At 71.1% G+C, this 55,639-nt stretch carries 50 protein-coding genes, 1 tRNA gene and 2 pseudogenes (1 of these 53 cut by a window edge); 17 read left to right on the top strand and 36 right to left on the bottom strand.

Going from position 1 to position 55,639, the window contains the following annotated elements; genetic code table 11:
• Nucleotides 1-17 (bottom strand): annotated as a pseudogene (locus ACTWP8_RS15940) (hypothetical protein); its annotated part reaches 34 nt to the left of the window's first position; the annotation flags it as partial.
• Between the two features lie 351 nt (nucleotides 18-368).
• Between ACTWP8_RS15940 and ACTWP8_RS15935 the strand changes: the two are divergent.
• Nucleotides 369-1,322, top strand: a complete 954-nt coding sequence (locus tag ACTWP8_RS15935; protein ID WP_443322824.1) for a hypothetical protein — start codon at nucleotides 369-371, stop codon at nucleotides 1,320-1,322.
• 10 nt (nucleotides 1,323-1,332) lie between these two features.
• Here ACTWP8_RS15935 and ACTWP8_RS15930 read toward each other — a convergent pair whose 3' ends face one another.
• Nucleotides 1,333-2,085: an MBL fold metallo-hydrolase gene (locus ACTWP8_RS15930; protein WP_443322823.1), complete on the bottom strand. Its 753-nt coding sequence runs from the start codon at nucleotides 2,083-2,085 to the stop codon at nucleotides 1,333-1,335.
• Between the two features lie 189 nt (nucleotides 2,086-2,274).
• Here ACTWP8_RS15930 and ACTWP8_RS15925 point away from each other — a divergent pair, with 189 nt between their 5' ends.
• Nucleotides 2,275-2,802: a type II toxin-antitoxin system PemK/MazF family toxin gene (locus ACTWP8_RS15925; RefSeq protein WP_443322822.1), complete on the top strand. Its 528-nt coding sequence runs from the start codon at nucleotides 2,275-2,277 to the stop codon at nucleotides 2,800-2,802.
• Nucleotides 2,803-2,898: 96 nt separating this feature from the next.
• Here ACTWP8_RS15925 and ACTWP8_RS15920 read toward each other — a convergent pair whose 3' ends face one another.
• A complete protein-coding gene (locus ACTWP8_RS15920; RefSeq protein WP_443322821.1) occupies nucleotides 2,899-3,906 on the bottom strand; it encodes a LysR substrate-binding domain-containing protein in 1,008 nt (335 codons plus the stop codon).
• Between the two features lie 288 nt (nucleotides 3,907-4,194).
• Between ACTWP8_RS15920 and snpA the strand changes: the two genes are divergently transcribed.
• Nucleotides 4,195-4,896, top strand: a complete 702-nt coding sequence (gene snpA / locus ACTWP8_RS15915; RefSeq protein ID WP_443322820.1) for a snapalysin — start codon at nucleotides 4,195-4,197, stop codon at nucleotides 4,894-4,896.
• Nucleotides 4,897-5,001: 105 nt separating this feature from the next.
• On the opposite strand, the gene ACTWP8_RS15910 is transcribed toward snpA, so the two are convergent.
• From ACTWP8_RS15910 to clpS, 7 genes are all read right to left on the bottom strand, one after another.
• On the bottom strand, nucleotides 5,002-5,952 hold the full coding sequence (locus ACTWP8_RS15910) for a PLP-dependent cysteine synthase family protein (RefSeq protein WP_443315372.1): 951 nt from the start codon (nucleotides 5,950-5,952) through the stop codon (nucleotides 5,002-5,004).
• The gene (locus ACTWP8_RS15905; RefSeq protein WP_443322819.1) at nucleotides 5,952-6,230 is read right to left on the bottom strand and encodes a MoaD/ThiS family protein; all 279 of its coding nucleotides are present in this window, start codon (nucleotides 6,228-6,230) and stop codon (nucleotides 5,952-5,954) included. Before ACTWP8_RS15905 ends, ACTWP8_RS15910 begins: the two co-directional genes overlap by 1 nt.
• 118 nt (nucleotides 6,231-6,348) lie before the next feature.
• Complete coding sequence (locus tag ACTWP8_RS15900; RefSeq protein WP_443315374.1) at nucleotides 6,349-6,483, bottom strand: putative leader peptide; 135 nt, start codon at nucleotides 6,481-6,483, stop codon at nucleotides 6,349-6,351.
• Nucleotides 6,484-6,581: 98 nt separating this feature from the next.
• On the bottom strand, nucleotides 6,582-7,007 hold the full coding sequence (locus tag ACTWP8_RS15895; protein WP_443322818.1) for a Mov34/MPN/PAD-1 family protein: 426 nt from the start codon (nucleotides 7,005-7,007) through the stop codon (nucleotides 6,582-6,584).
• A 122-nt stretch (nucleotides 7,008-7,129) separates the two neighbouring features.
• Nucleotides 7,130-8,584, bottom strand: a complete 1,455-nt coding sequence (locus tag ACTWP8_RS15890; RefSeq protein ID WP_443322817.1) for an amino acid permease — start codon at nucleotides 8,582-8,584, stop codon at nucleotides 7,130-7,132.
• Nucleotides 8,585-8,968: 384 nt separating this feature from the next.
• Nucleotides 8,969-9,562, bottom strand: a complete 594-nt coding sequence (locus tag ACTWP8_RS15885) for a DUF2017 domain-containing protein (RefSeq protein ID WP_443322816.1) — start codon at nucleotides 9,560-9,562, stop codon at nucleotides 8,969-8,971.
• Nucleotides 9,562-9,873 carry an ATP-dependent Clp protease adapter ClpS gene (gene clpS / locus ACTWP8_RS15880; RefSeq protein ID WP_365260592.1) on the bottom strand — a complete coding sequence of 104 codons (312 nt, stop codon included), beginning with the start codon at nucleotides 9,871-9,873 and terminating at the stop codon, nucleotides 9,562-9,564. The genes ACTWP8_RS15885 and clpS overlap by 1 nt, the downstream gene beginning before the upstream one ends.
• 155 nt (nucleotides 9,874-10,028) lie before the next feature.
• On the opposite strand from clpS, the gene ACTWP8_RS15875 reads away from it, so the two are divergent.
• Together ACTWP8_RS15875 and ACTWP8_RS15870 are read left to right on the top strand one after the other, a co-directional pair.
• Entirely contained in the window at nucleotides 10,029-11,357 is a 1,329-nt protein-coding gene (locus ACTWP8_RS15875; RefSeq protein ID WP_443322815.1) for a nicotinate phosphoribosyltransferase, read from the top strand.
• Nucleotides 11,358-11,861: 504 nt separating this feature from the next.
• A complete protein-coding gene (locus ACTWP8_RS15870; RefSeq protein WP_443322814.1) occupies nucleotides 11,862-12,446 on the top strand; it encodes an isochorismatase family protein in 585 nt (194 codons plus the stop codon).
• Between the two features lie 474 nt (nucleotides 12,447-12,920).
• Here ACTWP8_RS15870 and ACTWP8_RS15865 read toward each other — a convergent pair.
• Nucleotides 12,921-13,247, bottom strand: a pseudogene (locus ACTWP8_RS15865) (hypothetical protein); the annotation flags it as partial.
• Between the two features lie 125 nt (nucleotides 13,248-13,372).
• Entirely contained in the window at nucleotides 13,373-15,724 is a 2,352-nt protein-coding gene (locus ACTWP8_RS15860) for an immune inhibitor A domain-containing protein (protein WP_443322933.1), read from the bottom strand.
• A gap of 375 nt (nucleotides 15,725-16,099) precedes the next feature.
• Here ACTWP8_RS15860 and ACTWP8_RS15855 point away from each other — a divergent pair, with 375 nt between their 5' ends.
• Nucleotides 16,100-16,390, top strand: a complete 291-nt coding sequence (locus ACTWP8_RS15855; RefSeq protein ID WP_443322813.1) for a hypothetical protein — start codon at nucleotides 16,100-16,102, stop codon at nucleotides 16,388-16,390.
• 17 nt (nucleotides 16,391-16,407) lie between these two features.
• On the opposite strand, the gene ACTWP8_RS15850 is transcribed toward ACTWP8_RS15855, so the two are convergent.
• Together ACTWP8_RS15850 and ACTWP8_RS15845 are read right to left on the bottom strand one after the other, a co-directional pair.
• On the bottom strand, nucleotides 16,408-17,160 hold the full coding sequence (locus ACTWP8_RS15850) for an RDD family protein (RefSeq protein WP_443322812.1): 753 nt from the start codon (nucleotides 17,158-17,160) through the stop codon (nucleotides 16,408-16,410).
• A 96-nt stretch (nucleotides 17,161-17,256) separates the two neighbouring features.
• The gene (locus ACTWP8_RS15845) at nucleotides 17,257-19,170 is read right to left on the bottom strand and encodes an RDD family protein (RefSeq protein ID WP_443322811.1); all 1,914 of its coding nucleotides are present in this window, start codon (nucleotides 19,168-19,170) and stop codon (nucleotides 17,257-17,259) included.
• A 424-nt stretch (nucleotides 19,171-19,594) separates the two neighbouring features.
• Between ACTWP8_RS15845 and ACTWP8_RS15840 the strand changes: the two genes are divergently transcribed.
• On the top strand, nucleotides 19,595-20,077 hold the full coding sequence (locus ACTWP8_RS15840; protein ID WP_443322810.1) for an STAS domain-containing protein: 483 nt from the start codon (nucleotides 19,595-19,597) through the stop codon (nucleotides 20,075-20,077).
• On the opposite strand, the gene ACTWP8_RS15835 is transcribed toward ACTWP8_RS15840, so the two are convergent.
• On the bottom strand, nucleotides 20,000-21,031 hold the full coding sequence (locus ACTWP8_RS15835; RefSeq protein WP_443322809.1) for a sigma-70 family RNA polymerase sigma factor: 1,032 nt from the start codon (nucleotides 21,029-21,031) through the stop codon (nucleotides 20,000-20,002). The genes ACTWP8_RS15840 and ACTWP8_RS15835 overlap by 78 nt on opposite strands.
• 260 nt (nucleotides 21,032-21,291) lie before the next feature.
• Between ACTWP8_RS15835 and ACTWP8_RS15830 the strand changes: the two genes are divergently transcribed.
• On the top strand, nucleotides 21,292-21,744 hold the full coding sequence (locus ACTWP8_RS15830; protein ID WP_443322808.1) for an SsgA family sporulation/cell division regulator: 453 nt from the start codon (nucleotides 21,292-21,294) through the stop codon (nucleotides 21,742-21,744).
• A gap of 31 nt (nucleotides 21,745-21,775) precedes the next feature.
• Here the strand turns inward: ACTWP8_RS15830 and ACTWP8_RS15825 are convergent, their stop codons facing one another.
• The 5 genes from ACTWP8_RS15825 to hppD all read right to left on the bottom strand — a co-directional run bounded on the left by ACTWP8_RS15825 (nucleotide 21,776) and on the right by hppD (nucleotide 28,713).
• A complete protein-coding gene (locus ACTWP8_RS15825; protein WP_443322807.1) occupies nucleotides 21,776-23,143 on the bottom strand; it encodes an FAD-binding oxidoreductase in 1,368 nt (455 codons plus the stop codon).
• Nucleotides 23,144-23,243: 100 nt separating this feature from the next.
• Nucleotides 23,244-24,347, bottom strand: coding sequence for a phage baseplate protein (locus ACTWP8_RS15820; RefSeq protein ID WP_443322806.1), 1,104 nt, complete (start codon nucleotides 24,345-24,347; stop codon nucleotides 23,244-23,246).
• A gap of 63 nt (nucleotides 24,348-24,410) precedes the next feature.
• The gene (locus tag ACTWP8_RS15815) at nucleotides 24,411-25,769 is read right to left on the bottom strand and encodes a wax ester/triacylglycerol synthase domain-containing protein (protein WP_443322805.1); all 1,359 of its coding nucleotides are present in this window, start codon (nucleotides 25,767-25,769) and stop codon (nucleotides 24,411-24,413) included.
• Between the two features lie 430 nt (nucleotides 25,770-26,199).
• Nucleotides 26,200-27,450 (bottom strand): glycosyltransferase, encoded by a 1,251-nt coding sequence (locus ACTWP8_RS15810; protein ID WP_443322804.1) that lies wholly within the window; start codon nucleotides 27,448-27,450, stop codon nucleotides 26,200-26,202.
• Between the two features lie 120 nt (nucleotides 27,451-27,570).
• Entirely contained in the window at nucleotides 27,571-28,713 is a 1,143-nt protein-coding gene (hppD, locus tag ACTWP8_RS15805; protein WP_443322803.1) for a 4-hydroxyphenylpyruvate dioxygenase, read from the bottom strand.
• A gap of 123 nt (nucleotides 28,714-28,836) precedes the next feature.
• On the opposite strand from hppD, the gene ACTWP8_RS15800 reads away from it, so the two are divergent.
• Genes ACTWP8_RS15800 through ACTWP8_RS15780 form a run of 5 tightly spaced genes read left to right on the top strand, consistent with a single transcriptional unit; the run spans nucleotide 28,837 to nucleotide 33,115 of the window.
• Entirely contained in the window at nucleotides 28,837-29,364 is a 528-nt protein-coding gene (locus tag ACTWP8_RS15800) for an Lrp/AsnC family transcriptional regulator (RefSeq protein WP_443322802.1), read from the top strand.
• Entirely contained in the window at nucleotides 29,361-30,008 is a 648-nt protein-coding gene (locus ACTWP8_RS15795) for an ABC transporter permease (protein WP_443322800.1), read from the top strand. Before ACTWP8_RS15800 ends, ACTWP8_RS15795 begins: the two co-directional genes overlap by 4 nt.
• Nucleotides 30,001-31,278 (top strand): betaine/proline/choline family ABC transporter ATP-binding protein, encoded by a 1,278-nt coding sequence (locus tag ACTWP8_RS15790; protein ID WP_443322799.1) that lies wholly within the window; start codon nucleotides 30,001-30,003, stop codon nucleotides 31,276-31,278. Before ACTWP8_RS15795 ends, ACTWP8_RS15790 begins: the two co-directional genes overlap by 8 nt.
• On the top strand, nucleotides 31,275-32,126 hold the full coding sequence (locus tag ACTWP8_RS15785) for an ABC transporter permease (RefSeq protein WP_443322798.1): 852 nt from the start codon (nucleotides 31,275-31,277) through the stop codon (nucleotides 32,124-32,126). The genes ACTWP8_RS15790 and ACTWP8_RS15785 overlap by 4 nt, the downstream gene beginning before the upstream one ends.
• The gene (locus tag ACTWP8_RS15780; protein ID WP_443322797.1) at nucleotides 32,126-33,115 is read left to right on the top strand and encodes a glycine betaine ABC transporter substrate-binding protein; all 990 of its coding nucleotides are present in this window, start codon (nucleotides 32,126-32,128) and stop codon (nucleotides 33,113-33,115) included. The genes ACTWP8_RS15785 and ACTWP8_RS15780 overlap by 1 nt, the downstream gene beginning before the upstream one ends.
• 64 nt (nucleotides 33,116-33,179) lie before the next feature.
• Here the strand turns inward: ACTWP8_RS15780 and ACTWP8_RS15775 are convergent, their stop codons facing one another.
• The 4 genes from ACTWP8_RS15775 to ACTWP8_RS15760 all read right to left on the bottom strand — a co-directional run bounded on the left by ACTWP8_RS15775 (nucleotide 33,180) and on the right by ACTWP8_RS15760 (nucleotide 38,093).
• A complete protein-coding gene (locus ACTWP8_RS15775; RefSeq protein WP_443322796.1) occupies nucleotides 33,180-34,004 on the bottom strand; it encodes a YlbL family protein in 825 nt (274 codons plus the stop codon).
• 23 nt (nucleotides 34,005-34,027) lie between these two features.
• Nucleotides 34,028-34,669, bottom strand: a complete 642-nt coding sequence (locus ACTWP8_RS15770; RefSeq protein ID WP_443322795.1) for an IclR family transcriptional regulator — start codon at nucleotides 34,667-34,669, stop codon at nucleotides 34,028-34,030.
• A gap of 410 nt (nucleotides 34,670-35,079) precedes the next feature.
• The gene (locus tag ACTWP8_RS15765; RefSeq protein WP_443322794.1) at nucleotides 35,080-36,873 is read right to left on the bottom strand and encodes a DEAD/DEAH box helicase; all 1,794 of its coding nucleotides are present in this window, start codon (nucleotides 36,871-36,873) and stop codon (nucleotides 35,080-35,082) included.
• Between the two features lie 125 nt (nucleotides 36,874-36,998).
• Nucleotides 36,999-38,093 (bottom strand): AraC family transcriptional regulator, encoded by a 1,095-nt coding sequence (locus ACTWP8_RS15760; RefSeq protein WP_443322793.1) that lies wholly within the window; start codon nucleotides 38,091-38,093, stop codon nucleotides 36,999-37,001.
• Between the two features lie 128 nt (nucleotides 38,094-38,221).
• Here ACTWP8_RS15760 and ACTWP8_RS15755 point away from each other — a divergent pair, with 128 nt between their 5' ends.
• Both ACTWP8_RS15755 and ACTWP8_RS15750 read left to right on the top strand, forming a co-directional pair.
• Nucleotides 38,222-38,728: a hypothetical protein gene (locus tag ACTWP8_RS15755; protein ID WP_443322792.1), complete on the top strand. Its 507-nt coding sequence runs from the start codon at nucleotides 38,222-38,224 to the stop codon at nucleotides 38,726-38,728.
• 156 nt (nucleotides 38,729-38,884) lie between these two features.
• Nucleotides 38,885-40,948 carry a neutral/alkaline ceramidase gene (locus ACTWP8_RS15750; protein WP_443322791.1) on the top strand — a complete coding sequence of 688 codons (2,064 nt, stop codon included), beginning with the start codon at nucleotides 38,885-38,887 and terminating at the stop codon, nucleotides 40,946-40,948.
• Nucleotides 40,949-41,006: 58 nt separating this feature from the next.
• Here the strand turns inward: ACTWP8_RS15750 and ACTWP8_RS15745 are convergent, their stop codons facing one another.
• The 4 genes from ACTWP8_RS15745 to ACTWP8_RS15730 all read right to left on the bottom strand — a co-directional run bounded on the left by ACTWP8_RS15745 (nucleotide 41,007) and on the right by ACTWP8_RS15730 (nucleotide 45,313).
• Complete coding sequence (locus tag ACTWP8_RS15745) at nucleotides 41,007-42,482, bottom strand: MFS transporter (protein WP_443322790.1); 1,476 nt, start codon at nucleotides 42,480-42,482, stop codon at nucleotides 41,007-41,009.
• 70 nt (nucleotides 42,483-42,552) lie between these two features.
• Complete coding sequence (locus tag ACTWP8_RS15740; RefSeq protein WP_443322789.1) at nucleotides 42,553-43,644, bottom strand: YeiH family protein; 1,092 nt, start codon at nucleotides 43,642-43,644, stop codon at nucleotides 42,553-42,555.
• 68 nt (nucleotides 43,645-43,712) lie between these two features.
• On the bottom strand, nucleotides 43,713-44,297 hold the full coding sequence (locus ACTWP8_RS15735) for a cysteine dioxygenase (RefSeq protein WP_443322788.1): 585 nt from the start codon (nucleotides 44,295-44,297) through the stop codon (nucleotides 43,713-43,715).
• 110 nt (nucleotides 44,298-44,407) lie between these two features.
• Nucleotides 44,408-45,313: a LysR family transcriptional regulator gene (locus ACTWP8_RS15730; protein WP_443322787.1), complete on the bottom strand. Its 906-nt coding sequence runs from the start codon at nucleotides 45,311-45,313 to the stop codon at nucleotides 44,408-44,410.
• Between the two features lie 182 nt (nucleotides 45,314-45,495).
• Here ACTWP8_RS15730 and ACTWP8_RS15725 point away from each other — a divergent pair.
• Together ACTWP8_RS15725 and ACTWP8_RS15720 are read left to right on the top strand one after the other, a co-directional pair.
• Nucleotides 45,496-45,570, top strand: a tRNA-Cys gene (locus tag ACTWP8_RS15725).
• Nucleotides 45,571-45,826: 256 nt separating this feature from the next.
• The gene (locus tag ACTWP8_RS15720) at nucleotides 45,827-46,396 is read left to right on the top strand and encodes a hypothetical protein (RefSeq protein ID WP_443322786.1); all 570 of its coding nucleotides are present in this window, start codon (nucleotides 45,827-45,829) and stop codon (nucleotides 46,394-46,396) included.
• Between the two features lie 300 nt (nucleotides 46,397-46,696).
• Here ACTWP8_RS15720 and ACTWP8_RS15715 read toward each other — a convergent pair whose 3' ends face one another.
• The 8 genes from ACTWP8_RS15715 to traA form a co-directional block, all read right to left on the bottom strand.
• The gene (locus tag ACTWP8_RS15715; RefSeq protein ID WP_443322785.1) at nucleotides 46,697-47,695 is read right to left on the bottom strand and encodes a hypothetical protein; all 999 of its coding nucleotides are present in this window, start codon (nucleotides 47,693-47,695) and stop codon (nucleotides 46,697-46,699) included.
• Nucleotides 47,696-48,202: 507 nt separating this feature from the next.
• Entirely contained in the window at nucleotides 48,203-49,471 is a 1,269-nt protein-coding gene (locus ACTWP8_RS15710; RefSeq protein ID WP_443322784.1) for a tyrosine-type recombinase/integrase, read from the bottom strand.
• A gap of 10 nt (nucleotides 49,472-49,481) precedes the next feature.
• Nucleotides 49,482-49,700, bottom strand: coding sequence for an excisionase family DNA-binding protein (locus ACTWP8_RS15705; RefSeq protein WP_443322783.1), 219 nt, complete (start codon nucleotides 49,698-49,700; stop codon nucleotides 49,482-49,484).
• On the bottom strand, nucleotides 49,697-49,876 hold the full coding sequence (locus ACTWP8_RS15700; protein ID WP_443322782.1) for a hypothetical protein: 180 nt from the start codon (nucleotides 49,874-49,876) through the stop codon (nucleotides 49,697-49,699). Before ACTWP8_RS15700 ends, ACTWP8_RS15705 begins: the two co-directional genes overlap by 4 nt.
• Nucleotides 49,877-49,879: 3 nt before the next feature.
• The gene (locus ACTWP8_RS15695) at nucleotides 49,880-51,757 is read right to left on the bottom strand and encodes an ATP-binding protein (protein ID WP_443322781.1); all 1,878 of its coding nucleotides are present in this window, start codon (nucleotides 51,755-51,757) and stop codon (nucleotides 49,880-49,882) included.
• Nucleotides 51,754-52,608: a bifunctional DNA primase/polymerase gene (locus tag ACTWP8_RS15690; RefSeq protein ID WP_443322780.1), complete on the bottom strand. Its 855-nt coding sequence runs from the start codon at nucleotides 52,606-52,608 to the stop codon at nucleotides 51,754-51,756. Before ACTWP8_RS15690 ends, ACTWP8_RS15695 begins: the two co-directional genes overlap by 4 nt.
• Nucleotides 52,609-52,829: 221 nt before the next feature.
• A complete protein-coding gene (gene traB / locus ACTWP8_RS15685) occupies nucleotides 52,830-54,899 on the bottom strand; it encodes a plasmid transfer protein TraB (protein WP_443322779.1) in 2,070 nt (689 codons plus the stop codon).
• Between the two features lie 30 nt (nucleotides 54,900-54,929).
• Nucleotides 54,930-55,505, bottom strand: coding sequence for a plasmid transfer protein TraA (traA, locus tag ACTWP8_RS15680; protein WP_443322778.1), 576 nt, complete (start codon nucleotides 55,503-55,505; stop codon nucleotides 54,930-54,932).
• Nucleotides 55,506-55,639: the final 134 nt, after the last annotated feature.

The following is a 55,639-nucleotide window of genomic DNA, read 5'->3' as shown; positions in this document are numbered from 1 at the left end:
GAGAAAGAGAGCAGCACCACCAGGGCCCAGCCGACGAGGATGGCGCCGGCCAGGCCCACGACGAGGACGAGCAGGGCGCGCCGGACCGCGCCGCGGCGGGTGCCGGCGAGCCGCGGCGGAGGAATGACGGCGATGATCGCGCAGTAGAGAGCGAGGCAGCCGAAGAAGGCGCCGAATCCGCCGGGAACGCGGTGCAGGAAGCGGCCCCAGGCGCTCCGGCCGCCCGCGCCTTCCCCGTCGGGCCGGGGCCCCCGGGCCTGAGCGGCTTTCCGGGCGCCCCCGGCGGTGACGCTCGTGCGGCCACTCCAGGGAGGGGCTTACGGGCCGCTCGCCGAGGAATTCCCCTGGCTGTCGGTTAGCGTTTCGGTGTGGTGACGTTGGCGCAGGGCGGCTGGTTTCACCGGGAGATCGTCGGCACCGGGCTGCTCCCGCTGTTCGTCTTCCTCTGCTCCTTCATCGTCGGATTCGGCTTCATCCGCCTCAGCGTCCGGATGATCAGGGCGCAGGTGCGGTGGTGGCCCGGAAACATCAAACCCGGCGGGCTGCACATCCACCACGTGGTCTTCGGCGTCGTCTTCATGCTGATCAGCGGGGTCGCGCTGATTCTGGTCACCGACCCGTCGGACACCGTGAAATCCGTACTCGCCGGAATCTTCGGGGTCGGCGCCGCGCTCGTCCTGGACGAATTCGCGCTGATCCTGCATTTGCGTGACGTCTACTGGACCGAGGCGGGCCGCACCTCGGTCGACGCGGTCTTCGTGGCCATCGCCCTCTGCGCTCTCGTCCTGCTCGGGTTCCGCCCGGTCTCGGTGATCGACTGGTCGGGGTACCAGGCGGACCCGAGCGCCGGCAACGCGCTGCTGCTGGGCGGGGTCCTGGTCCTCACGCTGGGCCTGGCCGTGATCACCCTGCTGAAGGGGAAGGTGTGGACCGGGCTACTGGGCCTGTTCTTCGTACCGCTGCTGGTCATCGGAGCCGTACGGCTGAGCCGCCCGGAGGCGCCGTGGGCGCGCTGGCGCTACCGCGACAAGCCGAAGCGGCTGGCGCGGGCGGCGCGGCGGGACGAGCGCTGGCGGCACCCGGTGATCACGGCGAAGATCAAGTTCCAGGAGTTCCTGTCCGGCAGGCACGACCTGCCGGACATCCTGCACGAGCTGCCGGAGAAGCTGCACGAACTGCCGGAGAGGTGGCACCACCGGCACGACCGCGAGCAGCGGCGGGACCGGGAGCAGCGGCACGACCGGGAACAGCGGCACGACCGGGAACAGCGGCGCGGCGGCCGGCACGAACACCGGTGGGACGACCGGCGGGACGGCCGGTGACCGCGCCCGGCTACACCTCGTAGACCGCGGCGGCGCGGGCCAGTTCCGCGGGCCCGTCGTAGACCTCGCGGGCGTCCCGCAGGTTGACCTCGGGGTCGGTCCACGGCGGGATGTGGGTCAGCACGAGCCGTCCGACGCCCGCCCGCTGCGCCGACTCCCCCGCCTGCCGCCCGTTGAGGTGGAGCTCCGGCACGTCCTCCTTGCCGTGTGTGAAGGACGCCTCGCACAGGTAGAGGTCCGCGCCCTCGGCGAGCCGGTCGAGCGCCTCGCAGGGACCGGTGTCCCCGGAGTACGTCAGCGTGCGTCCGCCGTGCTCGAGCCGGAAGCCGAACGACTCGACGGGGTGGCAGACGCGGTCGGTGCGGACCGTGAAGGGGCCCACCTCGAAGCTGCCGGGCTCCAGGGTGCGGAAGTCGAACACCTCGCTCATCGACTTCTCGGAGGGCACGTCGGCGTACGCCGTGGTCAGCCGCTGCTCGGTGCCCTCCGGGCCGTAGACGGGGAGGGCGTCGGCGCGGCCGCCGTCGTGGCGGTAGTAGCGGGCGACGAAGTAGCCGCACATGTCGATGCAGTGGTCCGCGTGCAGGTGGCTGAGGAATACGGCATCGAGGTCGTAGAGACCGCAGTGGCGCTGCAATTCGCCGAGGGCGCCGTTGCCCATGTCGAGGAGCAGCCGGAAGCCGTCGGCTTCGACGAGGTAGCTCGAACAGGCCGAGTCCGCGGACGGGAACGACCCCGAGCAGCCGACGACGGTGAGCTTCATGAAGCAGAAACCTCCGAGGCTCCGGGGGTGTGTGCGGTGGGCATGGAGTGAGCGCTTGCGGTGCGTCGAGCGTAAGACGCGAAAGGGCTGGTCGCCCCTCCAGGGAGCGGTGTTGTGGGGGAACTCACCCGTGGCTTCACCGGTACGGGGGGCGCTGCCGGGCGGTGGTGCGAAGGTACGGTTCTGGGCGTGGACACGTCGTGGTGGTGGGCTCTGGGGGCGCTGGTCGTGGTCGCGCTGATCGCTGCGGCGGCCGGCGGCTGGGGGCGGCGCGGGCCGGCGCGGAAGCCAGGGCGTGGCCGAGAGGCGGGGCAGGGGCCGGGGGGCGGGCGCGGGCCTCGGGGTGTGCGCAGGCCGCCGGGACGGCCCGCGAGGCCCGGCCTGCCCGGGCGGCGGGCGCCCGGGAGGCTGCCCGGGCCGGGCGAGATCTGGTGGGCGGACGTGCCGTACGAGGACGGGCCGGGGTCCAAGGACCGGCCGTGCCTGGTGCTCGCGCTGCGCGGGGATGTCGCGCTGGTCGCGAAGATCACCAGCCAGGCGCGGGAAGGGCGGGACGGGGTGATCGCCCTGCCGGACGGGGCGGTCGGTGACGCGGCCGGGCGCCGCAGCTATCTGGAGACGGAGGAGCTGCGGGAAGTGCCGGTTGTGGAGTTCCGGCGGCATGTGGGGGCTGTGGACCGGGGAGTCTGGGCGCGCGTCCGCCACCTGGCCCGCTGACGCGGGGTCCGCTGCGCGACGGCCTCAGCCCGCCGCGTTCCCGGAGCGGCCCGCGGGGCGGCTGCCCCGCGTCAGGGCCTGCGGCCCGGATGGAGTTCAGGTGTGGGCCGGGGTCTGGGGGCGGGGAGTCTGGACCGTGGGGAGGCGACGGCCGCGCAGCAGCGGGCTGCCCCGGCTCCGCAGCCACTGCCGGTACGTGGGGCTCGCCCACGCCGCGTCGACGTAGGACTGTTCCAGCTCCTCATGGAGCGCTTCGATGTCCGCCGCCGCGGCCGACGGCCGGGAGACCAGCAGCAGACGGACCGCCAGCGGGTCGTCCACGAGCGGCAGTATGACCATCCCCTGCCGCGCTCGCGACGTCGGCTGGCACGGGCTCACCGTCTCGCCCGACGCCACCAGATCCGCGGCCGTCGTGATGTCCCTGACCGTGACGAAGCGCGGATCGCACCCCGCCTCGCTGAACGCCCGCCGCAGCGCGGCGAATTCGTCGTCCGCCGCCGGATCGACGATCCACCGGTCGGCGGCGAGGTCGGAGAGCCGTACGGACGCCCGGCCCGCCCGGGGATGCGCCGCGGACACCGCGACGAACTGCGGCTCGCGGTCGACGACGACCCGCTGTTCGAGCCCGGCGGGCACCCGCAGCGGGAAGTTCTCCGGCTCGTGCACGAAGGCCACGTCGAGCTGGTTCGTGGCGAGCATCTCCAGCAGCGCGTTCGACGACACGTCGATGTGAATCGTGGTGTCCGTGGCGGGGAGGCGGGCGCGGATTCTGCGGATCCAGCCGGCCACCGCCCGGCTCCCGGTGGATCCGATGCGCAGGCGCGCTCCCCCGGCGTCAACGGCCGCGTCCTGGGCGGCGCTCATCAGCGCGCTCATCTCGGCCACGATCGGCCGGGCCCGGGACAGCACCGAGCGCCCGAGCGGCGTCGGCCTGCTCCCGGTACGCCCACGCGTGAACAGCGCGCCGCCGATGGCCTTTTCGATACGGCGGAGCTGAGTCGTCAGGGAGGGCTGGGTCATCCCCAGCTGCACCGCGGCCTTGCGCACGCTGCCGGCGTCGGCGATCGCACACAGCGCACGAAGGTGCCTCACATCGAGCTCCACGACGGGAGAATAACGGCGTATCAGCTCCGTCCACCAGACCTATAAAGGCCGTGAAACCCGAAATCAGCGCCCTCATTTGGAGATTGAGCCATCTTCCGTATGTTCCACGGAATGGCCGGTTCGCCAGGAAATGCGGGGCGATTGGCCGACGCTATCGGGAGTTGGCATCATCCGCGCGACCGGAAACGCCCCGAGACTCTGCCTTACCCAGATGTTCTCCGGACGGTCCCCGGTCGCTCACCCAGGCGACTTGGCGGGATTTCTCCGGAAATTGATTGGAGACCCCCCATGAATCGCTCCAAGATACTCGGGTCGGCGGCGCTGGGCCTCGGCCTGCTCGCCTCGCTGGCCGTGGTGCCGGCCTCAGCGGCCGGATCCGCCGCCACCGGCGCCGCCGACTCCGCCAACTCCTCAGGCCCCGCCGGATACTCGGCACACGCTGCCACCATCGCCGCCTACAGCGGCTCTGCTGCCGACGAGGCCGGCACGCGGGCCTTCTTCGAGGCCGTGATGAAGTCGGCGAAGGCCAAGCAGAAGGCGACGGGCAGCTCGGCGGTGACCGTGACCTACGACGCCGGGGCGGCCCCCACATTCGCCGCCGAGATATCGAGCAGCGCCTCGATCTGGAATTCCTCGGTGAGCAACGTCCGGCTGCAGGAGGGCAGCAACGCCGACTTCACGTACCGCGAGGGCAATGACCCCCGCGGCTCGTACGCGAGCACCGACGGCCACGGGCACGGCTACATCTTCCTCGACTACCAGCAGAACCAGGAGTACAACTCCACCCGCGTCGCTGCGCACGAGACCGGCCATGTGCTGGGCCTGCCCGACCACTACGAGGGTCCGTGCAGCGAGCTGATGTCCGGCGGCGGCCCCGGGCCGTCCTGCACGAACGCCAACCCGGACGCGAACGAGTCCGCCCGGGTCGACGAGCTGTGGGCCAACGGCTTCAAGGGCCTGCACAAGTCGGAGTTGGCGACGGTCCGCTGACCGACCGCGTACGTCGCCACGCCACGACGTACGGCCCCCATACGCGGCAACCGCCCCGCCCCCACAGGGGCGGTTGCCGTCCCGGACGTGCGGAGGTCCGGGACGCTACGCCCAGAGCTGGCCCTGGAGGGCCTCGACCGCGGCCTCCGTGGACTCGGCGGTGTAGATGCCCGTCGACAGGTACTTCCAGCCGCCGTCGGCGACCACGAAGACGATGTCCGCGGTCTCGCCCGCCCTGACCGCCTTGCGGCCCACGCCGAGCGCCGCGTGCAGCGCCGCGCCCGTGGAGACGCCCGCGAAGATCCCCTCCTGCTGGAGGAGTTCGCGGGTACACCGCACCGCGTCCTCCGAGCCGACCGAGAAGCGGGTCGTGAGCACGGACTCGTCGTAGAGCTCGGGCACGAACCCCTCGTCGAGGTTCCGCAGCCCGTAGACGAGGTCGTCGTAGCGCGGCTCGGCGGCGACGATCCTGATGTCCGGCTTGTGCTCCCGCAGGAAGCGGCCGACGCCCATCAGCGTCCCGGTCGTGCCCAGGCCCGCGACGAAGTGGGTGATGGAGGGCAGGTCCTCGAGGATCTCGGGACCGGTCGTCGCGTAGTGCGCGCCCGCGTTGTCCGGGTTGCCGTACTGGTAGAGCATCACCCAGTCCGGGTGCTCGGCCGCCAGCTCCTTGGCGACCCGTACGGCCGTGTTGGAGCCCCCGGCCGCCGGGGAGGAGATGATCTCGGCGCCCCACATGGCGAGCAGCTGCCGCCGCTCCTCCGAGGTGTTCTCGGGCATGACGCACACGATGCGGTAGCCCTTGAGCTTGGCCGCCATCGCCAGCGAGATGCCCGTGTTGCCCGAGGTAGGCTCGAGGATGGTGCAGCCCGCGGTCAGCCGGCCGTCCTTCTCCGCCTGCTCGATCATGTGCAGGGCAGGGCGGTCCTTCACCGAGCCGGTGGGGTTGCGGTCCTCCAGCTTGGCCCAGATCCGGACGTCCGGGGACGGGGACAGCTTCGGCAGGCGGACCAGCGGAGTGTTGCCGACCGCCGCCAGCGGGGAGTCGTAGCGCATCAGCCAGCGCCCCCGGCGACGGCCGGAAGGATGGTGACGCTGTCGCCGTCGGCCAGCTTGGTCTTGATCCCGTCGAGGAAGCGGACGTCCTCGTCGTTGAGGTAGACGTTCACGAAGCGGCGCAGCTCGCCGCCGTCGACCAGGCGCTCGCGGATTCCGGCGTGCCGCGACTCGAGGTCGGTGAACAGCTCATCGATGGTGGCGCCGCCGCCCTCGACCGCCTTCTGGCCGTCGGTGTAGGTGCGGAGGATGGTCGGGATGCGGACCTCGATGGCCATGGGTGGGCTCCTGTCGGGATGAGGCGGAGGGCGCGCGGCGTCGTCCTGCGCCGGCGGCGGGAGAGGGATCGGGGGGTGCGGGTGGCTCCGGTGGTGCGGTGTGCCGCGGCGCGTGTGCTCAGGCCGTACGGCGCGTGGTGCGGCAAGCGGCGGGGCGCGGACAGATCGCGCTGGCGAGGCGGCACAGGTCGACGTGCAGCCGCGCCACGAGCAGCGTGCCCGGCGCCTTATCGCTCACGTCATCGACAACCATGGGCTCATCGTAACGATTCCCCCTCCGCGCTCCGGGAGACCGTCCCAGGATGCGGACGTTCTCCTGGACACCGGCGCCGTGGCGATCACCAGGGATGATCAGTACGCCGGGACGACCTTGACCTCTTCCTCCGTGACCTCGCCGTCCACGATCCGGAAGGAGCGGAACTGCACGGGGCCCTCGTCGTTGCCGCACTCGGCGGTGGAGACGAGGACGTAGTGGGCGCCCGGCTCGTTGGCGTAGCCGATGTCCGTACGGGACGGGTACGCCTCGGTGGCCGTGTGCGAGTGGTAGATCACCACCGGCTCCTCGTCCCGGTCGTCCATCTCGCGGTACAGCTTCAGCAGGTCCGTCGAGTCGAACTCGTAGAACGTGGGCGAGCGGGCCGCGTTGAGCATCGGGATGAAGCGCTCGGGGCGGTCGGTTCCGGCCGGGCCCGCGATGACGCCGCACGCCTCGTCGGGGTGGTCCACGCGCGCGTGCGCGACGATCCGGTCGTGCAGGTCCTGGGTGATGGTGAGCATGGGACGAGGATAAGAGAGGCGGCGCAAAGCGCCTCGGTTGAGGGTGGTGGTGGGCGACGGGTGGGGCAAAGGCGGCCTCCGGACATCGGTCCGGAGGCCGCCTGGTGAGACGCGCTGTGCTGTTACTTCGAGACGGTCTCCAGCTCCCGCTCCTCCACCGGAGCGGCGACCTGCGGGTTGCGGGTCTTCAGGATCGCCCAGCCGATGGCCAGGCAGAGCGCCCAGCCCGCGCCCACGTACAGGGAGACCCGGGCGTCCTTGTCGTACGCGATCAGGCCGGTCACGAAGATCAGCGTGGCCAGCGCCACGTAGCTGAAGAGCGAACCGCCGGGCGCCGGGAAGGACGAGGCCTGCAGACGGCCCGCCCGCACGGCCCGCCGGTAGAGGATGTGACTGACGAGGATCATCATCCAGGTCCAGATACCGGCCGCGGTGGCCACCGAGGTGACGTACCCGAAGGCCTTCTCCGGGACGACGTAGTTGAGGACCACGCCGATGCCCATCAGGGCGACGGAGACGGTGATGCCGACCGCAGGGGTCTTACGGGCGTTGAGCTTGCCGAAGACCTTCGGGGCCTCGGCGTTGGAGGCCAGGTCGCGCAGCATCCGGCCGGTGGAGTACATGCCGGAGTTGCAGGACGACAGGGCCGCGGTGAGGACGACGAAGTTGATGATGCCCGCCGCGAGCGGGATGCCCATCTTCTCGAAGCCGTGCACGAACGGGCTCTGGCCCGCGGAGAACTCGGTCCACTTGATCACCGAGAGCAGGATGACCAGGGCGCCCACGTAGAAGACGATGATGCGCCAGGGCAGAGTGTTGATCGCCTTGGGGAGGGTCTTCTCGGGGTTCTCGGACTCGCCCGCGGTGACGCCGACGAGCTCCACGGCCAGGTAGGCGAACATGACGCCCTGGAGGGTCATCAGGCTCGAGCCGATGCCGTTCGGGAAGATGCCGTGGTGCGCCCAGAGGTTGCTGGCGGCGGCGGTCTCACCGGCGTCGGAGAAGCCGAGGGTGAGCACGCCGAGGCCGATCACGATCATGCCGATGATCGCGGTGACCTTGATCATCGAGAACCAGAACTCGACCTCGCCGAAGATCTTCACCGAGATCAGGTTGACGCCGAAGAGCACCACGAGGAAGACGAGGGCGCTGACCCACTGCGGGATCTCAGGGAACCAGAAGTTGATATAGATCGCGGCGGCCGTGAGTTCGGCCATGCCGGTCACGACCCACATCAGCCAGTACGTCCAGCCGGTCGCATAGCCGAAGAACGGGCCGAGGAACTCGCGGGCGTACTCCGCGAAGCTGCCGGACACGGGACGGTAGAGGAGCAGCTCGCCGAGCGCTCGCATGATGAAGAAGATGACCACGCCCGCGAGGGCGTACATGAGAATGATGCTCGGGCCGGCCTTGGCGATGTTCGCACCGGCACCCATGAAAAGGCCGACGCCGATGGCGCCGCCGATGGCGATCATCTGGACCTGGCGGCTGCCCAGCCCCCGCTGATAGCCCTCTTCAGGAGTGTTGGCGGCCCCGTTGCCGTCGTCGTTGTGCTTCGCGACCTGCGCTGAGGTCATGATGCTGCGCCTTTCTCCACGCCCGACCGGCCCTTATGGCGCGGATCGGGTCCCGACCCCCCGGAAATGGATGGAGTTGCAAGCCGGCGGTCGGCCGGCTCAGCACTCTGCCGGGACATGGGTGTCGTCCCGGCAGGCGTCGTGAAGGTCTATCACGAGCCGGGGGGCGGTCCGAGGAGGCGCCCGTGGCGCGAATCACAAGAAGAAGCGGACATACGACGCAACCGTCCCCAAGCATGGCGGGAGCGGTTGCACGATCGTTATCCGGATCTGAGTGTCCGCTGAGCGAACACAAATCGGACGATCTTCGTCAGTCCGCATCAGCCCCCATCGGCCGGGCATCCGGCGGGACTTGGGCGGATGGGCGCCGCGTCAGGTGCGGCGTCAGGGCGTGAGGGTCTCGACGAGCGACTCCTGGAGCCCGCCGAGCCAGAGGTACGCCATCACCATCGGCTTGCGCGGATCGGAGTCCGGCAGCCGGTAGAGCTCGTCGCCGTCCTCTTCGTCCGCCACTTCGAGGCGGGTGCCGATGGCCAGCCGCAGGTCGTTGAGCGCGCCCAGCCACCGGTGGGACTCCTCCGGGCCCAGCTTGAGCACCGCGCCACCGTTGCCCGCCACCGTGAGGGCGTCCAGCGAGCGGATGACGGCGAGGGCGTCGTCGCGTTTGCGCGCCCGCAGATCGTTCTCGGTGTAGCGGCGGAACTCGGACGAGAAGGCGCGCGCTTCCTCGTCGTCCGGCTTCGCCTCGGGGCCGCCGTACGCGTCCGGGAAGAGCCGGGCCAGAACGGGGTCGGCGGGGGGCTCGCTGGGCCCCTCCGCGAAGAGCTCGGCCAGCGGGTCCTGGCCCTCGACGGGCTGGTCCCCGGGACCGACCAGCTCCAGCAGCTGCACGGCGAGACTGCGCAGGATGGCGATCTCGACCTCGTCGAGCGCCACGGCAGCCCCGCCGCCGGGAATGGCTTCGAACTGTCCTGCCATCAGCGGTCCTGCTGCAGGGTCGCCCACAGCCCGTAGCCGTGCATGGCCTGCACGTCGCGCTCCATCTCCTCGCGGGTGCCCTGCGAGACGACGGCGCGGCCTTTGTGGTGTACGTCGAGCATCAGCTTGTGGGCCTTGTCCTTGGGGTAGCCGAAGTAGGCCTGGAAGACATACGTCACGTAGCTCATGAGGTTGACCGGGTCGTTGTGCACCAGCGTGACCCAGGGGACGTCGGGTTCGGGCACCGCGGAGGGTGCTTCGCTCGACTCGGGACGCTCGATCTCGACGGGTGCGACACTCACGCGTTCCATGCTGCCACCCGGGGTGGTGCATCGCACAAACCGGTCCCACGCGTCAGGGCCGGGAAATCGGGGCCCGGAGCGGTTCGGGAGCGGTCCGGGAGCGGTCCGGAGCCCGGCTCGAGGGAAATCGTCAAAGTGACGAGTAAGGGGGGTACGATCCTGCCATGAACACAGCGGACCTGCGCCTGCCCGTGGACGTGCCGTCGACCGCCCTCTTCACCGACCACTACGAGCTGACGATGCTGCAAGCGGCACTCGGAGCCGGCACGGCAGGGCGCCGGTCGGTCTTCGAGGTCTTCACCCGCCAGCTGCCCGCGGGCCGCCGCTACGGCGTCGTGGCGGGCACCGGCCGGGTCCTCGACGCCGTCGAGAACTTCCGCTTCGACGAGGGCGTCCTCGGCTTCCTGCGCAGCCACCGGGTGGTCGACGAGCCGACGCTCGAATGGCTCGCGGGCTACCGCTTCAGCGGCGACATCTGGGGCTACCCCGAGGGCGAGGTGTACTTCCCCGGCTCCCCGGTCCTGCGGGTCGAGGGCACCTTCGCCGAGGCCGTGCTGCTGGAGACGGTGATCCTCTCGATCCTCAACCACGACTCGGCGGTCGCCGCGGCGGCCTCCCGCATGGCGGTGGCGGCCGGGTCGCGGCCGCTGATCGAGATGGGCGCGCGCCGCACGCACGAGCTGGCGGCGGTGGCCGCCTCGCGCGCGGCGTACGTCGGGGGGTTCACCTCGACCTCCGACCTCGCGGCCGGCTTCCGCTACGGCATCCCGACCGTGGGCACCAGCGCCCACGCCTTCACGCTGCTGCACGACAGCGAGCGGGACGCCTTCACCGCACAGGTCGATTCGCTCGGCCGGGGGACGACGCTGCTGGTCGACACGTATGACGTGGCGGAGGCGGTGCGGATGGCGGTGGAGATCGCCGGGCCCGAGCTGGGGGCCGTGCGGATCGACTCCGGCGACCTGCTGCTGGTCGCGCACCGGGTGCGGCAGCAGCTGGACGACCTCGGCGCGAAGAACGCGAAGATCGTGGTGACCAGCGACCTGGACGAGTACGCGATCGCGTCGCTGGCCGCGGCCCCGGTGGACGCGTACGGGGTGGGCACCCAGCTGGTGACCGGCAGCGGCCATCCGACCTGCTCGATGGTCTACAAGTTGGTCGCCAGGGCCGAGTCCGACGCCCCGGGGTCACCGCTGGTGCCGGTGGCGAAGAAGGCGCTGGGCGGGAAGACGTCGATCGGCGGTCGCAAGTGGGCCGCGCGGCGGCGGGACGAGGACGGGGTGGCCGAGGCGGAGGTCGTCGGCACGGACGAGCTCCCACCGGAGCTCGCAGGCCGCGAGCTGCTGGTGGAGCTCGTCAGGGGCGGCGAGATCACCGGCCGCGAGCCGCTGGACGCGGCGCGGGACCGGCATGTGGCGGCGCGCGGGAATCTGCCGCTGTCGGCGATGCAGCTGTCCCGCGGCGAGGCGGTCATCCCCACGGAATACGCCTAGCGGCGAGCAGCCATGACCACGAAGCGCGGCCCGGACCCCACCGCCCCGGCGAGCCCTCGCCGACGGACCGGCGATCTCGCGACTACGTCGCCCCCTTCCGGGCCCAGAAGGCCCACGGCCAGTCCCGCGCGGCCGAACACCGCCGCTGCGCCGACAAGAAGAACCCGCCGCCACGGACCCACCACGACGGCGGAGTCCGGCGGTCATGCGACCACCGCAACCCGCCCCGGCTCGACCTACGTCTCCATCGCCCCGGCGCGGCCGCGGGACCGGCGCGGGACCGGTGCGGGGGGCCCGAGGGCTGGGCCGGGCGGAACCGAGCACGGGCCCGGAGGTGGGGGCTTGTTGGGGATTCGGAGGTCCCCTCCCAACCGGGCGTTCGAGTCTCTACTCTCAGGAGATAAGGGCATCCCCAGCCCTGAGGCGGGGACGCCGCCCCGCCCCCCGGCACAGGGATCCCCTCTCTCCCGCCATTCACCGCTCACCAGCCGAAAGGCATGCGCCATGCAACGGGCACTCATCGTCGCCGACGTGCAGAACGACTTCTGCGAGGGTGGCAGCCTCGCCGTCGCGGGCGGCGCGGACGTCGCCGCCGCGATCACCGACCTGGTCGCGGAGGCCCCCGTCGGTTACCGCCATGTCGTGGCGACCCGCGACTTCCACATCGAGCCGGGCGACCACTTCTCGGACAATCCGGATTACGAGCACTCCTGGCCCCCACACTGCGTGGCCGGCACGGAAGGCAGCAGTTTCCACCCGAACTTCGCGCCCGCAGTCGCCTCCGGAGCGATCGACGCGGTCTTCTCCAAGGGGCAGTACTCGGCGGCGTACAGCGGCTTCGAGGGCAGGGACGAGCACGGCACGCTCCTCGCCGACTGGCTGCGGGCCCGCGGCGTGACCGAGGTCGACGTGGTCGGCATCGCGACCGACCACTGCGTACGGGCCACCGCGCTGGACGCCGTACGCGAAGGCTTCGCCACGCACGTCCTGCTCGACCTGACCGCGGGCGTGGCCGAGCACACCACGGAGCGCGCGATCGAGGCGCTCAGCAAAGCGGGCGTGGAGCTCAGCGGCAAGCCGGTCGTCTGACCGCTCGCGCGCTCAGCCGTAGCTCCGGGAAGGCGCCCGGGGACCCGAAGTCCGGCCTCCGGCGCCCCCGGCCTCCCCACGGTCGCGCGGACCGCCGTCGCCGGGTGCGGGCCGGGTGTGCCCACCCTCCCCCATGGCCTGGACAGCATGGGGGTGCCCATCGCCCCGGCGGGACGAATGCCCACACGGGCCGACGGCTGCCGCGCCGTCCGTCCCCGGACCGACGCGGGCGGCTCCGCCCCAGGGGCCGGGGGACGATCACACGGCACCGGCGCCCTGCGACCCGCCCCGGAAGGGCTACGTCGCGGCGGACCACTCCGCCAGGATGCCTTCCCAGCCTTCCCACGCCCACGTCCCCGCCGGGCCCGCCGCCCCCAGGTCCGCGACCGGCGCGGCCGCCGCCGGGCGCTGCGCCCGGTCCCGGGCCCGGCCGCCCTGGTCCTGGCCCTGGTCCTGGTCCTGCCTCTGGACCTGGGCCGGAGGCCGCAGGAGCGTGCGGATGGGATGCCAGGACTCGGTGTCGTCGTGCGGCGACGCCCGCCAGACGAGCCCGTCGGGGTGGTGCAGCACGGCAGTGATCTCGTCCGGCGTCGGCGGCTCCGCGTTGCCGCGCAGGTAGACCGCCCGCAGCCCCAGGTTCCTGAGCCTGGTCAGCGCCCGCGCCCGGTTCGCGGCGTGCACCAGCACCCGGACCCGTACGGCATCGCGGACGCCCTCACCCCGCGCCCTGTGGGGGCGGGGCAGCGACAGCGCGACGACCACGCTGCCGTCCGGAAGCTTGCTGAACCCTCCACCTGCCATACCCGCGGATCTCCCCCGTTGAGACGTTGTGTCAATAAGAAAGCTTGCCAGAGCATCTAAACGCGAACGGCCGCCGCCCGCTAGAGGGCGGCGGCCGAACCCGCTCTGACCTGCGATAACGCCGATTACTTCACCGAAGGTCCAACCTGGACGATCATCAAGGACCCGTTCCGGGCCTCCTTGAGGATCTTGATGCGGGTGTTGGTGTCAGTAACCTTCACGCCCGCGGTCGGGTTCGACGCATACCAGTACGTGCCCTTGTGATCATCGAAGACGGGGACGCCCTTCTTCGATTTGATCTTGGCGGCCTTGCCGTCGTTGTGGAGCGTGATGCCGTCCGTGCGGTAGCGGCTGAAGGGCGAGTCGTACGCCTGGATGCGGTTGCGCATCAGCGTGCCGTCCGCCCACTTCTCCGGCACCGCGTGCGCGTCGACCGGAAGGATCAGCCCCTCGCCCGGGTGGACACCCACGTTGTTGTCCGCCTGCGAGGTGTCCCACAGCCACACGGCCAGGCCGTTCTGGTACGGGTAGTGCTCCACCCAGTTGGGCCGGCCCGAGGCGAAACCGAAGTTGTACGGGCCGGTCTTGAGGGTCTTGTCGTACGACACGTACTGCCGGTTCTCCGCGATGTAGTACTGCGGGTAGTCCTGGGTGAAGGACTCGCCGATGCGCGAGAAGCCCTTCGCCGCCCAGCCGTTGTCGTCGCCCTCGGCGCCGTCCGTGAACAGCGGCTGCCCGTCCGCGGTCAGTGTGATCGCGTCGGCCGCGAAGCCCTTGCCGGAGGTCCCGCCGTCCGTCTGGTAGCGGAAGCGGAGGTCGATCTTCTTGCCCGCGTAGGCGTCCAGCGGGTACGAGAGCTTCTGGTACGCGCCCGAGGTCCCGGTCAGGGCCGGCTTGTCGCCGCCGTCCCGCGGGATCGGCTTGCCGTCCGCGGTGCCGTCCACCGGCGTCCAGTTGGCGCCGCCGTCCTCCGACACCTCGGCGTAGAGGTAGTCGTAGTTCTCCTCGATGTCCCACCAGCCCTGGAGGTCCAGCGAGGCCTTGGACTTGGCCGTGAGGTCGACGGGCCGGGCGAGGGTGTTCTTGAGGTCGTCGCCCATGTCGCTCCACCACTGCTTGGAGCCCTCCGCGGGCTTGGCGATCGTGGTGGTCTTCGGCTTCGCGGGCAGCTCGACGACGAGTGCCTGCTTCAGCTTCGTGTTGTACTCGGCGACGCCCAGCGCGTGCAGGGACTCCGTCGCGGCCTCGGCCTTCGCGTAGTTGAGCCAGCCGAGCTGCAGCTTGTCCCATGCGGTCATGTCGCCCGGCAGGTCGCCGATCTCGTTCCCGCCGGTGCCGAGCCAGGATCCCGAGGACATCAACGACCAGAAGCCGACGGAGGATTCGCCCTTGCCCGTGGTGTCGTAGTGGTCGGGGAGGCCGAGGTCGTGGCCGTACTCGTGGGCGAAGACGCCGAGGCCGCCGTTCTCCGGCTGCATGGTGTAGTCGCCGACCCAGACGCCGGTGTCGCCGATCTGCGTGCCGCCCGCCTTGTTGTCCGCCGGGCCCGTCTCGCCCGCGTCGCTGCCGTACGCGTACCAGCGGTGCGCCCACAGCGCGCTCTCGCCCTGCACGCCGCCGCCCGCCGACTCGTCCTCGCCCGCGTGGACGATCTGGAAGTGGTCGATGTAGCCGTCGGACTCGTTGAAGTCGCCGTCGCCGTCGAAGTCGTAGCGGTCCCAGGCGTCGTACTGCGCGAGCTGCGCCTTGATCTGCTCGGGAGTCTTCCCGGCTGCCTTCTGATCGGCGGCCCACTGGTTGACGCCGTCGCGGACCGCGTCCCAGACGTTGGCGCAGTTGGTGTCGCCGCAGTAGTTCGAGCCGTAACGGGCTTCGTTCCACTCGACCTTGACCCAGTCGGAGACCTCGCCGTCGACCGAGTAGCGGCCCGAGGACTGCTTCTCGTAGTACTTCTTCAGCGACTCCTCGCCCTTGGCCTCGGAGAAGTACAGGTCCTCGAAGTGCTTGCGGTTGTAGTCCGCGCGCCAGGCCGTGCTGTTGTCGTTTGCACGGTCCGGCTCGGCTATCGCGTTGTGGGCCGGGCCGGGGTCGCCGCCGTACTTGACGACGGGCGGCTTCGGGCCCTCCGGGCCGTCCGGGTCGAAGGTGGTGGTGTCGTCGACCTTGTCGCCGAACTCCACGAGGATGGTGAAGATCTTGTCGGTCTTCTCCCGGCCCAGCTCGGCGTACTTGCCCTTGCCGAGCCTGACCACCTGGGAGGCGCCGCGCTTCTCGGCCTTCGCGTCTCCGGCCAGGACTCGCTGCAGCGCCTCCTCGCGCTGGGCCGCCTGCCGCTCGCTGAACGGGCCTTCCAGGTCGTGCTCCGCGTGCTCGGCGTGGCCCTTCCCGGGCGCCGGGTCGTGGCGCTCGACTGCGCCGGCGCCCGACCGGTCCTCCGCCTGCGCGGCGGCACCTGCGGTCAGTGCGGCCGCGCCCATCGCGGCGACCGCTGTCACCAGAGCGGCGGATCTGACCGCCCGCCGCCCTCTCGTCGCGTTCTTCACTTGTGTGGTCCTCCCCGATTGCTGCGTGGTCAGGGGGCATTGGACCGGAGACGGGGAGGAAAAGACAGATCTTGACTTGAACACGCCAGGCGAGTACGTTACCCGGTTCGCGCGATCCGGAATCCGAACGACCCCCCGACACGTATGGCACCGTCGAACGGGCGCGCCTGTCTCGGCAGTTGGAATGCCGCATGACTCCGTGCGCCCCCTGTGCAACGGTGCCGTGTGTTAGGTCACGCTTACTGCTGGTTCGCCTCGGGCAGACAGCACTCAAACCCCCAAATCAGTCCCGAGGACGGAACCCCCGCCATGCCGCGTCCGACTGCCGCCCAGTTCGCCTACGGTTCGGTCACCGTCGTCTTCTCGACCCTGGCCATGCTCCTGCTCTCCCAGACCCGTTCGGGTATCGGGGTGGCGGTCATCGCCTTCGCCGGACTGGCCCTCGGGCTCCTGGTCTCCGCGACGGTGCCCGTGCCGCGCACGGACCGCCAGGCGCAGCCGGCCGCGCCCGCCGAGGAGCGGCTCGACGCGGTGGTGCCGGGGCCGAGGGCGCATGCGATATCCGAGCCGCGCGTCGAGGAGCACTCGGTCCACTCCTGATCCTTCGGGCCCGCCGGCTAACGGGCCTCCACGACAACGGTCTTCGCCGCCTTGTCGTGGAGACACTGGTGGTACGGCTTGTCCCAGGTGCACCACAACACGTTGACCAGCCAGAAGATGAAGCCGCAGCACGGCACGATCTCGGGCAGCGAGTAGACGCAGGCGCGGATCCATCCCGGCTGGCCTTTCGGGACACCGCCGTTCTCGAGCAGGGCGACGCGGATGTTCATCAGCCGCTTGCCGACGGTCTGGCCGGAGTGGGTCAGCATCAGCCCCTCGTAGAGGAGATACGCGAGCAGCACCACGCCCTGGACGGCCGCGGACTTGCCGCTGTCATCGGCGTCGGTGGGGTCGTAGCCGCCGACGATCCCGTACATGATCGCGCCGACCGGGATGCTGATGAGCAGGCCGTCGATGATGCGGGCGAGCAGGCGCTTGCCGCGGTTGGCGAGTGGCGGCATACCGGCGAGCGGCTCGGCGCCGTACGGGGCACCGCCGAACGGTTCGCCCGCGGGGGGCCAGCCGCCGGGAGGGGGCGGGCCGCCGAACGGGCCACCGCCGGGAGGGGGCGGCGGTGGCTCGCCGCCAGGAGGGGGCTGCGGCGGTTCGCCACCGGGTGGGGGTTGCGGCGGTTCGCCGCCCGGCGGCGGGGTGCCGTTATACGGTGAGGCACCTCCGCCGCCACCCTCAGGACCGTCCGGCGGGCGCTTCCGCAGCGGGTCCTCGTCCGGCGGCCCGCCGGACCCCGGTGGCGGCTGATCGGTGCTCATGCGCACCAGTCGACCTCCGCGGTGCGGGGGCCGCAGCCCGGCACGAGCCGTTCGGGGGACCGGCCGGGCCCGGGTACGGCAGCGCCGCCATCCCCGCTATCCGCTCGCCGCGCTCCCGCCGGTCCCGGCCACGAAGGTACGGGCCGCCTTGTCGTGCCAGCACTGGCGCCACGGCCGGTCGAACAGGCACCACAGGACATTGAGTACGCCGATGAGCAGGACGCCGAGGACGCTGTAGAGCAGCCAGCGGCGGAGGGCGGCGCCGAAGCCTGCGGTGTCGTGGGACTCGATGTCCAGCACCTTCACCTGGCACAGGCGCTTGCCCAGCGTCCGGCCCCACTTGGCGGTGGGCAGCGCCTCGTACAGCACCCCGCCCACGAGCAGTACGCCGAGGACGATGCCCAGATAGACGGCCGTCGTGCTGTCGAGCAGCCAGACGGTGACGGTCTCACCGCTCAGCTTCGCCTGCTCGATCTTGTCGTTGACGTGGTCCACCGCCTTCGTCCAGAGCGGGACGGCCGCTGCCCCGACGGCGACGCCGAGGAGGGCGGTGTCGATCAGCCGGGCCGCGAACCGGCGGCCGAGCGAGGCGGGGCGGGCGGCCGCCTGCGCCTGGGCGGCCTGCAGGAACGGGTCGTCGGCCGGGGGCCGCCAGGGCACGACGGGCTCGGGGGCGGCGGTCCGGCCCTCGGACCGCGGGAGTTGGTGCGCCTGCTGCGCCCAGGACGGCTGCCCGCCGCCGGGGCCCGGCGTGACGGGGGTGGGGATGGGGGCCGGGGGTTGCGGGGTCGGCGGCTGCGGGGACTGCGCTTGAGGGGGCTGCGGCGCGGCAGGTCCCGGTTGCGCGGGGATGGCGGCGGGGCCGGAGGCACCCGGCCGTACGGCGCGAATGGCCATCGTGCCGTCGGCGCGGCTGCCGGAGCCGGAGCCCGCGCCCACGGAACCGCTTCCGGCGGCGCGGATGGTCATGGTCCCGTCCCGGCCCGACGCGGACTCGCCGTCCCGCGCGGCGGGTACGGACCGCTCGCCTTCGTCGGCCCCAGGCCGTACGCCGCGGATCGCCATCGTGCCGTCGGCCGCGCCGGGGGACTTGGAGCCCGGGGACGTGGCGCCGGACGACGGCGCGGAGCCGGGGTCGTCGCCCCGGTCGTTCCGGAGCGTGAGCGTGCCGTCCCGGCGGCCGCCGCTTCCACGGCCGACGCCGCTCTCACGGCCGGGATCGCGGTCGCTCCCGCGGTCGCGGCCGGGATCGCGGTCGGCTGAGGCTCCCCCGGCGCCGAGGTCCACGGTTCCGGGCGATCCGCTGCCCTCGCCGGGTCCCCTGCCGATGGAGGCAGCCGCCCCGGCCGCCCCGGAGCCCTCGGATGCGCGCGGGTCGGGGGCGCCGCCCGCTCGTGCGGACCGGCCGCTGTCACCCGCGGCCCAGTCCGTCGCACCGGAGGCGCTGGACGCGCCCGCCGGGCCCGCGTCCGCCGGATCGCTGCCCCAGGACACGCGGCGGTCCTGGCCGCTGCCGAAGCCGGACTGGCGGGAGGCGTCCGCGCCCCAGGCGGAGGCGGGCTCGGGGCGGGAGCCGTGCAGGCGGCTGGGGTCGCTCCAGTCGATCCCGGCAGCGGGGCGTACGTCCATCTCGCCGCGCGGCCGCAGTTCCGGCAGCGCGGTGCCGGATCCGGCGCGCGGTCCCGCGCCCGTGTCCGTACCCGCGCCCACGCCCGTACCGGAGTCGCCCCGCTCCGCCGCCTCGTCGTCCGCTTCCGCTTCGTCGAGGAACATCGGCCCGGTCTCCTCCCGCTGCGGCGCGGGGCCGGAGGGAGAAGGGGCAGCCGAGGATGCGGCCGCGGCGCCCGGCGGCGGGCCCGGCATGTCCTCGCCGTCCTGCGGCGCGGGGCGGCTGGTGCCCGGCACCCACGCGGCGCCGTTCCAGTACCGGATGTAGCCGGGGATGGACGGGTCGGGGTAGAAGCCTGGGGCGGGGCTGCCGTCGGCGGATCCTGAGGTAGGGGCGCTCATTGAACCGTGTCCCGTCGTATCTGCTCTGCCGTGCTGTGCGGTTGGGCATGAGCAGTCTGCCGCACGCACGCGGTGTGGTGTACCGCACTCCGCCGCCGCGCGCGTGCATGCGTACGCGGGCCGGGGCGCACTGTCCACACATACCAGACGCCGGACGGGACCCGAATCGGTCTTGCCGTTCGGACCACTTTCGCGTGCCCGCTCGAAAGAATCTGGGAGAGCGCGCCCCTGCCGGAGAGCCGGACGGCCGGACAACTGCCCGGAGTTCCGTCCCGGGGCGCTGCGCCTGCGCCCCAACTCCGGCTCGGCGCAGCAGAGTTCGCCGATTCTTCGGAGCCACGGCGACTTCCCGCCGCCGCGCGGGCGATGAGTTTTCCCCGGCCCGCCGGTCTCCTCTGGTGATGACCACGACTGGAGGCCGGCCTTGGCCGATCCCGACGACGAGCCCGACGAGCGCCACGAGCGCGGCGAGCCCCACGAGGGCGGCAAGCACGACGAGCACGGCGAACCGGACGAGCCCACCGCCCGTACGATCGTCCTCGCCCTCCGCGGTCCGATCACGCCCGCCCATGTGCCCTGGCTGTGCGAGCGCCTGCGGGTGCTGCTGCAGAGCAGCGACGCCGAGCTGGTGACCCTGGATGTGGGTGCGCTCGCCGACCCGGATGTGGTCACCCTCGAGGCGCTGGCGCGGCTGCAGTTGACCGCGCGGCGCCTTGGCCGCCGGCTCCGGCTCCGCCACGCCGGTGACGGCCTGCGGGCCCTGCTGGCCTCCGCGGGCCTCGACGAGGCCTTGCCGCTGTGCCCCGGCGGTCCCGCGTTACGTCCCGCGTTACGACGTCCCGGGCTGCGCCTCGAGCCGGGCGGGCAGGCCGAACAGCGGGAACAGCCGGGCGGTGTCCAGGAATGAGTTCCACCCGGTGATCCGGCCGTCCGACACCTCGATGACCTGGAGCGCCCACGGCTCGTGGCCGCCCTCGACGGGGTCGGGGCGGTACTGCCCGAAGGCCGGGGAGCCGTTCGCCGTGACCGGGACCAGGCGCGACCCGCGGCAGCCGATGCCGGGCCCGACCAGCCACGCGCGGATGTCGGCGGGCCCGCGCAGCCACAGCTCGAAGGGCGGCATGGACAGCGTCGCGTCCTCGTGCAGCAGCGAGGTGAGCGAGTCTAGGTCGTAGCGCTCGAAGGCGTCGACGTAGCGCGCCAGCAGCGCGCGCTGCTCCTCGTCCATCGGCCGGGCCGGGTCGGTGTCCGCGATATCGCTCGAGGCGATCGTCGCGCGCGCCCGCTGCAGCGCGCTGTTGACCGACGCGACCGTGGTGTCCAGCAGCTCCGCGACCTCGCTCGCCTTCCAGGCCAGCACCTCGCGCAGGATCAGTACGGCCCGCTGCCGGGGCGCGAGGTGCTGCAGCGCGGCGACGAACGCGAGCCGCACCGACTCCCGCGCCACGGCGACCTCGGCCGGGTCGCCGTCGGTCGGCAGCACGCGGCCGTCCGGAACCGGTTCGATCCAGGTGACCTCCGGCAGCGCCGGGCCCAGCGGGGATGCGGCGGTCGACGGGGAGGAGAGGTCCATCGGGCGGGTACGGCGCTCTTTGCCGCCCAGCATGTCGAGGCACACGTTGGTCGCGATGCGGTAGAGCCAGGAGCGGAGCGCCGAGCGGCCCTCGAAGCGGTCGTAGGCCTTCCAGGCCCGCACCATCGTCTCCTGCACCGCGTCCTCGGCCTCGAAGGCCGATCCGAGCATCCGGTAGCAGTAGCCGGTCAGCTCCCTCCGGTGCTGCTCGAGGCGGAGCTCGACCTCGTCGGGGCCGCGCGTCGCCGCGCTCACCCCGGCGCCATCCTTTGGTACGACATCACTCATCGGGCGCCCCTGTCGACCTCCGGCCGTGTCCCCGGCTGGGGCGGCACAGCCTCTTCAACCGCCTCTCTGGGCACCCTATCCAGACGAAGTGCCCGTCTCCACCCGCTTGTGGTGAACACCCGCAATCGCACGGCCGCGGGGCGGTGTCCCCAGGAAATCTGAACACTTTCCCAGGAAGTCGCGTAAGGAATCCAGGGGCGTCGCCTCTCCCCGTGTGCGGGCCCGTGCGGGACCGCCGCACCACGGAAAGGACGACGTTCATGCACATCCTGGAGCTCGATCTGGATCTCATGCTGGTGCTGTCGCCGGAGCGGGCCGTCCCCATCCCGGCCCGCCTCGCCTACCGCAGGGACGACCCGTACGCGGTGCAGATCACCTTCCACGTCGGCTCGGACTCGCCCGTCCGCTGGACGTTCGCGCGAGAGCTGCTGATCGAGGGGGTGTTCCGGCCGTGCGGGGAGGGAGACATACGGGTCCGGCCGACGAAGGTCGACGGGCGCAGCGCCGTCAGCATGGCACTGTCCTCGCCGGGCGGGAGCGCGCTGATCGAGGCCCCGGCCGCGGCCCTGTCGGCCTGGCTGGAGCTGACGCTGCGGGCGGTCGCGCCCGGCTCCGAGCACGAGTGGCTGGACGTCGACGACGCGCTCGCCGCGCTGCTGGCCCCTGCCCTGCCCGACGACCAGCTACGCGACGGCAGCCCGGAGGACGCCTAGAGCGGGTGGAGGACGGCACGGACCCGGAGGTCTAGAAGATCTTGCCCGGGTTCAGCAGGTTCAGCGGGTCGAAGGTCTGCTTGATGCCGCGCTGCAACTCGAGTCCCACGGGACCCAGCTCCCGCGCCAGCCACTCCTTCTTCAGAACCCCCACCCCGTGCTCCCCGGTGATCGTGCCGCCCAGCTCAAGACCCAGCGCCATGATCTCGTCGAAGGACTCGCGGGCCCGCCGCGACTCGTCGGGGTCGGCGGAGTCGAAGCAGACGACCGGGTGGGTGTTGCCGTCGCCGGCGTGCGCGCAGACGCCGACGGTCAGGCCGTACTTCTCGCCGATGGCCGCCGTGCCCTCGAGCATGGCGGCGAGCTTCGAGCGCGGGACGCAGACGTCGTCGATCATCGTGGCGGACCTGACCTGCTCCAGCGCGGTGAGGGACAGCCGCCGGGCCTTCAGGAGCAGCTCGGACTCGGCCGCGTCCTCGGCCGGGACGACCTCGGTGGCACCGGCCGCCGCACACAGCTCGCCGACCGCGGCCAGGTCCGCCGACGGGTCCGGGGTGTCGAAGGCGGCGAGCAGCAGCGCCTCGGTGGACTCCGGCAGGCCCATGTTGGCCATCTTGTTGACCGCACGGAGCGTGGTGCGGTCCATGAGCTCGAGCAGCGAGGGGGCGTGGCCGCGGGCCATGATCTCGCAGACGGCCTGGCACGCCGAGGCCGTGGACGGGAACTCGGCGGCGAGGACGAGTTGTTGCGGCGGCGCGGGCTTGAGCGCGAGGACGGCCCGTACGACGATGCCGAGGCTGCCCTCGGAGCCGACGAAGAGGCGGGTCAGGTCGTATCCGGCGACGCCTTTGGCGGTGCGGCGTCCGGTGGTCAGCAGCCGCCCGTCGGCAAGGACGACGTCGAGCCCGAGCACGTATTCGGCGGTGACCCCGTACTTCACGCAGCACAGACCGCCGGAGGCCGTGCCGATGTTGCCGCCGATGGTGCACTGTTCCCAGCTGCTGGGGTCCGGCGGGTAGTAGAGCCCGTGCTCGCCGACGGCGCGGGAGAGGACGGCGTTGACGACGCCCGGCTCGACGACGGCGATCCGGTCGACCGGGCTGATCTCCAGGATCCGGTCCATCTTGACGAGCGAGAGCACGATGCAGCCGTCGGAGGCGTTGGCACCACCGGACAGGCCGGTGCGCGCGCCCTGCGGCACGACCGGGACGCGGAGTTCGGTGGCGGTGCGCATCACGTGCTGCACCTGCTCGACGGTGCGCGGGAGGACGACGGCGGCAGGGGCGCCCGCTTCGCAGAAGCTCGCCATGTCGTTGGCGTAGGAGCCCGTGATGTCGGGGTCGGTCAGCACGGCCTCGTCCGGAAGCCCGTCGCGCAGTCGCTCGATGAGGTCAGCCATGGTTCAAGACTCGCATCGGGCGGTCCGCCTGGGAAGATCAACGACTGGTCGCGGTCGGCGTCGGGTCGGCGTCCGGTCGGCGTCATCGTTGGGTCGGTGGTCAGTGCGACTCCAGGTAGTAGAGGGAGTACCTCCGGCCACCCACAGGTCCCGAGGCGAAGCCCATGCACAGCCGGGGCCCGTGCCCTTCGTTCCGCAGCACCGCGAGGCCCTCGGGCTCGCGCGAGGCCAGGGCGTACGCGGTGCGGGAGGGCTGTTCCTGCACCACCGCTCCGGTGCGCAGGTCGATGCAGTACAGCCGGGTGTCGCCGGTGCTCGGTGGCGGGCTGTCGGGGTCGTGGGAGTGGCCGAGCATCTGGTACGCGTAGCCGCCCTGCAGCGTCATGCCCTGGAACGGCAGCCCGAGTTCGGTGCCCGGCTGCTCGAAGTCGGCCAGCGGGCCGAAGTCGCCCGCGGCGAAGGCGTCCAGGTCGTAGAGCGCGTACCGGCGGCTGCCCGCGATGCCGTAGCGCAGCAGGAGGCGGCGGCCGGCCTGGTCGATCGCCGCCGCGTTGTTGGTGGTGCCGGGGCGCGGGCGGTACGTGGTGACGCCGGGGTCGCCGGCGCTCAGCACGGTGCCCGCGGCGTACCGGAAGCGGCCGATGGCCCGGCCGTACCCGGAGGCGGGGTTGGCGTCGGTCTCGGCCCACAGCGCGATGCCGCCGTCCGCCGTCTCCTCGGCGCCCATGGCGGTCCCGTGCCCGAAGCCCTTCAGGTACATGCGGTCCAGGACGGCGCCGTCCCAGGAGAGCCGGTTCAGACACAGGTCACCGGCGAGCGACCGCTCGGCGTGGGTGTACGCGCGGGGCTCGCCCAGGAGCCGGACGCCGCCGGAGATCACCTGGACCGCGTAGATCTGGCGGCGGCGCTCGTCGAAGGCGAACGACTGCATGACGGTGGTGTGGTGGAGCGGTTTGTCCTGGATCCAGCGGGTGCCCTGGGCGCTCAGATCGAAGGGCGTGTCCGCGGCGTACGCCCGGGGAGACGTGTTCGTCTGGTGGGCCGCGGATGTGGGGGGCGCCGTGGATGTCCGGGGGGCCGCGGACGCTCGCGGGGCCGCGAAGACGGCTGCCGCCGCCGCACCGGCCAGCCCGAGAACCGACCGGCGGCTCGGCCTCGCCCCCGGCGAGCCTGCTGAATCTCCGAGATCTCCGAGTCGTCGCATCAGAGCACTATCCGAGGCACGTTCGCGCGGGCCGGGAACCGGCGTCGGGAGCCGCGGTGAAGTTCATCCGTACGGGCTGTCCAGGGCCGCCGAGCGCAGGGCGAGCACCTCGTGCCGGATCCGGTCGGCGACCGGGCGGCCGAGGGGCGCGTGCGCCTCGTCGGTGAGGACGGCCACGGCGGTGGTGGTGCCGTGAGTGGTCAGCGACAGGGCGAGCGGATGCCCCGGGCTGAGGGCGGGCACCAGCGCCATCCTGGTCGCTGTCGCGGGGCCCAGGGCCAGGGCGCCGGGGCCGCCCGCGCCGCCGGTACGGACGTTGGTGCACAGCAGCGAGGAGTAGCGCGGCGAGTCGGCGTAGCGGGCGAGCGCGTCGCGCAGCGCGCTGCGCCGGAGCGGGGTCCTGCTCACCAGCAGGGCCTGGGCGTCCGCGAGGCGGCGGTGCGCGGCCCGGCGGGCGGAGCGCTCCACGGCGGTGAGCCGGTCGGGGCCGGATGCGGCGGCCGCTGTGGGGAGGGGGATGCGGATGGTCGCGTAGTGGTTGCCGAGGTACGCCTCGTCACGGGGAGAGCGGAGGTCGACCGGAACCATGGCACAGACGCCGGGCAGGCCCGGGCGGGCGCCGAGCGCGCCGGTGGCGCGCAGCGCGGCGGCCGCGGCGGCGAGGAAGACGGAGTTGGCGGAGGCCGGCTCGTCGCCGGGCAGGGCTCCGCGCGCCTGCCGCAGCGCGTGCACCGGCAGTTCGCTCCAGGCCAGGGCACGGCCCTCGTCCACGCGCGCGTGGAAGGGCAGCCGCCGTCCGGCGGGCAACAGCCCGGCGGTGGCCCTGAGTTGGGCGGACCTGGGGGCTGAGGGGAGGTCGAGGGGTTCGGGGAGATGCGCGGCGGCGGGGGGCAGGGGGTAGGACCCCGGACCGTCGAGGAGGGTACGGAGGAGGGTGATCAGGGACCTGCCGTCGAGGAGGGCGTGGTGGGCGCGCAGCAGCAGCGCGAAGCCGGAACCCTCTTCGGCGGGGAGCAGATGGAGCCGCCAGGGCGGCAGGCCGCTCGCGGAGCCGAGCGGCTCCGCGAGCAGCGCCGCCGCGCACGCCTCCACGCCCGCGTGCACCGGCCCCCGCGCCTGCGGCGCGGCAGCTTCCGAGGCGGCGGTGAAGGGCGCTTGGACGTGAAGGCCCGGCTCCGCGTGCGGGCCGGCGACGACGTGGTGGTCTGGGTCCGGGTCCTGGGGGGCGGGAGTCCAGTGCGGCCAGGGTCCGTCGACCGGGAGGGCCCGCAGCCGCGGCAGGCTGCACCAGCGCTCGCGTACCCGCTTCCGCAGCTCCGGGAGGAGGGGCGGGGGCCCGTCGAACCAGGCGAGCAGGCCGAAGGTCATGCAGATGGCGCCCTCGGCCTGATGCCGGTACAGCCAGGCGTCGACCCGCCCCATGGGGCGGGCCCCACCCGATCCGGAATCGAGCCCCTCGCCCCGGCCGCCAGGCCCCGAAGACCCGCCGCTACCGTCTCCGGACCAACCCTCCGCGCCAAAAATCCCGTGAGCCGGGCCGAAACGGTCCTCGCTCCGGTCGACGGACTGCCCAGCGGGCCCAGGCCGCCCCTGGCCGGAGTTCGGACCACGCGCGCCCGACGCGCCGACCGCGACCGCAGCGGACCCGACCGCGTCCCGGTCGGCCGCACCGGAGGCCGGATCGAGCCCGGTCGCGTCTGTCGGCGCCGTTGCCACACGAGCGCCCCGGTCTGCCGCGACGCGCTCGGCCGGGCCAGTGGCCGGGGCGGGGTGGGGTCCAGGCGTTGGCGGCGCCGGGTCGGTGGACGGGGCTGGGTGAGGCGCCGCCGTTGGCGGCGCGGCCTCGGCGTTGTCAGCCGAGCCAGGACGCGATCGCACGGGTCACCTGGCCGGAGCCGTCCTCGTGGGCGATGTGGGTGGCCAGTTCCTTGGCTCGGCGGCGGTAGGCCGAACCCGGGGTGCCCGTTACCCGGCGCAGGGCGGCGGCCAGGCGTTCCGCGGAGAGCATCGCGTGCGGGAGGGCGCCGGGGCTCACGCCCAGGCGGACCAGGCGCGAGGCCCACCACGGCTGGTCGGTCAGCACCGGGACCGGGACCGCCGGCACCCCCGCCCGCAGCCCCGCACCCGTCGTGCCCGCCCCCGCGTGGTGCACGACCGCCGCCGTCCGCGGGAAGAGCCAGCTGTGCGGCAGGCTGTCGACCGTGAGCACCTCGTCGCCGGCCACCGAAAGACCGGCCCAGCCCGCCTGGACCACGCCGCGCAGCCCGGCCCTGCGCAGCGCCCGTACGGTGATGTCGCCGAGCTCCTCTGCGGGCCTCGGCATCATGCTGCCGAAGCCGACGAACACCGGGGCGGGACCGGCCTCGAGGAAGTCGGTGACCTCGGTGGGGGGCGTCCAGCTCGCGCACTGGTGGGGCCACCAGTAGCCGGTGACGTAAAGACCCGGCCGCCAGTCCTGCGGGCGCGGTACGACGGCGGGGCTGAAGCCGTGCCATACGGGCCACTGGGAGCCGCCGCGGCGCCTGCGCAGCTGCGCCGTACCGCGGCGGTGGAGCCCGAGCCGGGCGTGCAGCCGCCGGTTCGCCGCGGCGTACAGGGCATCGAATCCGGCGTTGACGGCCCGGCCCAGGACCCGGTTGCCGCGGCTCTCGGGCCGCCAGCGCATCACGCAGGGCGGGAACGCGGTGGTGGGCTCCTCCGGCTGGAGGAAGACGCCCGCGCTCGGGATCCGGTGGTACTCGGCGACCACCGAGCCGATGGGCGCGGCGAGCGTGGACAGCAGGATCAGATCCGCCTTGTCGTCCACGGCCTCGATGATCCCGTCGACGAGACCGGTCGCGGCGCGCTGCGAGGCCCGGCCCATCTCGTACAGGCTCCGCGGGGAACTGCGCGCCTGCGTCACGCGCGCGTGCGCGGACAGGAGGTGCTCGAACGGGTCGGCGGGCAGGGGGCGCATGGCGAGGCCGCAGCAGGCCACGGACTCGGCGTACCGGGCGTGGGTGACGAGCTCGACGTGGTGGCCCTCGGCCAGCAGGCGGTGACCGAGACCGGTGTAGGGGGCCACGGAGCCGTACGTGCCCGCGGTGATGATCTGGATCCGCATACCGGACCAACGACCCCAAGCCACCCCGGACACGCTCGGGCCCCACGGGTGTCAGGTCCCGTGGGGCCCGCGGCCGGAGCGGGGGCGGCGCGCCTCGCGAGGGTCGGGGGGCCCAGCGGCTCAGAGGTTGCCGCGCTTGGCCTGCTCGCGCTCGATGGCCTCGAAGAGCGCCTTGAAGTTGCCCTTGCCGAAGCCCATCGAACCGTGCCGCTCGATCATCTCGAAGAAGACGGTGGGGCGGTCCTGGACCGGCTTGGTGAAGATCTGCAGCAGATAGCCGTCCTCGTCGCGGTCGGCGAGGATCTTCAGCTCGCGCAGCTCGTCCAGCGGCACGCGGGTGTCGCCGACCCACTCGCCGAGGGTGTCGTAGTACGAGTCGGGGACGTCCAGGAACTGAACTCCGGACGCGCGCATGGCCCGTACGGTCGCCACGATGTCGTTCGTCGCGAGCGCGATGTGCTGGACGCCCGGGCCGCCGTAGAACTCCAGGTACTCGTCGATCTGCGACTTCTTCCTGGCAACGGCGGGCTCGTTGATCGGAAACTTCACCTTGCGGGTGCCGTCCGCGACGACCTTCGACATCAGCGCCGAGTACTCGGTGGCGATGTCGTCGCCGACGAACTCCTTCATGTTGGCGAAGTGCATCACGTTCTTGTAGAACGCCACCCACTCGTCCATCTTGCCGAGTTCGACGTTGCCGACGCAGTGGTCGATGGCCTGGAAGCGGCGGGGGCCCGGCTCGATGAGCGGGGCCGCGGCGACGAAGCCGGGGAGGTACGGGCCGTCGTAACCGGTGCGCTCGACGAGGGTGTGCCGGGTCTGGCCGTACGTGGCGATGGCGGCGAGGACGACCGTGCCGTGCTCGTCCTTGGCGTCGTGCGGCTCCTCGAGGCCGGTGGCGCCGTGGGCGACCGCGTACTCGTACGCGGCCCGCGCGTCCGGGACCTCGATGGCGAGGTCGATGACGCCGTCGCCGTGCGCGGCCACGTGCCCGGCGAGGAACCGGCCGCGCTCGGTCACCGGCTTGATGACCGAGATGAAGACGAAGCGGGCGGCGCCGGACTCCAGGACGTAACTGGCCGTCTCCCGGACGCCGTTCTCCGGCCCCGAGTAGGCGACGAGCTTCATGCCGAAGGCCGTGGAGTAGTAGTGCGCGGCCTGCTTGGCATTGCCGACGGCGAAGACGACCGCGTCCATTCCCTTCACCGGGAAGGGGTCGGCCTGCCGTGCGGTGTGCGGGGTGTGATGGATGGTCTCAGTCATGACCTCAGACTCCCTCTGCTCCACAAGGTGCGCAATAGTTGGCAGAATCGCTGCACACTCTGCACAGCAATAACCGGCGGATGCGGGGCGTTCTGTACAGGATGACTACCGGGAGGCGGGCTCATGGGCATCGACGAGCTGGACGGGCGGCTGCTGGAGCTGCTGGCGCACGAACCGCGGATCGGCGTACTGGAGGCCTCGCGGCGCCTCGGCGTCGCGCGCGGGACCGTACAGGCGCGCCTCGACCGCCTCCGGGCCAATGGGGTGATCCGCGGCTTCGGGCCCGACGTGGACCCGGCGGCGCTCGGCTATCCGGTGACCGCGTTCGCGACGCTGGAGATCAGGCAGGGTCAAGGCGCGGACGTACGGGCGCACTTGGACGGCGTCCCGGAAGTGCTGGAGCTGCACACCACGACGGGCCATGGTGACATGCTGTGCCGGTTGGTGGCACGCTCGAATGCCGACTTGCAGCGCGTCATCGACAGGGTGGTGGGATTCAATGGCATCGTGCGGGCCTCGACGGCGATCGTGATGGAGAATCCGGTGCCGCTCCGGATCATTCCACTGGTGCGCCAGGCGTCGCGGCAGGAGCCGCAAGGACCGCCGACCGCCGGGGGGGGGACCGCCCTTGAGGGAGGGGCCGTGAAGTGAACTTCTGGGAGTACCTGGGCACCCGCTACCAGCAGCTGCTGGTGGACTCCTATCAGCACGCCAGCGCCGTCTTCCAGTGCATGGTCGCCGCCACGGTGCTCGGCGTCCTGATCGGCGTCCTCACCTACCGCACCGAGTGGGCGGGAAACCTCGCGATCACCACGACCGCGACCATCCTCACCGTCCCCTCCCTGGCCCTCCTCGGCCTGCTCGTCCCGGTCGTCGGCCTCGGCGTCGCACCGACCGTCATCGCGCTGACGCTGTACGGGCTGCTGCCCGTGGTCCGCAACGCGGTCGTCGGGTTACGCGGGGTCGACCCGGCCCTCGTCGAGGCCGCCAAGGGCATGGGGATGTCGCGGTTCGCCCGGCTGCTCAGGGTCGAACTGCCGCTCGCCTGGCCGCCGATCCTCACCGGCGTCCGGGTGGCGACCCAGATGCTGATGGGCATCGCGGCGATCGCGGCCTTCGCCTCGGGGCCCGGGCTCGGCAACCAGATCTTCCGCGGGATCTCCAGCCTGGGCAGTGCGAACGCGGTCAACGAAGTACTGTCGGGGACGCTCGGAATCGTCGTCCTGGCCCTGCTGTTCGACGCCGGGTACGTGGCGATCGGACGGCTCACCATCTCACGGGGGATCCGTGGCTGAACCTGCCGAAACCGCCGAACCCACCGCCCAGGCTTCCGCGACCGCAGAGCCCGCCGGGCTCGCCCAGCGGGCCGCCGCCGGCGCGAGTATCCGACTGGACAACCTCACCAAGCGCTATCCGGACAGCCCCGCTCCGGCCGTGGAGGACGTGACCCTGGACATCGCGGCGGGCGAGACCGTGGTCCTCGTGGGTCCCTCGGGCTGCGGCAAGAGCACCACCCTCAAGATGATCAACCGGCTGATCGAGCCGACCTCCGGGCGGATCACGATCGGCGGCGAGGACGTCACCGGCATCGACCCCGTGGCGCTCCGGCGCACCATCGGCTACGCCATCCAGGCCACCGGCCTCTTCCCGCACATGACCGTCGCCGAGAACATCTCGCTCGTACCGAAGATGGCCGGCTGGCCCCGGGCGAAGGTGCGGGACCGGGTCGAGGAGATGCTCCATCTGGTCGGCCTGGATCCCGGGGAGTTCCGCGGCCGCTATCCGCGCCGGCTCTCCGGCGGCCAGCAGCAGCGGGTCGGGGTGGCGCGGGCGTTGGCCGCCGACCCGCCCGTGCTGCTGATGGACGAGCCGTTCGGGGCCGTCGACCCCATCACCCGGGAACGCCTTCAGGACCAGCTGATCCGGCTGCAGCGCGAGCTGCGCAAGACGATCGTCTTCGTCACCCACGACTTCGACGAGGCCATCAAGGTCGGCGACCGGATCGCGGTGCTGCGCGAGCGCTCGCACATCGCCCAGTTCGACACCCCGGAGGCGATCCTGACCAGCCCGGCCGACGACTTCGTCGCCGGATTCGTGGGCGCGGGCGCCGGGGTGAAGCGACTGAACCTCAAGCGCGTACGGGAGGTGGAGCTCGCCGACGTCCCGACCGCCACCGTCGACGACCCGCTGGAGACCGTCCTGGAGCTGCTGCACGCGGACTCCGCCTCCGCCGATCATCTGCTGCTGCTGGACCGGGACCGGCGCCCGCACACCTGGCTGCGGCGCGAGGACCTGACGCGCGCCCGGAGCACGCAGCCCGTCGCGGAGCCCCTGCCGTTACCGGCGGGCGTCCCGGTACGGGGCCGGATCGGGGTGGACGTGACGCTGCGGGACGCGCTGGAGGCGCTGCTGGCCGACGGCGCGGGCCGCGTCGCGGTCACCGGGCAGGGCGGCGAGTACGTCGGCGTCGTGGACATGGCGACGCTGCTGAACGCAATGAACGGGGCGCCGGAGGAGCGGCGAGCCGAGGAGGCTCAGCGGACCGGCCGGGGTGAGCCCTCGTGAGCCGGAGCGAGGTCAGTGGCGGGGCAGGTGGCGTCGCAGCTCCCGAGGCCGGTCACCGGGCTCCGGGCCCGGACGAGCCCGAGACAGGGCCCGTCGCACCCCACCGGCTCCCACCCCGTATCACCTGGCAGAAGCTGGTGACCGTGCCGGCCTTCGTCGCAGCCGCCCTCGGCGCGACCGCTTGGTATCTCAGCACCACCGAGCTGGACTCGATCGCCAGGAATGCGCTCTCCGGCGGCATCGTGCGCACCGCGCTCCGCCAGCAGACCGAACTCGTCGCGATCTCCACCTTCTTCGTGCTGGTCATCGCGATCCCGCTGGGCGTGGCGCTGACCCGCAGGAGCCTGCGCCGGGCCGCCCCACCGTTCGTCGCGGCGGCCAACATCGGCCAGGCGACCCCGGCCCTGGGCCTGCTGGCGCTGCTGGTGATCTGGCTCGGCATCGGCCGGCGGGCGGCGCTGATCGGCATCGTGGCGTTCGCGGTGCTGCCGGTGCTGAGCAACACCGTCGCCGGGCTGAGGGCCATCGACCCGGCGCTCGTGGAGGCGGCGCGCGGCATCGGGATGTCGCCGCGCCTGGTGCTGTTCCGGGTCGAACTGCCGCTGGCCGTACCGCTGATCCTGGCGGGCGTACGGACCGCGCTGGTGCTGAACGTCGGCACCGCGACGCTGGCCACCTTCGGCGGTGGTGGCGGCCTGGGCGACCTGATCTCCTCCGGCATCACCAACCAGCGGATGCCGGTGCTGGTGCTCGGCTCCGTGCTGACGGTCGCCATGGCGCTGATCGTCGACTGGCTGGGGATGCTCGTCGAGATGCTGCTGCGCCCGCGCGGCCTGGAGGTGGACTGATGCGCCTGTCCCGGGTACGGGCCGCCGCCGCGTGTGCGTCCGCGCTGCTGCTCGCCGCCGCGGGCCTGAGCGGCTGCGGGCTGACCAGCGGCAGCCCGCTGGCCGATTCGGTGCGGCCGGGCTCGATCGGGAAGGGGCGGCCGCTGGCGGGCGCCCGGCTGACCGTCACCTCCAAGGAGTTCACCGAGCAGATCATCCTGGGCCAGATCATGGGGCTGGTCTTCAAGGCGGCCGGCGCGGAAGTCCTGGACCGGACGAACATCCAGGGCTCGATCGGTGCCCGCGAGGCGGTCAAGTCCGGTGCGGCGGACGGGATGTACGAGTACACGGGCACGGCCTGGATCACGTACCTCGGGCACACCCGGCCGATCGTCGACCCGTACGAGCAGTGGAAGGCCGTACGCGACGAGGACCGCCGCCACGGCATCACCTGGCTGCCCGCGGCCCCGCTCGACAACACCTACGCGCTGGTCGCGAACCAGGCACACGCGCAGAAGTACCGTCTGCGCACCCTCTCCGACGTGGCGCGGCTGGTGAAGGAGGACCCGGGCGCGGCCACGATCTGCGGGGGGAGCGAATTCGCGGTGCGCGAGGACGGCCTGCCGGGCGTGGCGAAGACGTACGGCTTCGTCCTCCCGCGCGGGAACTACAAGAAGATGGACGACGGGGTCGTCTACACCCAGGTCGCCAAGGGCGCCGCCTGCACCCTCGGGGTGGCCGCCACCACCGACGGGCGCATTCCGGAGCTGAAGTTGAAAGTGCTGGAGGACGACCGGCACTTCTTCCCGAATTACAACGCGGCACCGGAGATGAACAGCGCCGCGATGGAGAAGTACCCCGCCATCGCCGGGCTCCTCGCCCCGATCAGCAAGCGGCTGACGGGGGCGGAGGCCCAGCGGCTGAACGCGCGGGTGGACGTGGGAGGGGAGGACCCGCACGAGGTGGCGAAGGACTGGCTGGTGCGGGAGGGCTTCATCCGGGAGGGCTGAGCGTTCCCTGCGGAAGGGGTGAGCGCTCCATCCGGAGGGGCTGAGCGCTTCGTGCGGGAGGGCATCAGCAGCTGGGGACCCTGCCACCCGTCTCGAGGGCCTTGAGAGCGTTCACCGCGCCCTCGAGGGTGGTGACCGGGACGAGCCGGAGGCCCTTCGGGAGTTCGGCCTGGGCGTCGTCGCACTCCGCCCGCGGGACGAGGAAGACGGTCGCGCCGTCCCGCTTGGCGGCCTGCGTCTTCAGCGGTACGCCGCCCACCGCGCCGACTTCTCCGTCCGCGGTGATGGTGCCGGTGCCCGCGATCGTACGGCCGCCCGTCAGGTCGCCGCCGGAGCCGTCGCCGTCCAGCTTGTCGACGATGCCCAGCGAGAACAGCAGCCCGGCGCTCGGCCCTCCGACGTCGGCGAGGCGCAGGGTGACCCGTACGTCGTCCGGCGACCTGTGCAGGTAGCGGAGGGCGGAGGCAGTGGCCGCGTCCTGGGACTTCCGGAACTGACGGGCGTTGTAGCGCTGGATCTCCTTGGTGGTGTCGCCCACCGGGTAGACGGACTCGCGCGGCAGCACGGCCCGGTCGGCTCTGAACCAGCCGTCGACGACATCGCCGAACCCCACGTGCGCGTCGGGGTTGGTCGCCGCGATCGTCGTCATCCGCAGCTGCCCCGTCGTCCTGCGGCTCTCCGCGTCGGAAATGCTGATCACCGGCTTGCCCCGGCTGGAGCCGAGCACGTCGGCGGTCATCCCGGGCTGGGCGATCGAGAAGGGCAGCGGGGCGAAGAGGGCGACGGCAAGCAGCGCGACGACGGGCACGGCACAGAGACCGAGGATCCGGGCGCGGGTTCCCCTGCGGGGGGCGGGAGGAGAGGGAGGGGGCGAGGCGGCGGCAGGCATGGTGGTGAATCTAACCGACCTTGTCAGCGCAGCGCGTCGGAGACCTCTCGCGCCGCCTCGACGACCCGGGGGCCGACCCGCTCCGGGACCGATTCGGCCAGCATGACCACACCGACGCTGCCCTCGACACCCGTCACGCCGAGCAGCGGCGCCGCGGCGCCGCAGGCGCCCGCCTCCAGCTCGCCGTGGGTGAGCGAGTAGCCCGGGTCCGTGCCCGGGGTGCGGCGCGCGGCGAGTATGGCCCGGCCCGCCGCGCCGCGGTCCAGGGCGTGCCGGAATCCGGTCCGGTAGGCCACGTGGTAGTCGGTCCAGGTCGGCTCGACCACGGCCACGGCCAGTGCCTCGCTGCCGTCGACGAGCGTGAGGTGGGCGGTGGCCCCGATGTCCTCGGCGAGCGCGCGCAGCGCGGGCAGGGCGGCCTCCCGTACGAGCGGGTGCACCTGGCGGCCCAGCTGCAGCACGCCGAGCCCGACGCGGGCGCGGCCGCCGATGTCCCGGCGTACGAGTGCGTGCTGCTCGAGGGTCGCGAGCAGGCGGTACACGACCGTGCGGTTGACGCCGAGCTTGTTCGAGAGCTCGGTCACGGTCAGTCCGTGGTCGGTGTCGGCGAGCAGCTTGAGGACCTTCAGGCCCCTGTCGAGCGTTTGAGACGTCTCCGCGGTCACGACGCCCCCTCCTCGTCTGAGTGACGGGCGGCTTCTCGCGGCGGGTGCGTTGCCGGTCCCAGCGGCAGCGCGCGGAGAGGCCGCCGGTCGCATGGCACCGGCTGCGCTCCGCGGCAGCGCTGCCACGGGGCGTGTGTGGGGTACCGAGAAGGTAGCGAGCCGGTCCGCTCAGCGGAAGGGGCCGTCCAGAATCCGGGCAACCCGGTGTTCGTTTTGCCTGATATGCCCGGCCGCGGTGAGAACCTTTCCCGCCGCGACGGCGAGAAGTCGATGGCGCGGACCGGCGGTGCCGTACGGCAAGCAGGCTGCGGCCAGTTCGGCACCGCCGGGCTCCGACGTCTCGCCCCTCGCCACTGCGGCGGAAGGTTTTCGTCGGACCGGTCGCCGTCGCGGCGGGAAGATCCGGCGGATCAGCGCATGCGCGTGGCCCATTCCTGGACCTTGGCGATGCGCTGGCGGATCTGGCCCGCCGTCGCTTCCGCGCTCGGCGGGCCGCCGCAGACGCGGCGCAGCTCCGTATGAATCACCCCGTGCGGCTTGCCGCTCTGGTGGACGTACGCGCCCACCAGGGAATTCAGCTGCTTCCGCAGCTCCAGCAGCTCCTTGTGCGTGACGACCGGGCGCCCCTCCGCCGGGATCTCCAGCAGGTCGGCCTCCGCGTCCGGCTTCTTCCGGCTGTGCGCGATCTGCCGGGCCTGCCGCTTCTGCAGCAGCAGCTGCACCTGGTCCGGTTCGAGGAGACCGGGAATGCCCAGATAGTCCTGTTCCTCCTCGCTGCCCGGGTGCGCCTGCATCCCGAACTCCGCGCCGTCGTACAGCACCCGGTCGAAGACCGCGTCCGACTCCAGCGCCTCGAACGGCAGCATGTCCTGCTCGCCGGTGTCCTCGTCCTGCTGCTTCTCCGCCTCCTGGAGGAGCTTCTCCTCCGCCGCGTACGGGTCCTCCTCCTCGCCCTCCTTCTTCGGCTTGTCGAGGACGTGGTCGCGCTCGACCTCCATCTCGTTCGCGAAGCCGAGCAGCATCGGGATCGTCGGCAGGAAGACGGACGCGGTCTCGCCGCGCCGCCGCGACCGTACGAAACGGCCGACCGCCTGCGCGAAGAACAGCGGCGTCGAGATCGTCGTCGCGTAGACCCCGACCGAGAGCCGCGGCACGTCCACGCCCTCCGACACCATCCGGACCGCGACCATCCACCGGTCGTCGGAGTGGGAGAAGTCGTCGATCCGCTGCGAGGCGCCGCTGTCGTCGGACAGCACGACCGTCGGCCCGGTCCCCGTGATCTCGCGGATCAGCTTCGCGTACGCGCGCGCCGCGTCCTGGTCGGAGGCGATCACGAGCCCGCCCGCGTCCGGGATCGACTTGCGGACCTCGCTGAGCCGCTGGTCCGCGGCGCGCAGCACGTTCGGCATCCAGTCGCCGCGCGGGTCCAGGGCCGTACGCCACGCCTGCGACACCGCGTCCTTGGTCATCGGCTCGCCGAGCCGGGCCTCCAGCTCGTCGCCCGCCTTCGTCCGCCAGCGCATGTTGCCGCTGTAGGAGAGGAAGATGACCGGCCGGACGACGCCGTCGGCGAGCGCGTTCCCGTACCCGTACGTGTAGTCGGCCGAGGACCGCCGGATGCCGTCGTTCCCCTCCTCGTACTCCACGAACGGGATGGGGTTGGTGTCCGACCTGAACGGTGTGCCGGTGAGGGCGAGTCGGCGGGTCGCCGGCTCGAAGGCCTCGAGGCACGCCTCGCCCCAGGACTTGGAGTCCCCGGCGTGGTGGATCTCGTCGAGGATGACGAGGGTCTTGCGCTGCTCGACGCGGTTGCGGTGCAGCATCGGCCGCACGCCGACGCCCGCATACGTCAGCGCGACGCCGTGGTACTCGCGGCCCAGCGGCCCCGCGCTGTACTCCGGGTCCAGTTTGATCCCTATCCGCGCCGCCGCCTCCGCCCACTGCTTCTTCAGGTGCTCGGTCGGCGCGACGACGGTCACCTGCTGCACGACGTGGTGGTGCAGCAGCCAGGAGGCGAGCGTCAGCGCGAAGGTCGTCTTGCCCGCGCCGGGCGTCGCCACCGCGAGGAAGTCCCGCGGCTGCTTCTGGATGTAGAGATCCATCGCGCCCTGCTGCCAGGCACGCAGCTTGCCCGCCGTACCCCAGGGGGCGCGGCCGGGGAAGGCGGGTGAGAGGTGATGCGAGGAGGAGGTGGTGGTAGTCACGGTCTCCGGTGGGTCTGGCTCGGGTGCTGTGCTGGCTCTGGTGCTCGGGGATCGGGCCGCGTCAGCCTACCGGGGGCACCCTTCACGCTCCCGGGGTACGCCCCGAGGCCACCCGGGAGTGGGACTCAGCTCACAGTGCGGCGGGCGCAGACGGCGGTCTCCGGCCGCGCAGGCGCGGCGCCGCGCCTGCGCACCTCGGACGGGCTCACCCCGAACCACCGCGTCACCGCCCGCCGCAGCGTCCGCGCGTCACTGAAGCCGAGCAGCTCGGCGACCCTGCCCAGCGGCATGTCTCCGGCGGTCAGCAACTCCTCGGCCCGGACCAGGCGTACGGAGTCGACCAGCGCCTCGTACGTGGTCCCGCACTCCGCCAGCCGCCGGCGCAGCGTGCGTTCGCTCATCGCGCGCGCCTGCGCCTGGTGGGTGAGCGGCGGTACGTGGGGCAGGCTGCGGGCGACCGACACCTCCAGGCCCTCGACCAGGTCCTGCCGCTCGCGCCCGAGCGTGCGCGCCGACTCCAGCAGTCCGACGACCTGGGCGACCGTGTACGCGTCGGCGCCCGGCAGGGGGCGCTCCAGCCAGTCGGTGCCGAGGACGAGCCGGTCGTCGGGCGCTTCGAAGGAGACCGAGCAGCGGAAGTACCGCTCGTACTCGTCCCCGTAGGCGGGGCACGGGTGCCGGACGACGACGGCGTGGGGCGCGAAGTCGTCGTGGAGCGCGCACCTGATCAGGGCAACGGTGCTGCTGAACGCTTCCTCGATCAGGAACGGCTGGAGTTCGTAGTCGGCGTAGCGGGCGGTCGGGAGGATCGCGGCTCCGCCGGGTACGGACTCCAGCCGGTAGTCGAGCATCGATCCCGTGAGGCCGTGGTAGCGCACGCCGAGGGCGACGGCGTCGAACAGCGTGGGGCTGGCCTGGAGGCCGAGTCCGACCAGGCCCCACGCGGTCACCCGCTGTCTGCGCCCGACGGCCAGGCCCAGCGCGGGATCGCCGAGTTCGCTCATGGCCTCTCTGATGACCTGGCTGCTCTGCCGGTAGGAGATCCGCAGGCCCACGGCGCTCAGCGCGGCCTCGCTGAGCCCGGCGCGGCGCAGCGCGGGCCCGAGGTCGTGTCCGCGCTCGGCGGCCACGACGCTGAGATAGCGCAGCAGATGCGAGGTGATGGTCGCCGAGCCGTAGCGCGGGTCGGCGGGCGGGGAACCAGGCGGGGAACTACGCACCTCACCTCCCGAGCGGCCGTGAACAGCGCTGCCACTGTAAGCGTTCCGGGTCCGGACGTGTTCCGGGTCCGGACGGATCGGGGTGGGTCGCTGCGTCACTTCCGGCGGGAAACCGGGAGGATGGCGCCATGTTGTTGCGGGAGTGGTCGGGTCGGCTGGGAATGCGGCTGATGCCGTTGAAGAACCCCGCACAGGCGGTCTACGGCACGGTCATCACCGGTGCCGTCATGGCCGCGTACTCGGAGCCGCCCATCGAGATCGATGAGGTCGTCCCCGGTGTCCTCGCCACCGTGGTGGTCTACTGGCTCGCTCACGTGTACGCGGAGGAACTCGTCCACTTCGAGGAGGGGGTGGCCTTCTCCCGGCGGCGGCTGTGGTCCACGATGCGTGCACAGTGGGCGATCGTCAGGGCCGCCCTGGCCCCGGTGGTCGTGCTGCTGGTGGCGCTGCTGTTCGGGGCGACCCCGACCGTGGCCCTGGAAATCGCGGTGTGGTTCACCGTGCTGCTGCTCGTCGGCTTCGGAACGATCAGCGCCCGGAGAGGCGGCCTCAGGGGTGGCCCGCTCATCCTGGCCGCACTGCTCGCGGGCAGCCTCGGGCTGATCCTCGTGGCGCTGAAGGGCTCGGTCGACTAGGGACGTTCCTTTCGGAGCTCCCGGGTCCGTGGCCGCTGGAGACCCGGTTACTGTCCGGCTCGGTCCTCTTCCCCGCACGCCTCCGGCCGTACGGTCATGGCCGGATACCCGTCCGCCACCCCCACTCCCCCACGCCCACCCCCCTCAGGAGAAGGCATGCGGTTCCCCAGCGCCAAGGTCAGAATCCTCTCCCTGCTGCTCGCCGGAACGCTCGGAGCGCTGTGCCTGGCGGCCGTGCCCGCCATGGAGCGGGCGGGCGCGGCACCGGCTGCTGAGCCGACCACGTACCTCGTCGGCCGTGGCATCTCCGACGTCACCGGGGAGGCCGCCGAGGTCGGCATGATGGGGTACTCCAGCTTCGACCAGAAGGCGACCGGCATCCACCAGCGCCAGCGCTCCCGGGCGTTCATCGTGGCCGACCGGGAGAGCGGCAACCGCGTCGTCTACGTCAACGCCGACCTCGGCATGATCTTCCAGTCGGTACAGCAGCGCGTCATACGCAAGCTGAAGGAGCGTTACGGCTCGCTGTACAGCGAGCAGAACGTGCTGCTGTCGGCCACCCACACCCATGCGGGATCCGGCGGCCACTCCCACCACCTGGCGTACAACCTGGCCTCCCTCGGCTTCCAGAAGGACACCTTCAACGCCATCGTGGACGGCATCGTCGAGTCGGTCACCAAGGCCCATGAGGACCTCGAGCCGGGGACCATCACCCTCGGCAGGGGCGAGCTCACCCATGCGAGCGTCAACCGCTCCAAGGTGGCCTTCGACGAGAACCCGGAATCCGACAAGGCCGCCTTCCCCGGCGCCATCGACCCGGCGATGACCGTGCTCCGCTTCAAGCAGGGCGGCAGCGACATCGGCGCGATCAGCTGGTTCGCGACCCACAACACCTCGCTGACGAACAAGAACACCCTGCTCAGCCCGGACAACAAGGGCTACGCGTCGTACGAGTGGGAGCACGACGAGAAGGGCGTGCGCTACCTCGAGGACAAGAAGGGCTTCGTCGCGGCGTTTCCCAACACCAACGCCGGTGACATGTCGCCGAATCTGAACCTGAAGCCGGGCTCCGGGCCGACCGAGGACGAGTTCGAGAACACCCGGATCATCGGCGACCGCCAGTTCAGGAAGGCCCGGGAGGTCTACAACGCGGCGGACACCCCGGTCAGCGGAAGCGTGGACTCCCGGATGCGGTTCGTGAACATGGAAGAGGTCACGGTCGACGGGAAGTACACCCCCGACGGCAAGGACCACCGCACCTGCCCCGCCATGGTCGGCGCCTCCACCCTGGCCGGCAGCGTCGAGGACGGGCCCGCCATCCCGGGGTTCACCGAGGGCATGCACAGCCCGGTCGCCGACCTGCTCGAGCCGTGGCACGTCGACCCGCCGGAGTGGCTGGTGGGCTGCCAGTACCCCAAGGCCAACCTCGTACCGACCGGCATGATCTCCGACCCGGCACCCGCCACCCCGAAGATCCTCCCGGTGCAGATCGTCAAGATCGGCCAGTTCTATCTGGTGGCCGGGCCCGCCGAGTACACCATCGTCTCCGGCCTGCGCATCCGCCGCTCGGTCGCGGAGGAGCTCGGCGTCCCGGTCGGGAACGTGCTGATGCAGGGCTACGCCAACGCCTACAGCCAGTACGTGACGACGCCCGAGGAGTACGACCTGCAGCAGTACGAGGGCGGCTCGACGCTCTACGGCCGGTACACGCTGCCCGCGTACCAGCAGGAGTTCGCCAGGCTCGCCGCCTCGTTGAAGGACGGCGGCACGATCGACCGCGGCCCGAACCCGCCCGACCTGTCGGACCGGCAGATCACCCTGCAGACCGGCGTGGTCATGGACAGCCCGCCGTCGGGCACGTCGTTCGGCGAGGTGCTCACCGAGCCCGAGAAGTCCTACGAGCGGGGCCGGGCGGTCAGGACCGAGTTCGTCACCGGCCACCCGAAGAACAACCTGCACCGGAACGGGACGTTCCTCGAGGTGCAGCGGCTGGTGGACGGCCGGTGGGTGCGCTACCTGGACGACGGCGACTGGGAGACGAAATACCGCTGGGTGCGGACCAATGCGGTGACCGGCACCTCCAAGGCGGTCATCACCTGGGACATCGGCCAGGACACACCGGCGGGCACGTACCGGATCGTCCACTTCGGGGACTCCAAGAGCATCTTCGGGGCGATCACCCCGTTCAGCGGCACCACGCGGACGTTCACGGTGGGCTGAGGCTGGGGCTGAGGCCCGCCCAGCCGCGGGCAATGGTCAGCGGTCGGCGGTCCGCCGGTCAACGGTCCGTCGGCCAGCCGGTCTTCGGCCGCAGGCGGGTGGTGACGTACGCGCCGACGAGGGCCATCGCCGCCATGGCGAGGAACACGGCGGTGAAGGCCGCCGGGTGGTGACCGGTGCCGCCCCCGACCGCCGCTGAGGCCGGGTGCGCGCCCGCGGCGACGCCACCGCCGCCGAACGCCACGAACAGCACGCCGCTCACCCCGATCAGGGTGATGTTGCCGAGGGCGTCGGAGATCTGGAGCGCGGCTGAGTTGCTCCCGGCGTCCTCGGGGCGGGACAGCTTGAGCAGCAGCACGGTCGCGCTGGCGATGGTCAGGCCCATGCCGAACCCGCCGGCCACCCAGCACACGGCGACGATCCAGGCCGGGACCCGGTCGGCGAGCGCGAGCGACGCCCCCGCGACGGCGAGCGCCATGACGGTCATCCCGAGGGTCATCAGCCGCTGCCGGTACGGCTCCAGGCGCGGCCTGCTCTGCGCGTACGAGCCGAGCGCCCAGGCCAGCCCGCCGCCCGTGAGCGAGAGCCCGGCCAGGGTCGCGGCGAGCCCGCGCTCGGTGACCAGCATCAGCGGTACGAACGCCTGCGCGCCGAAGAAGGACCCCGCGGCGATCCCGCGCACCAGCACCACGGCGGGCAGGCCGCGGCGGGCGCGGAACGTGCCCTCGGGCAGCAGCCGCAGCAGGCACGGGACGAGCAGGGCGAGCCCCGCGGCGGCCGGCAGGAGCGCGACCGGGGTCAGGTCCTGGCCCGCGTACTGCAGCAGGCCCGCGCCCGCGGCGACGGCCAGCGCGAGCATGATGCGGCGGCGGTCCATGGGCTTGCGGGCGGGGGGCGGCAGCTTGCGCAGGGCGGGCAGCATCACGGCGAGCGGCGGGAGCACCAGGACGGGGATGGAGAGGAACACCCAGCGCCAGCCGAGTTGTTCCGTGACCATCCCGGCGGCGAGGGGACCGACGATCACGGGCAGCACCCAGGCGGCACTGAACGACGCCATGGCCGTGGGCCGCAGCCGCTCGGGGTAGGCGCGGCCGACGACCACGTACAGCGCGACGATCACCAGTCCGCCGCCGATGCCCTGCACGCCGCGGCCCACCACGAAGGTCCACATGTTCTGCGCGGAGCCGGAGACCACAAGACCGGTGCCGAACGCCCCGATCCCGGTGAAAAGCGGCGCGACCGGACCCGCGCGGTCGCACCACTCGCCGGACAGGGTCATGGCGAAGAGGCTGGCGGTGAAGAAGCCGGAGAACGCGAAGGCGTACAGCCCGAGTCCGTCGAGGGCCTGCGCGGCCACGGGCATGGCGGTGCTGACCGCGCTCGCCTCGAAGGCGATGAGGGAGACGACGGAGATGATGCCGAGCGTCAGGGCCCGGAAGGGACGGCTCAGAACCGTGCCGCCGTACGGCGCACGGGGGTTGGAGTCGGCGGCATCGGCGACGTCGACATCGCGCGGGTCGGGAGCAGCGGTCATGGCGCCAGGGTAAGGGGCTCTGCACCGCCGGACCGCTGTCATGCGACGGGGATCGCCTGCGCCTTCCGACCTAGGCCGTCAGCAGGACGCCGGCGTACGACGCGGCGGCGATCACCAGCCACGCTCCCAGGCCCAGGGCGGCGACGCGGGCACCCGTCCGTACCAGCGAGGGCAGGTGTACCGCGCTGCCGAGGGCGAACAGGGCGGCCGCCAGCAGGACTTCCTGTGCGGCGCCCCCTGCCTCGACCACGGCGCCCGGCAGACGGCCCGTGTCGCGCAGGGCGGCCATCGCCAGGAAGCCGAGGACGAACAGCGGCACGAGCGGCGGCCGCCGCGCCCCGGCCGGCCCCCCGGTCGCGTTCCGTGCGCCGCCGCGGCGGCGTACGGCCAGCGCCGTCCCCGCGACGAGCGGGGCGAGCAGCATCACCCTCATCAGCTTGACGAGCACCGCGTCGCCCAGCGCGCCGGGCCCGGCCGCCTGCGCGGTCGCCACGACCTGCCCCACGTCGTGCACCCCGGCTCCCACCCACCCGCCGAACTGCGCGTCGCTGAGCCCCAACGGGTGCTGGAGCAGCGGCAGTACGGCGATGGCAAGCGTGCCGCACAGGGTCACCAGAGCCACGGACGCGGCCACGTCCTCCTCGTCGCTGTCGCGCACCTCGCTCACCGCGCCGATCGCGGACGCGCCGCAGATGGCGTACCCGGTGGCGATGAGCAGCGGCTGATCGCCGGGCAGCCCCAGGCGGCGGCCGAGCCACCACGTGCCGAGCAGGGTCGCCGCGACCACGGCGAGCACCATCGCCACCGTGCCCCAGCCGAGCCCCAGCACGTCGTGCAGGCTCAGCTTCAGCCCGAGCAGGACGATGCCCAGCCGCATCAGCCGCTTGGCGGCGAGGGCGAGTCCCGGGCGGCCGGTGCCGCGTACGAGCCCCCGTACGCCGGGGAGATGGGCCGCGCCCACCCCCAGCACCACGGCCGCGGTCAGCATGGGCACGGCCGGGAGGGCCCGGTGAACGCCCCAGGCGGCGGCCACGCCGAGCGCGGCGAGCGCGAGCCCGGCGGCCGCCGCCTTGCCGGGGGCGCGGGCGGGCGGTTCCGGTGCTTGCTCTTGTGCGGGCGCTCTTGCTGCGGTCCGGGACCGTGCCTGGCGGGGTTCGGGCACTGCCGCGGCGGTCCGGGACGGTGCTTGCCCCGCTGCGGGCGCTGCCGCCACGGCCCGGGACGCGCGGGTCAGTGCCACTGCTCGCCGTCCGGCGCGGCGTACACGCGCCGGACGCTCGTGCCGAGCCGGGCGATGTCCGCGCCGTAGACGTGGATCGAGATCGCCGTCGCCGCACCGGCGTTGCACACCCGGTGGATGTCGCCCGGCGGCGCGAACCCGCACACCGCTCCCTGCGGGTTGACCACGTCCTCGGTCGCGACCAGGCGCGAGCCCGTGCCGTCCGGTACGAGCCGGTAGCGCCGCTCGCTCTCCTCGCCCTCGTGGACGCCGGTGACGCACCAGGACACGTGGTCGTGCACGGGCGTGCGCTGGCCGGGCAGCCACACCAGGGCGACGACCGAGAAGCTGCCGTCCTGCTCGGCGTGCAGGACGTGCTGGCGGTAGCGCCCGGGGTCGCCCTCCCGCTGCTCGTCGGTGAGCAGATCGGACGCGCCGAGGAAGGGCGCGAGCCGCTCAGCGACCAGATACGCGGTGAGGTCCGGCGGCAGTCCGCGGCCGACGGCCTCCCGTACGTCCTCGACGAGCGCTCCGAGGCGCGGAGTCGTACGTGCGGGAGCGGGGGCGGGCGTGGCCGGCCTGGTCGGCGTGGTCATACGGGCAGCGTCGCGCCGCCCGATCCATCACGTCCAACGACAGTCTCTTCGGCGAATCTCAACGTCCGCTTATGGAAAGGAGGGTGCGGCAGAGGCCCCGCCGCGGCGCGTCAGCAGCCGACGCGCGCCGCCGCCACCGCCTTGAGCTCGTCGAGGACCAGCGCCGTGGCCGGTATCCGCAGGTGATCGCGCAGCACGTACGCGGACACCTGCCGCAGCGTGTGCGGCTCCACCGCGCGCCCGGTGACCTTCTCGTGGCAGAGGAAGGACAGCACCAGCGCCGGCATCATCGCGACACCCACCCCCGCCGCGACCATGCTCTGCACCACGAGGTTGTCGTCCGTCGTGAACGCGATGTCCGGCACGAACCCCTCCTCCGCGCACGCGTGCAGGAAGTTCGCGCTGCAGCGCGGACAGCCCGCGATCCAGCGCTCGTCGGCGAGGTCCCGCAGGTGCACCGCCCGCCGCCGCGCCAGCGGATGGCCCGTCGGCAGCAGTACGGTCAGCAGGTCCTCCATCAGCCGGATCTCGGCCAGTTCCTCCGGCACTTCGGCGTGCAGGCCGGGATACGTGAACGCCAGCGCGATGTCGCACTCCCCGCGCACCACCCGCTGCAACGACTCCGGCGGCTCCCCCTCCAGTAACTCCAGGCGCACCCCCGGATGCCCGGCCGCGAGCCGCGCCATCGCCTCGGGTATGAGCGTGGCGGCGGCGCTGGGAAACGCACAGACTTTGACCCGGCCCGACCGCAGCCGCGCGATGGCGCCGATCTGCTGCTGCGCGGTCGCCAGACTGTCCAGGATCACGTCCGCATGCCGCGCCAGCGCCTCCCCCGCCTCGGTCAGCCGCATCGCCCGGCCGACCCGGGTGAACAGCGGAGTGCCGACGGCTCTTTCGAGCGCCTTCATCTGCTGGGTGATCGCGGGCTGCGTGTACCCGAGGGAGCGCGCGGCCGCCGAGTACGACCCGGCCCTGACTACTTCATGAAACGTCTTGATGTGCCGGGAATCGAACACGGGGGAATCATAAGCAGAAGTTGGCAGGACGGAACATTCCATGTGCGGACGCTTTGAGGACGGCTCGTGGGGCGACGGCACGACGCCCAGTGTGAACGCCGTATGGCAGTCGTATGGCACCGGCCGCCACACCGTTGATCGGCCACGGCCGACCGCTTACCTTCGAGGAACGACACAGTCATGGCCGTGTGCCCGAGTGGTTGAGGGGCTCGCCTGCAAAGCGAGTTACGCGGGTTCGATTCCCGCCACGGCCTCCACCAACTCAGCAGCGCTGAGCTGCGATGATCACGGAGCGGGCTCAGACAGGGCCCGCCCCCATGACCCCTCGTGGTCTCAATCCTGGTCTCAGTTAGCCAGTGCCGTGGCCCAGAAGGCCCCCTCGTGACCCATGACTACGCACCTCAGTGACGAGCCTGCTACAGCCCCGACTCCTAGGCGACGCGTCGGCTGGACGCGACAGTCGCGAAGCACAGGGCGGAGCCGCCCCGGTCTCGTGCGGCACCATTTGATGCCATGGATGCGACCTTCACGGCAACGCTGATCGCCGCAATCGTCACTGCCGGCGGCTGGCTGGTCAATCACGCGCTCTCAGGGCGGGCCGACCGAAGGAGAAAGCAATATGAGACGCGTCTTGCACACGTCGAAAAGCAGCTAGAGCAGTTGTACGGTCCGCTTCTCTTCCTGGTGCAGGAGGGCCAGTCGGCCTTCCGCGAGTTCTGCGACACGCTGGGGCAGAATGTCGCATTCGATAACAATGGATTAAATCCGGAACAAATGGATCTATGGCTGTTTTGGGTTGACAATGAATTCATGCCACGAAATGCGGCAATCCAGAATCTCCTGTCATCCCAAGCGCATCTTGTAGTTGGCGACCGAATGCCGGATTCCTACTTGATGTTCATCGATCACTACAACTCATGGCGCGTGACTCACCTCCGATGGAAGGAGAAGGGTGTCCCCTACTCCTGGCATGCAAAATACAACTGGCCTAAACAGTTCGACGTCGACGTGATCGAGGCGTATGGCAGGCTTAAGAATCTGCAGGCGCAGCTGGCGGGGCTGGTACGGGGGATCGAGGCGTAAACCGATTGCTCCAGCTGCGGATGCCCACTTTGTAAGCCTGGCGATCCACAACGCGTTTCCGCTGGTCACTGTCTCTGCCACTACGTCTGGCCGCAGACCTGCAGCCGGGGCCCAATGGCCCCTGTTGACCGTGACTGACCGCTCGTTCTGGCATGCATCTGGCGGATGTGCGAGCCGACGCTTTGCAAGCTCGATCGGAAGAGTGCTCCGCCCCCTGGACCGGCGGGACTACGAAGCCGTCGCTCCCCACCAACAGTCTCCGGGAGCTGGCCGCGTCCGCCGTCATTGCTCCGCGCTCGGTCAACGCCCCCAACCACGCCGTGGGCGCCGTTTGCGCGCCATCCGTCGCCGCCACCGGGTAGGCGGAGGGATGAGGCTGCTGGGCTCGGGGCTCGCAGGTGGCAAATTAAACCCTCGCGCCGACCCCCGCACGTTCTCTAGTACGCGGTTTCCCTGCTGATCAATCATGCGGGTCAGGCCCTCCTGACCGATACCGAATACGACAGCCCAGGCGATGATTTGGGCACTGTTATCCAGCGCTGACAGCCCTGGAATAAATTCTCCATGAATGAGTATAAGGCCAAGCAGTGCAGACAACGCCCCGATCGGGATTCGCAAGAGCAACAGACCTAGGGGCACCATGTAGGGCCCTGCGGTTCCCCGAATATGCCGGACCGATGCGGCGCCGGTCAACGTCGCTGAGCACAGCCCCACCAGCGCCACTAGCAAAACGTCGGCACCCCCCGCTACATCGTCGACCCCCTGCTCACCTTCACCAGGCTTTCCAACCGGGCATACGTGAACCGTTTCTTCAGGATTCTCAGGATTATCGGGGTCGAAGCACAACTTATCCGCCACCGCCTCAGGGTTGACATAACCCGACCAGATGAATGTCCCGACGATCGCGGACGTGACACAAAAAGAGACAAGAAGAACATCGCGAAAATTACGCGCTCTGGCTATCTCCGTTTCCTGAACATGGTTGGCCGCGTGTAGAACACCGATAGCCAACTCCCTGAATTCTGCATCTAGAGTATTCTCGTTTTCGCGCAGATGTTCTTCAAGGAGCTTCAGCCGTGGATCTTCGTCTCCCAGGTGGTGCATACCATGTGCGAGTACGATAGCCCCTCGCCAAGCCAGTTCTTCGTCAGGTGTCAGTTGCAAAAGCAGCAGTTCGGCTTCATGAATATTGGACAGGGCTCGATCCACAGCTGATCCGGACCACCATGAAAGCAGGTTCCCCCGGTCGTCTATCGCATCTCGCGCACCTTCCAGGATCACGTTTGTTTTCTTCACCAACTCTCTATCGGGGCGCGAAGTGACCTGAAGGTCAATCCTATTGAGCTGAGCCTGCAGTTCGGCAATGTGCGCGGCTGTTCGCTGCCGCCAAGCACCTCTCCTTAGTCGTGCAACGACATCCCGCTGCTCGCTCTCCGGAGAATCCGGGTTGTGCCACTGACTCCCCAAGCAGTTGGAGCCGCCCGAAGTCTCCTTCTTCCAAGGTGGCCTCATACCACAAGTAGAGAGCCAGCCCGCCCGGCTCGCAACTCCGTAACACGGCAGACTCTTTAGGTTATTGATTCGTAAACCAGCCAACGGTCGTCACCTGAGTGCAACTTCACTCGGGAATCCGTAACCGACCTCAATCCACACGCCCTGGCCAGATGGCCCGCCCCAGGCCCGACTTGAAGATGTGGTGCTGTTCGCGCAGGTACGCTTCCGGCAGCTGGCAAACGGCATCGCGACACGACAGGCCCCGCACACCTGCCGCGGGGGCCTGCAATCCTCCGGTCCGCAGGTTGGGTGCTACACATCACCTCGGGTTGGAGGGGGGCTGGAGCTTTCTGGCTCCCAGAGCAGTCCGTCGACCTGCTTGGCGATGCTCTCGCGCACGGAGTCGACCATGTGCTGATACCGCGCGGCCATGGATGTGGAGGACCATCCCATAAGGCCCATGACCGCGCGCTCGGAGACCCCGAGGATCAAGAGCACCGTCGCCGCAGTGTGCCGGGCGTCATGCAGGCGCCCGTCGCGGACCTTGGCGTCGCGTAGCAAATGTTTCCACTCGTTGTAGTCCCGCTTGGTCCCCGTACCTGTGCCGGTCTCGGTGGCGAAGACCCAGCCTTCGTCCTGCCAGAGCTGGCCAGCCTCTTCCTTCTCCTTGCTCTGTAGATTCCGGTGGTCCTCCAGGAGCTGCACCAGCTGAGGGGGCAGGCCGACGGCGCGTTTCCCCGCGTACGACTTCGTGTCCGCGGTCTCCGGGTTGGTCCGACGCCTCTCGGGGCAGTAGCCGGCGGCCTTGCGCCCGCACTTCCCGTCGCATCCGTGGCCATACCGAGGGCGGAGCCTCGTGCGACGGACCCAGAGGACGCCCGTCTTGAGGTCGACGTCATCCCACCGGAGCCCCAGCGCTTCCCCCTGGCGAAGCCCTAGCGCGAGGGCCACAGCCCAGCGCGCGCCGTTCCGGCGCTCGCTCGCGGCCAGCATGATGCGGCGTATCTCGTCCACGGTGTACGGCTGCACCTCGTACTCAGGGACGCGCGGCGCCTTGGCCAGGGTCGCGGGGTTCTTCCCCAGGTGTCCGCGGCGCACAGCCTCGTTCAGCGCTGCCCGGATAGTGCGGTGCGCCTGGTGTGCGGTCGCGGGGGCGCTGCCGTGAGCCTGCATCTTCGCGTAGAAGCGCTCGAGATGCTCTGGAGTGAGCCTGTCGAGCCGGTGAGCACCCAATCCGGGAAGGACGTGGCCGTTCACGGCGAAGCGATAGCCGAGAAGGGTGTTCTCCCTCACGGACAAAGCCGCGATGTTCTCCACCCAGTGCGTCATCCAGGTCGCCACGGTCCATGCCTTGCCTGGCTTGCGGATTTGGCCGCGGTCCCGCATCTTCTCCAGCTCTCGCACAGCCTTGTGAACGTCAGCCTTCGTCTTGCGCGAGACATGTCGACGGTCGGGAGTCCCGTCATCTCGCACCCCGACGGTCACGCGGCCGTGCCAACGTCCGTCCTTTCCGAGGTAGATGGACGACTCGCCATTGGGTCGGCGGGTGCGCTTCTTCTTGTTCTCGCCCTTCTCAGTCAATTGGGCTCCCTCAGGCGGCGTTCAGCAGACGGTCGATGTACTCCTTGAGCGCCTGCGCGGGTATGCGGCGCATGCGACGTCCGATCAAGACGGACCGGACCTCGCCCGATGACACGAGGGCGAACATCGTCGTGCGGCCGATTCCGAGGCGTCGGGCGGCCTCATCGACGGTCAGCACGAGACGGGTTTCATCGGCAGGCTCGGGCGTGTTCGCGGTGCGGTCGGTCATGCCGTCTCCCCCTTGGCGGTAGGCGCGGGTGGGTTGGCAGTCAGGTAGATCCGTACGAGGCGGCTGGGCGGCCGATCCGGGTACGCGTGGCTCGTGTCGAGGACATCCAGCACTTGGGCCATCCGTTTGGCCGTGCGGCGGCATTGGTCTTCGTTGCCGTGGAGGCGGATGCGCATGGCTCAGCTCCTATTGAGTTCGGTAGGTGTGGGGTCGCAGCCGGGGTGGGTGGTCTCTCCGGCGGCGATGAGGAATTCGGCGAGCGGTGTGTCGCAGACGGCACAGGCGGTGGCGGCATCCGAGAAGAGCTGCAGATCAGCACCCGGAGCGCCCGCAGCACCCGCAGGGGGGAGTTCGCCCTGCTCAGGCGGGGTGCGATCTGCGGGTGCTGGGATTTGAGCAGCGCCCGGTGCAGCACCCGAGGCGCCCGCAAAGGCTTCGGTGCGAGTGCTGCGGGCGCTCGTCCGGGTGCTGCTTTCGGCGCGAGCACCCGGACGTTCCTGCTGGCCAGGAACGGTTTCGGGTGCTGCGGGCGCTCCGGGTGCTGAAATGCGCCTACTCTCGGATGCCGTGAGCCGGTAGAGGCGGGAGCGGTTGCCATCGGGTTGGCGTCGGCTGTCGTCGACGTTGATACCGACGGTGCGCAGCGCGGGGGCGAGGCGCTTGAGTTGGCCGCCTGCGCGGGTGGGGTCTTTGGGCCACTTCTTCGGGAGTTTCTCCGGTGTTTGGACGGCTTCGAGGATCTGGGCTGCGGTCATCTCGATGCCCTCAGGGCCACTGGTATCGACGAGGGCGACGACGGCTTGAGCGAAGGGCTCGCCATCGAGGACATCGGCGACGGCGTCGGCTGCGGTGGCCTTGTAAGACGCCGTGGTGTGCCAGCCGGTGACGTGGTCGACGGCTGCGAGGACACGAGCGAAGTCAGCCATGCGGGGGCGTTCCGTCAGCTGCACCTCGGGCAGTGCTTTGAGGACCTCGGCCAGAAGGTCGAAGAGGCTGGCGAGGATGGCGGGATGGGCGTCGCGGTAGGCGGCGTCCATTTCGGCTTCCTCGCGGCGGGCGTGGTCGGGGATGAGCTGCAGTTCGATGGTGAGCATGCGCTCGGCCAGGTCGCCGGCGAGGGTTCCGGCGTCGATGGTGGTCATGGCCAGTACCCGGCGGTACTCGAGCACGATGACGTCGTCGTCGGTGAACAGGGCCCGGTCGATGACGCCCGCTCCGGTGACGGCCTGGCACAGCGCGTCGGACAGCCAGTCGGGAATGGTGGAGACGTTGTCCAGGCACAGCGCCCAGGAGTTGAAAGCCTGCACCGACCAGGACTTCATGTCCCGAGGGGCGGTGCGTTTTGGCGCGCCGGAGGGGTCGACGATGCCGATGACCATGGCGGCGCCCTTGGACTTCCCGGTGCCCTGTTCGCCGCGGAAGGTCAGGATCGGGTGGGGCAGGTCGGGGATGAAGGCAGCGACCAGCCAGGCGACCAGGAGTTGAAATCCCTCGTCAGTGGTGTTGAGCAGGCCCCGGAGCTTGGCCAGGCCGTCGCCGTCCCTGAGCGGTTCCGGGAGGGGCTTCATAGCGCCGGAGCGACGGAATACGACCGGTGATGCTGCTTCGCGGCGCCATCCGCCGGGGCCGACGGTCACGCAGCGTCCGTCGCTACTGCCCAGGTCGATGACGATTTCCTCCTTGTGGCGGGCCACGCGTAGCTGTGGAGTGCGGGGATCGGCGCTGGCGGCGACGCCTTCCAGGACGTTGGCGGCGTCGGTTAGGGCGGACTGGGAGGGCGCGTTTCCTCCGTGGGTGTCGGTGTAGAGGTAGGCGAGTTGGGAGCGCAGGCCAGCCTTGCCGCGCAGCGCAAGAGCGATGTTCGGGCCGTCCCGCTTGACGCCGTAGGGGCGGCCGTCGTCGGACATGAACAGCTCGTAGCGTTCGCGGGCCAAGGCCACGAGTTGGGAGGCCTGTGAGGGGCCCTTCTTCTCGGCGTCGAGCCCGTTGTGAGTGAGGAAGTCCTTGGCGGACCGGGAGCCCTTGGCAGAGGCGGTGCCGTTGGCCGGTGCATTCATCGGCCGCTCCGGCGGGCGGCGGAAGCGACCGTGGCACGGGCCTCGTTCTCAGGCAGTCCGATGTGCACTGCGGCGTCGATGAGGGCAGCCGCCAGCTGCGGAGCGTCGGTGGTCTCATAGGCGCGGCAAGCAGTCCAGTACAGGCGGTCGTTGCGCTGCCCCTTGGGGGCATCGAGGACGAACTGCACCAGGCCCTCGGCTTGGCGGCCGGAGACGGGGAGCGTCACGGGTGCGGGGGGTGCGGGCGGTGGGGCGAGCAGCTGCAGCAGCGCGGCGGGAGCGGGCTGCAGGGTGTGGTGTTCGGTGCCAGGGGCCAGGACGTACTGCCCGCGGGTCGTGACGGAGCCAGGGCCGACGAGGTAGCCGCCGGAGCCTCGGACGTCGATGCCCGGGGCGAGACGGCCGACAGAGTTCGGGACCGTTCGGTTGGCGGGGCCGCGCAGCCACAGGTGCCGCCCATTGCTGGGGGTGGCGATCGTGATCGTGTCCGGGAGTGTGAAGTCGTGGTCGTGGGAGAGGATTTCGAGGTTGGCGATGCCGTCGGCTTCGTTCTTCACGTCCAAGTCGAGGCCGATCAGGTGGTGAGGCGGCCGGCCGCAAGCGATGCCGTAGCCGGTAGCCCATGGAGCCGCGGCGAAGAGGGTCCGGACGTCGGCGGGGTCGGTCGTGGCGTCGTGGATGCCGTGTCCGATGCGGCCGCACTCTCCTCGGCAGCGAGGCGAAGGTCGTTCTCCGCGGTGCGGGGAGCGGACCGCGGGGAGTTTGGTACGGGTCAGTGGGATCACGGCCAGGCCACGGGCGGCGGCAGTCAGAGCGTGAGCGAGAGCGACCTCGTGCTGGGTGGTGGCCATCATCTGTCCCTTCCGGGCGGGAATTTGGTTACGGTGAGTGACTGTCGAGGGGCAACGGGAGGCGGGGTCGTGGCCGCAAGGTCAGCTGTTAGGGCCCGTCAAGATCAGGTGTCAGGCGGATGTCAGACACCCGTTAACGGCCCTCGCGGCCGCGCATGACCCGTGCGTTCGGGGTCTGCTGTCGGACAGGTGTTAACGGGTGTCGGACACCTGGCGCGTGGTCAGGCCGCTTCCGTGCGCGGGACGATGCGGTAACGCCCTGCTACATCGGTTTCGGTGAGCCGCCCGCCGATGACGAAGGCGGGGAGGGCCTGGGAGACCCAGCCGCGGCTGCGTCCGTGGCGATCGTTGTGCTCCATGAAGTCCTTCGGACCGACGACCATGCGGCCTTCCGCTTCGAACTCGTCCAGGATCTTGGCCAGTTCCTCGCGGGCCTTCTCTGGCGGCACCTGGACCTTCGGCCTGCCCGCCGCCGGACGTTCAGCGATCTGCAGGACGCGTGTGACGGGCGGGAGTTCGACTTCGGGGTCGATGTCGGCCAGATCCTCGTCGAACCCCTCGCTCGTGTCCTGGTCGTGCTCGTCGTCGGCGTAGTCGTCCACGTCGTGGAGGTCGTCGATCTCGTACGGGTCGTCGTGCTCGTGTCCGGGCATGGCGGTCTCCACGGACTGGGGCTGGGCAGTGCCGGGCAGGGAATGGCGGATGCGGCGGGTGTAGGCACGGCCGGCGGCCTTGGCCGCGGCGCCGGTGGTGACGGGGTCGATCGCGGCGCGGATGGGGGCGAAGGTGAGGACGACCCAGTTGAGGTATTCGCGGGGGGTGAGGTAGGAGCGGGCGGGTGTCGCCCAGAAGGTCTCGGGGATGCCGTTGGCGACCAGGTAGCAGTAGCCGGGCTTCTTGTCCTTCCACACGTGCGGGGCGGCGCCGGCGTCGAGGACTTCGCCGTCGAGGGCGAATTGGGCGTCGCGGTCGGAGCGGACGCCGTAGACCCAGGAGGAGCCGAGGGAGGCGCGGGTGTCGGTGGAGACCTGGTTGCCGGAGGCGCGCTGCATGGAGACCACCAGGCCGACGCCAGCGGAGCGGGCTTCCTGTGCGATGCCGGTGAAGACGTCGTCGTCGGTCTCGCGGATGGTTTTCGCGGCCTCTTCGAACCAGGCGAGCAGGTAGGGCATGCCGGGTGAGCCGTCGGCCTGCGTCTCTGCGCAGGCAGGGACCCATTCCTTGTAGCCGTACTTGGCCAGCCACCGGGTGCGGGCGGGGATGACCGCGTGGAGGGCTTCGATCATGGCCTTCGTGGAGGTCATGTCGAGCGCCGCCCAGTCCAGGGCGGGAAGCAGAGGTCCGAGGGTCTGGTCGGCCTTGGCGGGGTCGGAGGCCCACACCGCCACGTCCCGGCGGGTGAGGACTTCCGCGAGGGCGGTGAGGCCGCCTTCGGACTTACCCGAGCCGGTCATCCCCATCACGAGCAGGTGCATGGCGTTCCGCCCGGTCTTGGGGTCGCCGGGGAAGTACAGGACCGCGATCGTGCCGTCTTCGTAGATCCCGACATGCACGGGGTCGGCGATGGAGCCTTCGGGGTGGGAGGGGCCGGGGCAGGGGACGGTGTTCTTCAGCAGGTCGTGCGGCACGACGGTGATCTCGCCACGGGAGGCGGAGTCGGGGTCAGCCTGGTGCCGGACGGCGTTCGGCGGGACATCGAGCGCAGAGGCGAGTTTCGGCAGGGCCTTGCTGACGTCGTCGTTGGTGAGTTCGCCGCGCGGTAGCTGGTAGCCGAAGGTCGCCTTGTTCGGCGCCACCTCGCTGCGGGTGATCTGGGTCTTGGCCAGGCCTACCTTCTCCAGGAGCCCGCTCTCACCCGAGCCGGTGGCGTCGGGGTTGCGGCGCAGGATCTGCCGGATGTTCCACGACAGTGCCAAGGCGGGACCGCCGATGAAGTACAGGTCGTTCAACGGGCCTGCCCCAGGACCGGCGATGGAGGCAGCAGTGATCCACCCGGAGGCGGCGGCGACGGTGATCGCGGAGTGCAGGCGCCGCTGCGGGCTCGTGGACTTGCCCGCCCACCAGGTGGCGCCAGTGAGGGCAACGGAGGCGAGGGTGAGCCCGGCGGTGGCGGCGGTGCTGTTGGCCCACGCGAGGTGGGCGGGGAGGGAGGCAAGGCCGGCCCCCGCGGTGGCGAGCCACGGCGGCAGGTGCGGCTTGGCGCGGTGTAGGAGGTACTCCACCACCCCGCCACTGCCGTTCGCGGCGCGCAGCTGCTCCTCGAAGATCTTCTCGGGTGAGGGCTGGGACACGGCCAGGGCCTCCTTCCAGGTCGGGATGGGTCAGGCGTTGAAGTCGAAGCGGCGGCCCATGGGGCGCTGCCTGGTGCGGTAGGGGGCGAGTTCGGGGTCGAACTCGCGCTGGAACGCGGCGTAGGTGGCGGCACTGTTCTTGGCAGCGTCGCGGGCGTCGTCGGCGGCCTTCTTCAACTTCCGGCCCACCCGGCGGGCCCGCATCCGGGAGCCGAACGCCCGTCCCTCCGGGTCGGGCACTTCCTTCAGGACGGCCTGGAGGACCTCGGAAGCGTTGGCGAGTTCGAAGGACAACTGGAGGAACAGACCTCGGGCGTTCTCGCAGTAGGTGCGGATATCGGAGTTGGTGAAGAACTCCGGATCCGCGAGCGGACTGTGGACGTTGCTGCCCTGGCGGCCGTTGCCGCGGCCGAAGAACCCACCCCGGCCACCAGCACCGCTGGCGCCGTTACCGCCGGTGTTGCCGCCCTGGTTGATGTGGAAGTGGTATTGCCGGGAGCGGGTCCGGTTGGTGGTGCGGTACCGGTCACCACCACGTGGACCGGCACCGTTGTTCCCGGTGGTGCGCCCGCCGTTGCCGGGCGAGAAGGGCGGGGGGACGGTCATCAGTGGTTCCTTAAGAATGTTGGCGGTCCGGGAGGACCGGGTGTGGCTGATCAGGGGTTGCCGTTGATGGCTCTAGGAGAATGGCCGCCCGGTCCTCCGGGACGCTCCGACTGCTGATTGAGAGCTGCGGGCAT

This window comes from Streptomyces sp. 7N604 (assembly GCF_052245475.1).
Classification (GTDB): Bacteria; Actinomycetota; Actinomycetes; order Streptomycetales; family Streptomycetaceae; genus Streptomyces.
The sequence above is the reverse complement of the archived record's forward strand: the minus strand, read 5'-3'. Positions and strand labels throughout refer to the sequence as shown.

Excerpts from the sequence above, each read along its gene's own strand:
- ACTWP8_RS15930 (WP_443322823.1), bottom strand. The coding sequence starts at position 2,085 with ATGAAGCTCACCGTCGTCGGCTGCTCGGGGTCGTTCCCGTCCGCGGAC.
- snpA (WP_443322820.1), top strand. The coding sequence starts at position 4,195 with ATGAATCGCTCCAAGATACTCGGGTCGGCGGCGCTGGGCCTCGGCCTG.
- ACTWP8_RS15910 (WP_443315372.1), bottom strand. The coding sequence starts at position 5,952 with ATGCGCTACGACTCCCCGCTGGCGGCGGTCGGCAACACTCCGCTGGTC.
- ACTWP8_RS15905 (WP_443322819.1), bottom strand. The coding sequence starts at position 6,230 with ATGGCCATCGAGGTCCGCATCCCGACCATCCTCCGCACCTACACCGAC.
- ACTWP8_RS15900 (WP_443315374.1), bottom strand. The coding sequence starts at position 6,483 with ATGGTTGTCGATGACGTGAGCGATAAGGCGCCGGGCACGCTGCTCGTG.
- ACTWP8_RS15895 (WP_443322818.1), bottom strand. The coding sequence starts at position 7,007 with ATGCTCACCATCACCCAGGACCTGCACGACCGGATCGTCGCGCACGCG.
- ACTWP8_RS15890 (WP_443322817.1), bottom strand. The coding sequence starts at position 8,584 with ATGACCTCAGCGCAGGTCGCGAAGCACAACGACGACGGCAACGGGGCC.
- ACTWP8_RS15885 (WP_443322816.1), bottom strand. The coding sequence starts at position 9,562 with ATGGCAGGACAGTTCGAAGCCATTCCCGGCGGCGGGGCTGCCGTGGCG.
- clpS (WP_365260592.1), bottom strand. The coding sequence starts at position 9,873 with ATGGAACGCGTGAGTGTCGCACCCGTCGAGATCGAGCGTCCCGAGTCG.
- ACTWP8_RS15875 (WP_443322815.1), top strand. The coding sequence starts at position 10,029 with ATGAACACAGCGGACCTGCGCCTGCCCGTGGACGTGCCGTCGACCGCC.
- ACTWP8_RS15870 (WP_443322814.1), top strand. The coding sequence starts at position 11,862 with ATGCAACGGGCACTCATCGTCGCCGACGTGCAGAACGACTTCTGCGAG.
- ACTWP8_RS15860 (WP_443322933.1), bottom strand. The coding sequence starts at position 15,724 with ATGGGCGCGGCCGCACTGACCGCAGGTGCCGCCGCGCAGGCGGAGGAC.
- ACTWP8_RS15855 (WP_443322813.1), top strand. The coding sequence starts at position 16,100 with ATGCCGCGTCCGACTGCCGCCCAGTTCGCCTACGGTTCGGTCACCGTC.
- ACTWP8_RS15850 (WP_443322812.1), bottom strand. The coding sequence starts at position 17,160 with ATGAGCACCGATCAGCCGCCACCGGGGTCCGGCGGGCCGCCGGACGAG.
- ACTWP8_RS15845 (WP_443322811.1), bottom strand. The coding sequence starts at position 19,170 with ATGAGCGCCCCTACCTCAGGATCCGCCGACGGCAGCCCCGCCCCAGGC.
- ACTWP8_RS15835 (WP_443322809.1), bottom strand. The coding sequence starts at position 21,031 with ATGAGTGATGTCGTACCAAAGGATGGCGCCGGGGTGAGCGCGGCGACG.
- ACTWP8_RS15830 (WP_443322808.1), top strand. The coding sequence starts at position 21,292 with ATGCACATCCTGGAGCTCGATCTGGATCTCATGCTGGTGCTGTCGCCG.
- ACTWP8_RS15825 (WP_443322807.1), bottom strand. The coding sequence starts at position 23,143 with ATGGCTGACCTCATCGAGCGACTGCGCGACGGGCTTCCGGACGAGGCC.
- ACTWP8_RS15820 (WP_443322806.1), bottom strand. The coding sequence starts at position 24,347 with ATGCGACGACTCGGAGATCTCGGAGATTCAGCAGGCTCGCCGGGGGCG.
- ACTWP8_RS15815 (WP_443322805.1), bottom strand. The coding sequence starts at position 25,769 with ATGGGGCGGGTCGACGCCTGGCTGTACCGGCATCAGGCCGAGGGCGCC.
- ACTWP8_RS15810 (WP_443322804.1), bottom strand. The coding sequence starts at position 27,450 with ATGCGGATCCAGATCATCACCGCGGGCACGTACGGCTCCGTGGCCCCC.
- hppD (WP_443322803.1), bottom strand. The coding sequence starts at position 28,713 with ATGACTGAGACCATCCATCACACCCCGCACACCGCACGGCAGGCCGAC.
- ACTWP8_RS15800 (WP_443322802.1), top strand. The coding sequence starts at position 28,837 with ATGGGCATCGACGAGCTGGACGGGCGGCTGCTGGAGCTGCTGGCGCAC.
- ACTWP8_RS15780 (WP_443322797.1), top strand. The coding sequence starts at position 32,126 with ATGCGCCTGTCCCGGGTACGGGCCGCCGCCGCGTGTGCGTCCGCGCTG.
- ACTWP8_RS15775 (WP_443322796.1), bottom strand. The coding sequence starts at position 34,004 with ATGCCTGCCGCCGCCTCGCCCCCTCCCTCTCCTCCCGCCCCCCGCAGG.
- ACTWP8_RS15755 (WP_443322792.1), top strand. The coding sequence starts at position 38,222 with ATGTTGTTGCGGGAGTGGTCGGGTCGGCTGGGAATGCGGCTGATGCCG.
- ACTWP8_RS15750 (WP_443322791.1), top strand. The coding sequence starts at position 38,885 with ATGCGGTTCCCCAGCGCCAAGGTCAGAATCCTCTCCCTGCTGCTCGCC.
- ACTWP8_RS15745 (WP_443322790.1), bottom strand. The coding sequence starts at position 42,482 with ATGACCGCTGCTCCCGACCCGCGCGATGTCGACGTCGCCGATGCCGCC.
- ACTWP8_RS15735 (WP_443322788.1), bottom strand. The coding sequence starts at position 44,297 with ATGACCACGCCGACCAGGCCGGCCACGCCCGCCCCCGCTCCCGCACGT.
- ACTWP8_RS15720 (WP_443322786.1), top strand. The coding sequence starts at position 45,827 with ATGGATGCGACCTTCACGGCAACGCTGATCGCCGCAATCGTCACTGCC.
- ACTWP8_RS15705 (WP_443322783.1), bottom strand. The coding sequence starts at position 49,700 with ATGACCGACCGCACCGCGAACACGCCCGAGCCTGCCGATGAAACCCGT.
- ACTWP8_RS15700 (WP_443322782.1), bottom strand. The coding sequence starts at position 49,876 with ATGCGCATCCGCCTCCACGGCAACGAAGACCAATGCCGCCGCACGGCC.
- ACTWP8_RS15695 (WP_443322781.1), bottom strand. The coding sequence starts at position 51,757 with ATGAATGCACCGGCCAACGGCACCGCCTCTGCCAAGGGCTCCCGGTCC.
- ACTWP8_RS15690 (WP_443322780.1), bottom strand. The coding sequence starts at position 52,608 with ATGGCCACCACCCAGCACGAGGTCGCTCTCGCTCACGCTCTGACTGCC.
- traA (WP_443322778.1), bottom strand. The coding sequence starts at position 55,505 with ATGACCGTCCCCCCGCCCTTCTCGCCCGGCAACGGCGGGCGCACCACC.